Raw genomic sequence first — 54,414 nt, 5'->3', positions numbered from 1 at the left:
CAGCCGCCGGTGGAGGCGTATTTGGCGGAGTCCTTGACCATGATCTGGACCGTCGTGGGCGAGCCGGTGATGAAGGCGCCGTCGAGGCCTTCGACCGGGACATGCTTCCAGGCTAGCTTGACGAAGGTCGTGCCGTCCGGAAACGGCAGCGTGCCACCCTTGCTGGCCTTGACCGCGGTGGCATTGCCGAGGACGCCCCGCAGTTCATCGAGGCCGACCTCCTGTCCGACCGAGATCAGCTTCCAGTCGCGATAGCCTTCGGGAATCCTGACACCGAAGATCGGCGACGCCCCATCGTCGGCAAGGCTGGCGGCGAAGGGCACTGCCGTCGTGGCGCACGCCACCATGAGAGCCGCCAGGGCCCATTTCAGATTCTGTCGCATCAGTTTGATACCGTGTTGCTGTTCGATCAGGCGTTATCGACATCGATGACGGCCTGCGCGAAGGCCTGCGGGGCCTCCTGCGGCAGATTGTGGCCGATGCCGCCGGTGATGAGGCGGTGCTCGTACTTGCCGGAGAATTTTTTGGCGTAGGCGCTCGGCTCCGGATGCGGCGCGCCGTTGGCATCGCCTTCCATGGTAATGGTCGGCACCGTGATAACCGGGAATGTCGCCAGCTTCTTCTCCAGATCGTCGTATTTCGCTTCGCCTTGGGCGAGGTCGAGCCGCCAGCGATAGTTATGGATGACGATGCGGACGTGATCGGAATTGTCGAAGGCGGCCGCGCTACGCTCGAAGGTGGCGTCGTCGAAATTCCACTTCGGCGAAGCGAGCTGCCAGATCAGCCTGGCGAAGTCGTGCCGGTACTTGTCGTAGCCCTGCTGCCCGCGCTCGGTGGCAAAATAGAACTGGTACCACCATTGCAGTTCAGCCTTCGGCGGCAGCGGCATCTTGCCGGCCTCCTGGCTGCCGATCAGGTAGCCGCTGACGGAGACCATCGCCTTGCAGCGCTCGGGCCAGAGCGCGGCGATGATGTTGGCCGTGCGCGCGCCCCAGTCGTAGCCGGCAAGCGTCGCCTTCTCGATCTTGAGCGCATCCATCAGCGCGATGATGTCGACCGCGAGCGCCGCCGGCTGGCCGTTTCGCAACGTCGCATCGGATAGGAAACGCGTGGGGCCATAGCCGCGCAGATAAGGGATGATCACGCGATAGCCGGCGGATGCCAGTAGCGGCGCGACGTCGACATAGCTGTAGATGTCGTAAGGCCAGCCGTGCAGCAGGATCACCACGGGACCACCAGCAGGCCCTGCCTCGGCATAGCTGACATTGAGGAGGCCGGCGTCGATCTGCTTCAACGGGCCGAACGACGTATGCGCCCCCGGCCGCGCCGCGGGCAGCGTCACCTTCTTGGCGCCCTGCGCATAGGCGGATCCGATCAGGCCGAACTGGGCGGCGGCGAAGGTTCCGGCGGCAACGCCGAAGAAGCGGCGGCGGCTCTGGTTGATATCCTGGGACATGGCGATCTCCGTTTCGAACTGGCGACCTTTTGCCCCCTCCCGACCGTGAGCGCTTGGAGACTATCTGGATTTATCCTTCAGATGGCTTTGATTTTTGCCTCAGCCGCCTTGTGCTAGGTTCGCTGCGACTCCCGTCCCAGCCGGCAGGCCCTATAAATTGCTCTATTATTTCAACGACTTCGTTCTGGATACCGACCGCCGCGAGCTGCGCCGGGACGATGGCCTCGTCGCCGTCGAGCCGCAGGTGTTCGATCTGTTGGAATTCCTGATCCGTTCACGCGAGCGTGTCGTCAGCCGCGACGACCTGCTAGCCGCCGTCTGGCACGGACGGATCGTCTCGGAGGCGACGCTGAGTAGCCGGCTGAACGCCGCACGCGCGGCGATCGGCGACAATGGCGATGAGCAGCGGCTGATCCGCACGCTCCCCCGCAAGGGCATTCGTTTCGTCGGCGAGGTCCGCGAGCAAGCCGCCGACGAGAGCACGAGCCTGCCGGTTGCCGCCTTCGAAGGCCCGTCGATCGCGGTGCTCCCGTTCACCAATATGAGCGGCGATCCCGAACAGGAGTATTTTGCCGACGGGGTCGCCGAGGACATCATCACGGCGCTGTCGCGCTGCAGCGGACTATCCGTGATCGCGAGAAACTCCTCCTTCACCTACAAGGGCAAGGCGGTCGATATCCGCCAGGTCGGCCGCGAGCTCGGCGTCGGCTACGTGCTGGAAGGCAGCGTTCGCCGCGGTGGCGATCGGTTGCGGATCACGGGCCAGCTCATCGATGCGAATTCGGCCGTCCATCTCTGGGCCGACCGCTTCGACGGCGACGCCAGCGAAGTGTTCGACCTGCAGGACCGCATCACCGAAAGCGTGGTGGCCGCGATCGAGCCGACGCTGCATCTCGCCGAAGCGGAGCGCCGCAGGTCCTCTCCCCCAAGCCAGCTCGACGCCTACGATCTGCTGCTGCGTGCCTACAGTCTGCGTTATGAGTTCACCGCTGACAGCATTGCGGCGGCGATCGATTGCCTCGACCAGGCGCTCGCGATCGATTCCGCCTACGCGCCGGCAATGGCGGCATCCGCCTATTGCCATGCGCTGCGCCATTTCCAGGGCTGGATCGGGCCGGACGAGCAATATCGCAGCAAGGCCGTCACGCTGGCCTGGCGCGCGGTCGAGCTGGCGCCGAACGATGCGCAGGTGTTGTGGATGGCCGCGTTCGCAATCTGGAACATGGCCGACGAAATTGAACCGGCGCGCGAATTGTTCGGCCGCTCGCTCGCGATCAACCCGAATTCCGCGATGGCGCTCACGCTCGGCGGCTGGATCGAGGCGATGCGCGGCAATCAGGGCGCCGGCCGCGCCATGATCGAGCGGGCGCAGCGGCTCAATCCCCGCGACCCGCGCGGCTGGTTCGCCTCCGGAGCGCTCGCGATCTGCGCAGTGCTGGACGAGAATTTCCCCGAAGCGATTACCTGGGCGGAAAAAGCGCTGGCGCAGAACCGCCGCTTTGCGGTGGCGCTGCGCGTCCTCACCGTGGCGCTGGTGAAGACCGGCGAGCGCGACCGCGCAGCGCAGGTCGCTCGGGAATTGCTGAAGGTCGAACCGGAATTTTCGATCGCGGGATTCCTGTCGCGAATCCCCTTCCCGGTCGAGCCCATGGCGCAAACCTATGCCGAGGCGCTACGGGCGGCTGGCGTACCGGAATGATGCGTCTTCGCTGACTCCTCAAGCCCTCTTTGGTTTCTTAGAGAGGTTCAGCGCCACGGCGGCGCGAATGAGCGCCTTCAACGCCGCTTCGTTGATCTTGTCGCCCTCATGGATGTCGATCGCACGCCTGGTGTTGCCTTCGAGGCTGGAGTTGAAGAGGCCTGAAGGGTCCTCCAATGACGCGCCCTTGGCGAAGGTCATCTTGACGACGCTCTTATAGGTCTCGCCGGTGCAGATGATCCCACCATGCTCCCATACCGGAACGCCTCTCCACTTCCACTCTTCGACCACTTCGGGATCGGCCTGCTTGATGAGATTGCGGACTCGAGCAAGCGTCTCGCCCCGCCAATCGCCCAGATCCTTGATTCTCGCATCGATCAGTTGAGAGGGCGAGCCTCCTTCTTTCGAGCCATTCTTGCTCTTGACCGTCGTGGTTGTCGCCTTCTTCACGGGAGTTTTTCTCGCCATCGCATTCACCTGCAGACGTCAATCCGTCCGCGCCAACACCTGCTCCAGATTCGCAAAGAACTGCTGCCACCCGGCGTGGGCGCCGCCGTAGGCCTGCTTCTGATCGAGACGGAAGCCCGACTGCTCCATACGCAGATGAGTGCCCGTGCTCGTTGGCGTGAGGGTAAAGGTCACCACGCTCTTCAGGTTGAAGGCGGCATCGTCGTGCACAAAATTCCAGGTGTAGGACAGCGCCTTGTTCGGCTCGATCGCGAGGACCTCGCAGTCGAGCACGCCGCCCCACTCGCCGCGAAGATTGAAACGGTGACCCACGACTGCCTTGAAGTCGTTCTTCATCAGCCATTCCTCGATCAGATGCGGTTGCGTGAGCGCGCGCCAGATCTTTTCCGGCGGATGAGGTATCTCGCGTTCGACAATGACGGAGCGCGTTTCGGTCGCAATGTTGGTCATTGGTCCATCCTTTTGAGCAGATCTTCGAGGTGGTCGAACCGGCTTTGCCAGAAGCCGGCCATCTGGCTGGTCCAGTCGATCAGCGGGGCTAACGCGCCGAGCTGCGCGCTGTAGTGCGTCTGGCGGCCTTCGTGGCGGTCGCGCACGAGTCCCGCATGCTTCAGAACGACAAGGTGCTTCGAGACGGCCGGTTGCGAGACCCCGGCCAGAGCCGTCAGAGCCCCGACCGTCTGCTCTCCTTCGCGGCACAATCGCTCAAAGATGGCCCGCCGGGTCGGATCGGCGAGCGCCCTGAAGAGCTCATCGTGCGCGTTTGGCATTTGGGATCGATAACCCGTTGGCTATTGATCGATCTATAACCGGCGAGATATGCGTCAGTCAAGCGGGCACGTGGAGCGGCGCCCGCCGGCCATAGCAAGCGTGCCACACGCTTTTTGCTATACCCAGCTGGTTATGCATTATGGCGTCGCTACGAGCCGCCGCCCGGCTCGAGCGCCTCGCCGAGTTCGAGGGGGTTTGCCATGGTCTCGTGCAGCTTCGCCTTGTCGAGCTCGCCCTCCGAGAGACTGATGACGACGCAGGCGACGCCGTTGCCGATCAAATTGGTGAGCGCGCGGCACTCGCTCATGAACTTGTCGATGCCGACGAGGATGGCGAGCGACTGGATCGGGATGTCAGGCACGATGGACAAGGTTGCCGCCAGCGTGATGAAGCCCGCCCCGGTGACGCCGGACGCCCCCTTTGAGGTGATCATGGCGATGCCCAGAATGCCGAGTTCCTGCCAGATGGTCAGAGGCGTGTTGGTCGCCTGTGCCAGGAACAGCGTCGCCAGCGTCATGTAGATGTTGGTGCCGTCGAGATTGAAGCTGTAGCCGGTCGGGATGACGAGGCCGACCACCGGGCGCGAGGCACCGAGATGCTCCATCTTCTGGATCATCTGCGGCAACACCGTCTCCGACGATGAGGTGCCGAGCACGATCAACAGCTCGTCCTTGATGTAGCCGATGAAGCGGATGATCGAGAATCCCGAGAGCCGCGCGATCGAGCCGAGCACGATCAGGACGAACAGCGCGCTGGTCAAATAGAAGGTGCCGATCAGCGCCACCAGATTCCAGAGCGAGCCCAGCCCGTAGGCGCCGACGGTGAACGCCATCGCACCGAACGCGCCGAGCGGCGCGACGCGCACGATGATGCGGATCACACCGAAGAACACTTTGGCGGCCTGGTCGATCGCATACGCGATCGGCTCGCCGGCCTTGCCCATGAAGGCGATGGCAAAGCCTGATAGAATCGAGATCAACAGCACCTGCAGGAGGTCGCCGCGCGCCAGCGCGCCGAAGAAGCTGTCGGGAATGATCGCCATCAGATGGGCAACGATCCCCTCCTCTTTCGCCTTGGTCACGTAGGTCGCGACCGATTTGGCATCGATTGAGGACGGATCGATGTTGAAGCCGCTCCCGGGCTGCAGGGTCCTGCCGACGATGAGGCCGACCGCCAGCGCCACGGTCGAGACCGTCTCGAAATAGATCAGAGCCTTCAGGCCGACGCGACCGACGCGCTTGAGGTCCCCCATCGAGGAGATGCCGTGCACGACGGTGCAGAAGATCACCGGCGCAATCATCATCTTGATCAGCGCGATGAAGCCGTCACCGAGCGGCTTCATCTCCTTGCCGAGCGAGGGATAGAAATGGCCGAGCAGGATGCCAAGCGCGATCGCGATCAGGACCTGGATGTAGAGGACCTTGTACCAGGGATGGTGATGGGCGGCGGGGCGGATCGCTTCTGCTGTCATGATAGCTCTGCCGGATGGAGGGATCAGGATGGCGCCATCATGGAATGAGGTAGCGCCGCGAACAATGCACGTTCCTGTTCATGCTGCTTTGCGGAATAATCGACCCTAACCTCGCTAGCCTAGCACGTTGCGCGAGCACAATCTTTCGAGAAAACCCGAAAGGCCGCGACGGCACTGCTGCCAGACCCTCATCCCGAGGAGCGCGCCTTCGTGCCGTCTCGAAGGATGAGGCCCCGCCGGTGGCCTCGGCCTTCGAGACGGCTGCGGAGCAGCCTCCTCAGGCTGAGGGATAGATGTGATCGCGCGCCTTCTCCGTCGTCATTGAGAGCGCCGCGGAGCAATCCACCCTCCACGCGCGGACGTCGCGACATCGACCTCATAGACGTCCGCGATCGCCCCTGTCGTGCTCCCGCTGGGCCAGAAAGCCAACGGTCGAACGCTCGAAAGCATCTCGCATTGATCGAACGCATCGCGGCCACGATGGCCACACCGACGCCCGATTGACCCTCTTCGTCACGCGTGAAATATCGTCGTGACGAGCAAAGGGAGAATCACGGCAGATGGCCGCGGACAGGCGAACCCCACGAGCCCGCACCAGCAAGACTGCCAGCTCCAGGAAGAGCGAGCCAGACTCGCGCGACGTGCCGCGTAGCGTCGACCTCGAACGCGACGAGCGCGATCAGGCGACGTTGACCGACCGCGCCTATCGGCAACTCGAGGAACTGATCGTTACCCTTGCCTTGCCGCCCGAGACCATCCTGTCGGAACAGTCGCTGGCGGCGAAACTGGGCATCGGCCGCACCCCGATCCGGGAGGCGCTGCAGCGGCTGGCCCGCGACGGCCTCGTCGTCATCCTGCCGCGACGGGGCATCCTGGTGTCGCAGATCAACCTCAGGACTCAGATGCGTCTGCTGGAGGTACGCCGCGAGCTCGAGCGGCTGATGGCGCGCGGCGCTGCCGAGCGCGCAACGCCGGAGGAAATCGCTCAGTTTACGACCATTGCCGGGGACATGCGTCGCGCCTCGGATGAGGCCGACGACATGACCTTCATGCGGCTCGATCGCGCCTTCAACGAGCTGGTCAGCCAGGCCGCGAGAAACGAGTTCGCCTCCCGCGCCATGGGCCTGATGCACGGCCTGTCCCGCCGCTTCTGGTACCAGCACTACCGGGAAGTCGGCGACCTGCCGCTGTCGGCGCGCCTGCACGCCGACGTCGCCGAGCGGATCGCCGCACGCGATCCGGAAGCCGCAGCGAAAGCGTCCGATCGCCTGCTCGACTACATCGAAAGCTTCACCCGCAAGACCATCGAGACGTGATCCAGAGCGTTTTCGAGCGAAGTGGATACCGGTTCGCGTGAAGAAAACGCGTCAAAAAATCTAGAGCAGCACGACGCTGCGGATCGCAGCGCCGCGTCGCAGCGCCTCGAAACCCGCGTTGACATCTTCGAGCGAGATGCGCGCGGTGATCAACTGATCCAGCTTGAGGCGGCCGTCGAGTGCGGCCTGCGCCAGCATCGGAAAGTCGCGCGGCGGCCGCGCGCCGCCATAGCTCGAGCGCCGGATGCGCTTTTCCTGCATCAAGGAACCCCATCGAAACGCGACGTCCTGCGCGACATCGATCTTGCCGAGCCAGATGACCTCGCCGCCCGGCCGCACCGCCTCACTCGTCATCCGAAATGCACGCGCACTGCCGGCCGACTCCAGAACGACGTCGACGCCGCGGCCATCGGTCAATTGACGCGAGAGATCGATCACGTCCTCTTTGGCGGCGTTGATCGCGTGCGTTGCCCCAAGCTGCTTGGCCAGATCGAGTTTGTTGTCGTCGAGATCGACGGCAATGACGATGCCGGCGCCGGCCATACGCGCGCCTTGCACGGCCGCAAGGCCGACCGCGCCGCATCCGATCACCATCACGCTGTCGCCGTAGTGGATGGACGCGACATTGAGCGTGGCGCCCACGCCGGTCATGACGCCGCAACCGATCAGGCAGGCTTGATCGAAGGCAAGCTCCTTCGGCACCACGATCGCCTGTTGCGCCGGCACGATGCAGTATTCAGCGAGCGCGCCGAGATACATCAAATGCTTGAGCTCACGCCCGTCGCCCAGCCTGGCGCGACTGCGTCCGTCGAATTGCACCGCGAGCGGCGCCTGTCCCAGGTAGGATTCGCAGAGGATCGGCAGGTCGCGATCGCAATAGAAGCAATGCCCGCAATGCGGATTCCAGGAGAGGACGACGTGGTCGCCGACCGCGACGCCGCGCGCATTCGGCCCGACCTGCTCGACGACGCCGGACGCTTCATGACCGAGCAGCATCGGCATCGGATTGCGCAGGCTGCCTTCGATTACTTCGAGATCTGTATGGCAAAGCCCCACCGCCTTGACGCGGACGAGCACGTCCTCGGCCGCGAGTTCGCCCGCCTCGACCGTCTCGATGACGAGCGGCGATTTCGGCGCGTGCAGCACCGCCGCCGTGTATTTGAGCCCCACTTCCAGATCTCCCGCCCCGCCCTGTTTCAGGATGCGGCCCGAAAAGCACCACTGTTTTTCCGCAGCGCCGCCAGCGCCGCGTCGATATCGGCGGAACTCATTTCCCACTCGTTGCCGAAATTGGCAACCACCGCCTTCATGAACGGCTCGACCAGCGATTTTGCCGTGGCGTCATCGTTCAAGTGCTCGGCCAGGATCGCCAGCGCCAGTTGTCGCGGCTCCTCCCCCTCGTAGCTCCATTCAAAACCGTTCGCGGTGTAGCGGTGCAGATCAAGCCTCTGATCGAGCGGCCGGCCATCCACCGTGACCACGACTCCGTCGATGGTGCGGTCTCCGCAAAATCTTTTCATGCGTGGTTCCTCCCCGACATCTCAAGGCGTTACTCGCCATCTTGCAGTATTGATAGATTAGTGATATATCACACGCAAATTCAAATGTCATCCAAGTTCGACATCGGGAGGTCGGCCATGGAACTCGCATCAACCGCCATGTCGGATCGGCAGCGCCGCTACCGTGAAACTTACCGCGAGCGGGTCGCCGGCTGGTACAATGGCTGGCTGCACGTCTTCATCATCTACGTGATCGGCTTCACCGCGCTCTACATCTACCTCGCCAATGTCCGCGACCTGCGCGCATGGGAATTGCTGATCGTCCCCGTGACTTTCCTGGGCGCGAATTTCTTCGAGTGGTGGATCCACCGCTACGTGATGCACCGCCCCTCGCAGATCAAGGCGTTCCGCGCGATCTATAACCGCCACACCTTGATGCATCACCAGTTCTTCACCGATCAGGAGATGCGCTTCGCCGACCATCATGATTGGCGCGTGACCTTCTTCCCGCCTTACGCCCTCGCGACCTTCACCCTGATGTCGATCCCGCTCGCGATTGTCGCCGGCTATCTCATCTCGGCCAATGTCGGATGGCTCCTGATCGCGACGACGACGTCGATGTACCTGATCTATGAGTTCATGCATTTCTGCTGCCATGTCGAGGAGAACTGGTTCGTCCGCAACGTGCCGATGGTGAACACCATCCGCCGTCATCACACCGCCCATCACGACCAATCGATCATGATGGAGCGTAACATGAACCTCACCTTCCCGATCATGGACTGGCTGTTCGGCACGTCCGATCTCGATCGCGGCCTGCTCGGTCATCTCTTCAACGGCTACGAGACGCGCTTCGTCAAGCGCAACATGCGCAAGACCGCGCGTACCCCGCGGATCGATCCGGCCGTAAGCTCCGTGCCGGCGGAGTGACCACCATGGCCGGCATCGAGCCGAATGGCCTCGCGCTGGTGCTGTTCGCGGCAGCCTTCGCAGCCTGCTGCCTCAGCTTCTTCACGCTGGTCGGCATGTTTCCGCCAAGCGCCAGGCCGCAATCGATCGCGGGCGCCGCCGGCGGGGTGCTCGTGCTCGCCAATCTCGCGTTACTCGTGATCCTGCTCGCGGGTGTGATCTTGTTCGCACACGAGATGCTGCGCTGGACCTCCGTCGTGGTGTTCGGCGGCCTGATCTTCCTGTTCATTCCCGCGGTGTTTCAGGTCATTCCGGGTGCGTGGCGCGACAGCCGCAGCGGGCTCGCCGTCCTTGGCCTGGTCCAGATCGCCGCGCTCGCGCTGATGCTCTCCCCGCTGCAGGGGTTTACCGCCTCATAGAGGAGTGTGCCGATGCCCTTCCCGATCAAGACAGCCCTATCGATCATCGTGCTGCTCGTCGCTTGCGCTGCCTATTTCTACCAGGACTCGATCGGGCAGCATGGTCCGAAGATCGCGATCATGGTGCTCGCGCCATTCATGGTGATCGCGATGTGGATCTTCCCGGAAGTTACGCGGAAGTGAAGCGCTTGGTTTCTCAGTAGTTGATCTCCATCCGCAAGCCGCGAACGTCGATCTCATCGCCGCCGAGCCGCGCGTTGCTGTCGCGGGCCGCCGCCGCGCAGGCACAGGCATCGATCAGATCGTCGCGTCCGATCCCGGTGCCGCTACGTTGCGCCAGCCAACTTGAAAGCTTGACGAAGCCCCGCTCGGCCAACAGTTTCAAGCGCTGCTCGCGGCCTCGCTCCGACTTCTTACCTTCGAGGCGGTTCTGCTTGCTGAAATTTCGGAAGATCAGCTCCGGATGTGCCTCGCCGATGGTCGCCTGACGCTCCGGCGTAATGAAATCGTCGACCTCCCTGATCTTGTCCCTGATGTTCCAGAGCTGGCAGGACACGCCCATGCCCGGGCCCTCGTGCTGCCAATAGTAGCGGTTCGCCGAAGCTTGGTCGGAAAACTCCCAAAGATTGCGCCGCGCGCCGAGAAACACCAAAGCGCCGACCAGTTCGCGGGCACGCAAATCGCAAGTCCGGTGCCCCTTCATCGTCAGGCCGATCGGCATGTCGATCATGGCGCGCTTGTGCGCGGCCGCAAGAAGCCGATCCAGGCGCGGCGAATAATCGAAGCCGTGGTCGCCCTGATCGTCGATCCAGGCCGCCACCCAGCCGCCACGAAATCCATCGAGACCGAGATAGCAGGACACGTCCGCTCCTTGTTTGTTGCGGTTACATTCTACGATGCAACTCTTGATCTTCAATACCAGCATATGCAGCTAATGTAATTGCGAGCATCTGCAGACGATCGCCGCGGCGGACGCGACGAAGTCGCATCGGATAACAGGAGACGGACATGCCCCTCGTTCGCATCGATCTTCGCAAGGGCAAGGACGCGGCGTTCCGGCAGGAAATTGGCCGCATCGTATATGACGCACTCATCAGTGTCGGCGTGCCGGAGAAAGACCGGTTCCAGCTCCTCAACGAGCATGACGCAGATGGCTTCCTGTTCGATCCCGATTATCTCGGCATCCACCGCACCAACGATCTCGTGATCATCCAGATCACCTGGAACGAAGGCCGTACCACCGCGCAGAAGCAGGCGCTCTACAAGGCGATCGCCGACGGCCTGCACACCACGCTCGGGCTACGCCGTGAAGACATCTTCATCAACCTCGTCGAGGTCAAGAAGGAAAACTGGTCGTTCGGCAACGGCATCGCTCAATACGCGAGCTGACGCGACCGCGTCGTCGTCAGACAGTCTTTCCTGTTCGGCCTTGCACCCGTCCCGTTTCGCTATTCCTCGAACAGCGCACGCACGTCCTCTTCGGTGAGTGCCGCGCCGATGCGTCCCTCGCGATCGAACAGGCTGTCGGCCAAGGCGCGCTTCCGCGCCTTGAGCTCGTCCATCTTCTCCTCGATCGTACCCGATGCCACCAGCCGATAGATGAAAACTGGCTTGTCCTGGCCGATACGATGAGCGCGATCGATCGCCTGTTCCTCGACCGCCGGATTCCACCAGGGATCGAAGATGACCACCGTATCGGCCGCCGTCAGGTTGAGCCCGACGCCTCCGGCCTTCAGGCTGATGAGGAAGACATCGCTGTTGCCGTCCTGGAACGCTTCGATCGCGCGCTTGCGATTGGTCGTTTGTCCGGTCAGGACGCTGTAGCGGATAGCTTCAGCATCGAACCTGCCCCTGATCAGGTCGATCATCGAGGTGAACTGCGAGAAGACGATGATCTTCCGGCCCTCGCTCAGGAGTTCGATAACCATTTCCATCAGCCGCTCAAGCTTGGCCGATGGGCGCTTGGCGCGATCGTCGAGCTTCAGCAGCGCCGGATCGCAGCAGGCCTGGCGCAGCCTGAGCAGCGCTTCGAGAACGATGATGTGGCTCTTGGCCAGGCCGCGCTCCTGGATCGCCTTACGGACCTTGTCCGACATCGACAGGCGAATGGAATCGTAGAGGTCACGCTGACTGCCTTCCAATGCGATGCGCTCGACGATCTCGCTCTTGGCCGGCAATTCCTTAACCACCTCCGCCTTGGTCCGGCGCAAGAGAAATGGTTTCACGCGCTGCGCCAGCGCTGCTGCGCGTCGCGTATCCGTGCGCTTCTCGATCGGGATGCGCCAGCGCCGGCTGAAATCCGCCTTGTCGCCAAGATATCCCGGATTGGCAAAGCTCATGATGGACCAGAGCTCGCCGAGATGATTTTCCACCGGCGTCCCGGTCAGGCAGAAGCGATGCCGCGCTTTGACGCCGCGCAACCAGCGGGTGGTCGCGGCATTGGGATTCTTGATCGTCTGCGCCTCGTCCAACACGGCCATGTGCCAATCGCGAGACAACAGGACTTCGTGATCCCGCGCAATCAGCGGATAGGTAGTCAGGACAAGATCATGGTCCGCAATGGCGGCGAAGCTCTGCTTGCGATCCGAACCGTGAAGCACGAGCACCCTCAAATCCGGCGCGAACTTCTGCGCTTCGTTGAACCAGTTCGTCATCAGGCTGGTCGGCGCAACGACAAGGGCGGGCTCGCTGAGATGACCGCGCGCCTTCTCCAGCGACAACAGCGCCAGTATCTGGACGGTCTTGCCGAGCCCCATGTCGTCGGCCAGCACACCGCCAAGACCGCTCTCGCGCAGCAAGTCGAGCCAGCCCAACCCCTGCGCCTGGTACGTCCGCAGTTCAGCGCGAAAATTTGCGGGCAACGGCGGATTCGACAATTCGCGATCCCGAAGCAGATTGGCGAGGCGCCGAAGACTGTCGGCGCCGCGGAAAGCAAATTCGCCATTTTCAAGCGCCAGCAGCGGCACGACATCCGCGCGCGAGAGCCTGATCTTTCCGGATGTGTCACCGAAAAGCCCGCTCAAACTGAGGCTATGAAGCGCAAGCACGAGCGGCAGGAAGCGATCTGCCGCGAGTGACAGGTGGCGGCCGTCGGCAAGCGGAAGATAGAAGTGGTCCCCTGCCTCGGCGAGTTGCTTGATCCGATCGGGCGTGAAATTCGGTGTCGCAACCAGGGCGGCCAGGACCGGCGCCAGATCGCGTCGCTCGCCGTCGATTTCGACGCCGAGCGCCAACTCGAACCAGTCGATACCGCTGGATTCCAATTCGGCATCGAAGACGCCCTGCGACTGCACCAGCCGATACGGAAAATCATCATCGACCAGCACATCGAAGCCTTCCGCGCGCAATTCGGAAACGCCGAACTCGAGAAAATCGAGCCAGGCGTGAGGCTCCCCGAACGTCAGATCGTCGACATGACCGGCATCGAGAAACGGGTGGATCAATTTCGCTTCGCGGAAATCGAACTCTGACAGCCGCTTGCGCGTGCCTTTCTCCTTCGACCGCCGCCGTGTGATCGTGTAGACCTCGCCGGCCTGAAATGCTTCGAGCGGATTTTCCCTTTCCCTGGGCTCGATCTCGATCGGGCCGTAGCGGAAACTGAGATGGGCAACCGCGGTCCGTTCGGGCCTGTCGTGGAAAAAGTGGGCACTTGGGCCCTCGCGTCCCCGCTTAAGCCGCAGGATCGGAATCGGATCGTCGTCGATCTTCACCGCCGCTGCCGCCGTTCCCGGCAACAGGCCACGATGAAGCTGCGGCAATCTCTCGCCGAGGCGGCGCGCCACTTCCGCAACTTGCGCGCGCGGGATGACGGGCGCCGACAAGAGCTGATAGGAAAGTCGAGGCGGCAGGGCCAGTTGGACCGGGCCGATCACGCCTGCGGCCTCATCTATATAAACCGGCGGCTCGGCGTTGAGGGCCGTCGCTCCCGGCACGGTCAGTTGCGGGGAAACTCCTTGCTTGCTGGCCTGCTGCCAATCGATGCGCCCCTCGCGCGCCTCGCCCCACTGTAGCGGCCGCCCCTTGTGATCGCGCCAGAACGCACGTCCGGTCGCGATGATTTGCTGCAGGAGCGCGAGGGATTGCAACCGAGGTGGGTGATAGTACGCCCATCGCTCTCTCGTGAGCCGCATCAGAATGTCGATGTCGGTATCGCGAAAATACTTCGGTGCACGTTCGGCCGAGAAACCGGAAATGTTCGGACGCGTGGGACTGCTCCCGAACGTCCCGTCCTTGCGCATCTGGACCGAGAGTAGCGACACTCCCAGCAACGGCATTTGCGTGCCCGCTTGAGCAGGCTGCAGGCAGTAGAGCAACCGATGCGTCACATCGACGGGATAATCGTCGCCGCGCATGGCGGCGCCGATACTGTCGAGCCATGCGGTGACATCGTAAGGCAGAATCGGCACGGAGCGGACGGGCGTCTTGCCGATGTCCGTTTTCTGCTCGGACGGCAATGCACCGCTCAGCGCCTGGAGCATCGTCGCCACGACATGCTTGCAATTGGCTCCGATCGGACAACTGCACGTGCCGTCGAGGTCGATTAGACGCCCATGGTCGAATTCGAGCTCGATGTCGACACGACAAGGGCTGGGCTCACCTCCACGTACCTTGCTGCGAATGCGCGTGAGGTCGTCGCTGATTTCCAATCCCGTGACGCGCCCTTGGGCCTGATAGACGTAGCCCTTCTCAAATGCAGAACGGCTGAAGAAGCTGTAGATGTCCTTGGTCTTCACGACATCCGGGAGCACCTGACCGAAATCCTCGACTACAGACATTTGCTATGATCCGGCAATAACGGGCGGGATCCGTGACTTTTCGCAATCACGCCCGCCCGAACAGCTTGGTCATAGTAATGCGCCGAAGTCGTGGTGCAAATTTGCCTGGCGCGGCCGAGCCCCACCGCGCCAATTCATTGCGAAGGTCCGGTTCTTTTCAACAGAAATTTTGGTGAGTCGAGACTTGCTTGGAAAGGAGTACCATCGCGGTCGGTTCCCGCCTCTCGCCCCCTGTCGTGGGTAGCCGTGCCTTTCTCACGCCGTTCTCTGAACTGCGCTCAAGGTCGCAGCGGCGGAGGCATCCGCTTCCATCGCCGAGATCTTGCCGGTGTTGAAATCGACGACGAACGTCACGATACTGGATTTCACGGCCGCCGTGGCCTGCACCGCGCTTCCGCTCGCATTCTGCGCCGCGGTTGCCGACACGGCGGCGCTGTTCATGGCGAAGGTGAATATCTGGCGGTTGCCGACCTTCGCGCTCGATACCATCGTGTATTGTTTTCCCGCGCCGCCGCTGCCAACTCCGGCGGAGCCGCCGAACAGCGTCGACGATGCGCTGGAGCCATCGGGGCCGTAAATCTGGACGTCGCTGTTGTTGGTCAGCGCGTTGCCCGTGGCGGTGACGTGGAAGCCATTGAAGGAGAGCGTCTCCGAGAAGCTGCGCTTCGGGAGAATCGTCCCGGACGGCGGCGTGTCGCCATTCGCGTCAGTCGAGGCCGCATTGGGGTTGCCGGCAGTCACCTTCACTTCGGTGGTGCTGGTCAGCGAAATCCCTGCGAGTTCTTCGAAGCTGACTGGCTTGCCGCCTGAAGAGGACGGTTGTGCCTTGTCGAACGAAGAATGCAGCGGCTGCGGCTTGCCCGCCGCTCTCAGCGATTGGACCAGGGCCGACAGCGTGTCGGCCGCGACCTGATCTATTTTTGACTGGGCCAAAACCTGCTTCGCGCGATCGGAGAGATCGACAATGTCGGCCGGATCGCCCGAGGACTTCGTGTCAGATGAGGCTGCGCTGTCCGGCTGAAGATCGTCTGTCACGGACGAGGCGGCATCAACGAGCAAGGATGCAACGGAGCCATAGGCCGATGAACTGGTCGCGCTGATCACACTCATCTCTTGCTACCCCTCCTGGGCGCGATGCCGTGTCATGGCGAAAGCAAGTCGACTGCCAAACGGCCATTGCGATCACGCGACAGCTTTACCCGCGCCGATGAAGGAACGGTTAACGAAACATGACTGGAGCGATAAACGCACCGACGTCGTCGCGCAGGCGCGAAGGACATGGCTACAGTCACACCACTTCGAGCGGCACGAATGGTCCATCGCGCAACCGCACGACAATGGCATCGTCCGGCCGCACCTCGCCGCCTTCAACGACAGTGCCCATCACGCCGCCCTTGCGAACGAGTTTGCCGTCGACGCGCGCGATGATCTCGCGCAGCATCCCCGGCTGAAACGTATCGATCTGCACGCAACAACTGCGCAAGCCGGTGATCTCGACGACCGCATCGCGCCCGATGTGCAGCCGCGTGCCCACGGGCAGCGCCATCAGGTCGATCCCGCACGTAGAGATGTTCTCGCCGAGGTCGCCGGGCTGCACGCCGAAGCCCTTGCTGGTCAGATCCTCGATGAGCTCGGCCTGGATGAGATGAACCTGCCGCAAGTTCGGTCGCCTCGGATCACGCGCCGCATCGAAGCGATGCTTGACCAGCGGCCCACAATGCGCGTCACCTTCGATGCCGAGCCCCTTGCGCAGCACGACGACGTCTTGCCGATGTTTGGTGAAGCTGTGCGTGCCGCTGAGGAAAACACCGAGCACGAAAGGCGTCTGAATTTCGGTCAAACCAGGCATGGCACAAACTCCCGTTGTGCTGACATGCGTTGGTTGACGTTAACGCCTACGCGGCAAGCTCGACGAGCAGACCGTCTGCTTGTTGTTTTTCACAGCGAAAACAGATTGGCAAGCCTAACTATGAGGCATGAGGTGCCTAAGCCGGTTTGCCGTCGTCGAGACTGACGATGACAGCGGCGTTGGCGATGATGATGGCATCGCTGCCCTGCTCGGCCGGAATCTCAAGCGCGCCCTTGACCGCGGTGACGGTCACCGTGCCGTAAGGCAATTCCTTCGCGACCACAGCGGTGTCGACCGCATCGGGGTTCGGCACGGCGATGGTAACATCGACGAACATGTCGTTGGCAGTCTTGCCGAGCATGCGGAAGAAGCCGAGGCTCGAGTGACGGATCGCGTCCGAGACCGCGCGCCGCGCCGCCTTGGTCGCATCCTTGCCGTGAACATCGACGCCCATGCCCATCTCGGTGATACAGCGAACGCGTGCCATTGGATTTCCTGTCAGTTCGAGTGCAGGGAACCAATCATATTCCCGGTTCGTAAGCAACCAGTGCTCTTGAAGCATGACATCCCGCCACGGCTCTCGACAGCGATCGGCGAGGCTCTTTGTCAGTGATCAACTCCTGAGCCGAACAGGAACCTCTGTCGCGAGCACTGGTTCTGACCGCAAAGGCCGATACCTGTCGGCCCATGGTGCACGGTCGACCAGACGGAGACGTCCATGACAAAGTACATGGAGACGCCGTACCTCAACATCGCTTACGAAGAAGCTGGAGATCAACGAGGGCCACCTATCGTGCTCGTTCATGGTTGGCCCGACGACGTGCGGTGCTGGGACAAAATCGTGCCTGAGCTTGCCGGCTTAGGCTGCCGGGTTCTCGCTCCCTATCTGCGCGGCTGCACCCCTACGACTTTTCGTTCCAAGGAGACGTTGAGAAGCGGAGCGATTGCGGCTTTAGGGCAAGACCTCGCAGACTTTATCGAAGGCCTGGACCTTAGGGACGCTCTCGTCGTCGGCTACGACTGGGGCGCCCGGGCCGGTTACGTCGTCGGCGCACTGTTTGGCAACCGCGTACGAGCTTTGCTTGCCATGTCGGCCGGCTATGCCACGGCGACGCCGATCCGCGATATGCCTTACGATCTGGCCAAGGCCTATTGGTACGAGTGGCTTGTCGCGACCAAGCAAGGCCGCGAAGCGATGGACAAAGACAGGCGCCGGCTCTGTCGCTATCTCTGGCAGACATGGTCGCCAGGCTGGAGGTTCACCGACGCCGAGTTCTCAAGCAGCGCGGTATCCTGGGACAACGACGACTGGGCGCCGATCAGCATACATGCTTATTTGCAGCGCTGGGGAGAGGTTCCAGGCGCGCCAGAGCACGCGCGGCTTGAAGAGCGGCTGAGCGAGACTCCACTCATCCGAGTTCCTACCGTGATGCTGCACGGCGCGAACGATTCAGATAATCTTGCGGAGACCTCGGAGGGCAAGGAGCGGTTCTTTGCGAATGGCTACGAGAGACGCGTCCTTCCCGATGTAGGACATTTCATCCCGCGCGAAGCGCCAGCCGAGGTTCTCACCGCCATTCGAGAGCTGTTGTCGGCCCGTGCGCTTTACAAAGCCATCGGTTAGATCGTCGCGGCCCGCGTGCGTGGTCAGCGAGGGCTGCCGCTACCAGACCGACGGGACGAACCGATAGCGCACGTGCGAAGCATACTCCTCGTAACCTTTCAGCTCCGCCCTCAGCGCGCTTTCCTCATGCAGGGTCCGCCAGGCGATGCCGAGGATAAACACCACCGACATCGCAAGACCGATCCAGGAACCGAGCAACAGCGGCAGGCCGACGATAAGGAGCAAAGCACTCGCATACATCGGGTGGCGGACGATGGCGTACGGTCCGGTATCGATCACCCGCTGATCCTCCTGGATCTTCACCACGGGCGCGGCAAAGGTATTTTCCCGAAACGTCCACCACACGCCGAGCAGATAGAGCACGGTGAGGACACCGCCAACCACCTGCAGCCAGACCGGCACCGCGGTAAAACCGGTGCGTGCGGCATCCCATGTCATGAACATCATCCAGGCGCAGAACAGCACGATGAAGGGCGTCAGCCAGATCCGGTCCCACGGCTTTTGGTCGCGCTGCACCGGTGAGCTCATGCGCTCGCGCAACAGCCGCGGATTGCGCTTGGCGAGCCACAGGGTAATCGCAAGGCCGCCGATCGCGAATATGGCGAGGAACGCCCAGCCTCCGGGATAAGCCAGGGTCCCGGCCGGCCACAGGATCATAGCGCCCATGATCGCGGTCCAGACCACGATCTGAAGAGTGACTTTCACCATGACATGCTCCGTCGCGTCATCCTTCACGCCGGCACTGGCGTCGCATCGGCCTTGACCTTGGCAAACGGCCTGAACGTCAGCGCGATCAGGAACGCGCCAAGTCCAACCGCCCAGGAGCCGATGTAGAGCCAAGCGTAACTGGCGAAGGTGTCGTAGATCAGACCTCCCGCCACCGGCCCTGTCGCCATGCCCAGGCTGCCGGCCATGGCCGTTCCGCCAATCACGGTGCCCATCATCCGCAACGGAAAATTCTCCCGCGCAAGCACGGCATAGAGCGGCATGGTGCCGGCATAGATGAAGCCGAACACCGCCGCAACGGCGTAGAACGCGGAGAGCTCCCGCACGAAGGCATAGGCGAGCGCGCCGAAGGCCTGCGCGAACAGTCCCGAAACCAGCACGCGCTTGGCGCCAAAGCGGTCGCCGAGCAGGCCGAACGCGATACGGCCGCCCATCCCCGCCAGACCCTCGACGCTATAGATCGTGACTGCGGCGATCATCGGTATCCCGCAGCTTATCGCATAGCTCACGGTGTGGATGATCGGTCCCGAATGCGTGGCGCAACAGAAGAAATTGGTCGCAAGCAGCACGATGAACTGCGGCGAGCGCAGCGCTTGCGCCAGCGACATCGCCGGTTGCGGCTCGCCTTCGTCGGCGGCAGGGCCGTGTTCGCGTTCGAGCGCCGGCGGGCGGCGCACCAACAGCGATACGGGAATCATGATGCAGGCGACAGTAACGGCAAGGATCTGAAGCGAGGTTCTCCAGTCATGGATCGAGACGAGCCAGGCCGCGAGCGGCGACATGGTCATGGGCGCCATCCCCATGCCTGCCGAAACCAGCGACACGGCAAGGCTGCGATGGGTATCGAACCATCCGGTGACGCAGGCCATCATCGGCGCGAAGATCGCGGCGGCCGCGCCGCCCACCATCAGGCCGAAGATGAATTGAAACGCGACCAGCGATGAGGCAAGGCTGGCCAGCCCAAGGCTTGCCGCAAGCACGATCGAGCCGGTCAGCACCACCGGCAGCGGCCCGAGCCGGTCGGACAAGGTCCCCCAGATCATGCTGGTGAACGCCATCGCGAGGAAGCCGATGGTCATGGCGCTGGACACGCCGGTGACCGACCAGCCGGTGTCCCGCGTGATCGGCAGGAGAAAAACCGGCAGCGAGAACATCCCGCCGATGGCAACGCAGCCCAGAAGCCCGCCGGCTCCGACAATCACCCAGCGATAGTGAGCATCCTTCATTCCGTGTCTCCACTGCAGCTATCCCTGGCTCCAAGACGAACGCGAGGCGCCAAAGACGACATGCAGGGGCTCACTTTTTTGCGAGGTCGCAGAAGGCGCTCAGAAAGAACCTGGCACCGTCCTCAGTGGACATGATCGATCTCCGTTCGGCGCGAGCCTTTGCGGGCACTCAGCCGCCCGTGAAAGTCGGCGCTCAGCACCGCCAGCGTAATTTCGCCGAGACGCGCGAGCAGGAGCGCCTCCGCATCGTGAAACGCCTTGTCGAGCGCTGCATTGACGGCCTGTTCGACCAGGCAATCCGGCGCGTCGGTCCGATTGCCTATCGCAAGCAATGACGGGCAGCCCAGCGCATCATAGACATCGCGCAACGTCACCTCTTCGAGATTCCGAGCGAGCACCCATCCGCCGCCATGGCCCTTTTCGGATCGGACGTAGCTGCAGTCGCGCAGCCCCGCCATGATGCGCCGGATCACGACCGGATTGGTGCACATCGCTTTCGCCAACACCTCCGATGTCACCGGCCCGCCGTGCTCGGCCATGTGCAGCAGCACGTGAAGCACCCCAGATAGTCGGCTATCTCGTCTCATGTAACTTCAAATAGTTCGTGACGATTCATTGGTCAACCACCGCCTCGCCTATCTCGGCTTGACCAGCGGCAGGAACACGGTGTCGACCCAGGCTTTTCGCAAGGCCGGCGGCGGCGCCGCAAAGTTCATGATGACGTGGTACCGAAACAGGTCGCCGAGCAGAGAAGCCACCGGAGGCGTCAGCTTTGCCGCATCGATCTCGCCGCGCTTCACGGCGCGTTCCAGAATCGCCGAGAAAGGTCGTGCTCCACCTTCGATGAGAGCGGCGTGCAGATCCTTCGGTGTCGACCAGTTCTCCGAGAAATAATTGCTCGAAAACAGGGTGAAGGCCGCCGCCGTTCCGGCGGCGCGATCAGCCGCACGCTTCAGAAACTCCAGCAGCTCCGTCCGGACATCGCCTCGATCCGGCACCTCCAGCGGGTGCTTCGCCATTTGCTGCCGAATGGCAGCGACGGCAAGCGGCGCCTTCCCGTCCCATCGGCGCGCAAGCACGGGACGGCTCGTCCCCGCCCTTTCCGCGACCGCCTCCATCGTCAGCCCGGCATAACCGCGCTCGGCCAGTTCGAGCCACGCGGCCTCCAGGATTGCCTCTTCCAACTCCGCGCCGCGCCGCCGCTCGCCCATAACTATGCTCACTCTAAATAAGATGCATTAATGCATCTTGACTCCGCATCCTGGTTCCAACTAGATGCATCAATGCATCTTATGCCCGGAGCCACGCTGTGACAAGAACGCCCCATTCGTGGCTTCGAACGATATCTCTGCCATTCGCTCTGACGGTTGCCGGATGCGCTTCCATGCCTCAGAAAACGGCGGGCACGCTGGCAACCTACAACAATCTGGGAGAGCAGAAGGGCATGCTCTCGAAGTCGAGAAATTACGTCGACGCCAACGCAATGGCGTCGGTGAAAACCGTACGCATCGTTCCGACGACGTTTGCCCATGGCGCGTTGGCGCAGGTGAAGGCGGCGCAGGATCGCGCGCTGGTCGCAAACGCACTTGATCGCGAGGTTTGTGTCGCGTTGAGCGACAAGTTTCAAATCGTCTCGTCACGTGAACATGCCGACCTGACCGTTCGAACTGTCGTCACCGACGTATTGCCGACCGACAAGGCCGCAGCCGGCGTGTCGACAGCGGTGACCTTGGGCACCGGCGCAGCCTTGCCGGTCAGCGTTCCGCGTCTTCCCATTGGCCTGGGCGGCCTTGCCGTCGAGGCCGAAGCCATCGACCGGAGCGGCGTGCAGCGCGCTGCGATGGTATGGGCCCGCGGTGCGAATTCGATCATGGACAACCCTCGCGTTTCCGAAGTCGGCGACGCCTATGGCTTGGCAACCAAGTTCGGCAACGAGTTCTCGCGGATGCTCGCGACCGGCAAGGAGCCGGGAGCCCTGGATATCTCGCTGCCCTCCGGTCAGCGCGTGCAGTCGTGGCTGGGCGGCGAACCGAAATATGCGACATGCGACAATTTTGGCCGCGCGCCCGGTCTGGCGGGACTTCTCGCCGGCAAGATCGGCGCCCCGCCGGAGTGGACCGACAAGACTCCGCAAGTCGCCCGCGACTCCGGAAGGCCGTAGATGTCGTCCCTGCGGTCACTCTCCGCCTCCGCTCTTCGAACTGCGGCGCAATCCGCCCTTCGCTCGCTCATTGCAAATCAGCCATCTCGTATAGCGGCCGGATTTCGATCTCGCTCGGTCCGGGCATGGGATTGGGGCAACGCTTTACCCAGGCGACCGCCTCGTCCATGTCCTTGACTTCCCAGAGCCAGAAGCCGGCTACCAGCTCGCGGGTTGCGGCGAAAGGCCCGTCGACGACCGTCCGGCTGGGACCATCGAACGCAATACGCTTACCCTGCGAGGACGGTTTGAGGCCGTCGGCGGCGAGCATGATGCCGGCCTTACGCAGCTCATCATTGAATCTGCCCATCGCCTCGAGCATCTCAGTCGTCTCGGGCGTGCGGACAAAGCCCTTTTCGCTGTCTTCGGTAGCCTTCACGAGCACCATCACACGCATCGCCTGTCTCCTTGTTGTTCGAGCCGGCCTCATCGGCTTGGCATCGGAACGACGAACGGGATCTTCGTAGGTCGACATCGTCTCGCGATTTTTTTGACGGTTGAGAGAGGATATGAGTTCGCATTCTCGCGACGCGTTGCGTCCGAGCTTTGTGTCACTTTCCACCCTCTCATCGAATAGAGGGCGCAGGGAAAGCCGGGTGCCGGTTGCACCCATGGGTCCCGTGCAGCAAAAAGCACGGGGGTAGGACCACAGGTTCAACCGAAGCATTCCGGCTTTCCCTGCGCGATGGTTTACGGCTTACTTCGTGCTCTCCCCGGTGACCGGGCTCTTTTGCCACCGTCATCTCTCGCACGAACTTCTTCGCGCAAAAAAACTTAGCGCCAGCGTCGGGGCGCCAGGACCACACGACTTGATGTCTAGCCACTTTTTCGGCCTGTTGAAAACGGCGGAAGCGCCAGAAAATAAAGGCATTTCTCGATCCTTTGCTGGAAGCGAGGGGCCCGCCGGAAACCCGCCGGGCCCCGATAGGCCCTAGTTTCACAGTATGTGCTGGCGCGGGCTGGCCCGGTGTCCTGTGCCCTGCGCTCCCGGGGCGCTGCACGGCCTTCGTATGCTCGCCTCGCGTCGAGCCGCGTCTGCATCTAAAGGCAGAGCGGACCTGATTTGCTGTCCGCGAGTATTACGGCTCGTGACCGTCAACAGGCGTCCGGTCGTCATCTGCCGAGTTCAGGAGGGTTCTAAGTTACCAATCTGTTCCCTAGAGCTAGTCGGGTTTGGCCTAATTTGATTTTGGCAGTGGCCCAATGTCCCAAGTTGGAATAGCTTGGTCATTACCTCGTTTGAGGTACTACCTTGTGGGAGGAGGAGCACTCATGCTAACTGCCGCACAGTGCGAAACCTGCGCAGCGGAGTATAAATCCCTCGCACGACAAGCCGGTGTTTCCGAGGAACGCAGCACTCTGCTGAATAACATTGCGCGGAGCCTGAAAGGTCTCGCAAGCCAGCTTGATAGGCTCGCAGTACTTCTAAGAGAAGAAGCAAAGTAAGGCCGCCTCGCCTCAGTTGGCGGCCTCTTTCATTTAATCCGATCGTACAAGTTAACTAACCAGCATTCACTGTGAGCGGTGTTCCAAACGCCTTTCGTCGCGGATGTCCGACGCTCGGGTCTTGATGGAATAGGCAAGTCACTTCCGGTCATGGCCCAAAGTGGCGGTCCCGGATTGTCCGCTCTCTCGCCGCTGTTGGGGGCTAGGCCGACGTAAGCCGAGTGACCAAGCTCCACCCGAATTCGCGCTGCGATCGGCGTAATCGGCAGTCTCCTACAGCGGGAATAAAAACGGATGCCAGACGGTAAATAAGACTGTCTGGCATTCAGGGGCTGATCTCAAGCCCTTAAGTTCCACTTAAGTTCACTCCGCAATCGTTGCTCAACGCAAATAAAGGAGTGTCCAAATGTCTCGTCTTTCAGTTTTCGCCGCGGCAACTTTTCTGTCGGTGTTGGCGACAACCCCGATGGCCTTCGCCACGGAGCATCACCACGTCCGCACAGTGCCACGGTACATCAGCCTTCCAGCGCGGGCCTACGCAGGGCCTCAGCCATTGATGCACTACCATGACATTCCAAGCTACAACGACCCGTCGAAGAATGGATGCTGCGGCTGACCTACAATGCAAGTAGAGCAGATGTCTCTGAAGACGTGCTCGGTGCTCGACGTAATGCGCAGGCAGTGACGGCATACGCCTTGCGGAAGTGGGCGTGCGCCATACGCTTCAGTTAGCAGGTCCGCAATCGGTCGTCAGGGTCCTTTAGAGGGTGCCGAAGCCGCGGGGGCCGCGCGACGGCGCGGTATGAAGATATTTGCAATTTCTCATATCGCGGTAAATTCTGTACCATCTCGTACACAATCCGCCAGCCCGCGCATGACAGCTTCATGACATCCGGAATGCCCCAGATGCTGGCTGATCCTCCTATTCGACATGGCAAGAGGCGAAGATCGATGCTAAGCGACCTGCGTGGAGAAGAGCACCTTTTGCTGCGCCAGTAGTTCCGCGCGGCAATTGCATCGATAAGGCGAGTTGCACTTTACTCTCTTCCCTTACTGACCGCGCGCCATCAAGCCGCGATCCTCCTTACATTGGTCCGTTCCTACCAAGAGGACGCAACATTGAGCCAACGCACCGTTGGAATGCCGGAATTTAATGAATTGATCGATATGGCGCAGTTGCTAGTGAACTTATGGGAAGCCGCGCAACGGCTGCCTGAAGGATCAGAGCGGCGGGAAGCATTCATACAGATCAGTGGCTTCCAGAGGCGGGTGGCGGCATTGGTTACACCAATACGCTAGCTGCCAAAGCAGGCCATTATCGTCAGCGCAATGGCTCGCGTGCGGCGCATGCCGCTGCTGCCGCAGTCGCAGCGGGCTTCGGTCAGCGCGTGATTACTTGCTCTGCTGCTTGAGCGCCCACAGCCGGTAGGCTTCCTCGATGTACGGGTCCGGTGCTGTTGGCTCCGGTGCCAGCCGCGCGCCCTCTTTGCGGAAGTGGTCGAGACCACGGCCCAGCTTGCGGCCTGCCAGTGTGTGCTGATCGTTGGCCCAGTCGGGGATGGTCGGCGCGAAGCCTTCGAGCTGCGAGCGCAGCCCGATCGCCGCTGCGAAGTGGCAGCCTGCGCGGGACTTCGGCGACCGGCACATCATGCGTATCGCATTGCCGATCATCAGCCGGGCTTCACCGATCGATTTGCCGTACCGCTCCCTCGATGCCGCGAGCGATGCGGCGACGAACGGAAAGACGTGCGGCGCTGCCAGCGTGTCGAGGTCTTCATGGCAGATGACTTCGAGCCTATTGCAAACCATCGAGTGGAAGGCTTTGGAGCTGTGGAGCAGTTCGCACGCGAACTCCATGGCCTCGCGCTCCATGCCGCGCCTGATCGCCTTCTGTAGCGCGGAAAGACAGGTCATGGCATTGAGGCCGTTCTTGGTGTCGGGGATCATCGACCTGCTCCGTCGCGGGTGACTGGGAGGACGATGGTCTCGCCCGCGACCATCGCGGCGGCGACCGTGCGGGCCTGTTCGATCGAATAGGCGTGGATGACGAAAAGCGGCGTCGGGTTCTGGCCGGGCCGGAGGATGGCGAAGGGCTTCGGGGTCTGCACGGGTTGCTCCTGTCGGTTGGTGGTCCGACCGTTCAGCCACCACTGGCGCGTGCAGTAAAACATTGTTTTTGCTTGGAAAATTCATTATCCCGTATGATTTGCGGGCCGGAGCCGTGGCCGTAGGGTTGGCCCGGCTGAAAGGCCGGTGCCTTCGGCCGGTCGTCCGTAAGGGTCTGGTACTGTTTCAGAGGCTGAAAGACAGGGGATGCCGCGTCGCCTCCGCTTGTGGCGGACGGCAGGCTGCCACAATCTGTGGCGGCTTGCCTCTCGATCGCGGCCCGGCGCATCTTTGCGCCCGATCGACAGCGAGATGGGGAGAGCGTTCTGATGACCAGAAAGCGAGTTGGAACGTTCTTGGGCGGCGGAACGCTCGTTACAGCCCGCGACAAGAGCTGGTTTGCCCCGGATCAGCCGAAAGCGAAACCCAAGACAAAACCCAAGAAGAAATTCCGGCTCGGTTTCGACAAGGAGAAGTACCTCGCCAAGGTCCGGAAGAAAGCCGCATCACAAAAGCCAAAGCCTGAATAGCCGCGTGCTGAACATGAACGCGGCGCGACCTGAGGAAGGGGCGCGGCAAGAAAAGCGCCGCTCAAACTACCGTGCCGTCGGCGTCTTCCAGTTGTGCCCGGCCAGTTGTCCACCGCAATCTGTAGCGGCTTGCCTGTATCGCGCGGCCCGGCGATCCTCTCCCGCATGGGCACCAAGTCACGCGAGACGATTTACGGCGGATCGGTCCGGGCGGCGGCAGAGCGGGCGACGGAAGCACGCAAGGCAGCCGACCGGCTCGCCGTCGAGGCGTGGAATAAGCGCATGCTCGGCTTTCGTGCTTGAACCTAAGCTCTGGTCACACTTCTCGAACACCTCTGCCCTGCAAGCCTTTTGGGACCTTGATGAGCAACTGCGTCGTGCGGTGTGGGGCGCCCCCATCAATCCGACCGACGCACTTGCCGACTTCGATCCGAGTTATATTTCCGATGCTCAGCTAGGCAGTAAAGGGGAATAGCTTTGTACGATTGGTCGAAAATTCGATTTCTGGAGAGCACTGAAAACCTCAAGTCCATAGTGCGTCAGTCCACTGGGCGAACGCCTTCAACAACGGCGGCCCGTGGCATCGCTGCATGTTTGCAGCAAGGCCGCATTTTTTTTGAGATTGCTTCAATTGCGCCCCTCCAAGTCAAACCGCTTCAACTCTATTACGGGATAGTTGGGTTCGCGAAAGCGATAATCTTGGCGCGACAAGGCCGCAGCTCGATCGCTACACTTGCGCAATCGCATGGCTTGAGTGAGATCAGCGAGCATAATGCCAAAATTGAGGACATGACGCTTCAGTTTCGAGGCAATGGGCTATTTGCTGAATTTAATGACACAGTGGCGGCTCTCGGGCGGTTGTTTTATTACGACGAACGCGGCTCTTTTCAGCAAGTACCTAAGCCATTCGACCTGAGTGCATCACTCACCGACAGCCGTTGCACACTGAAGGATGTCCTTGCGCGCATTCCTGGCTTGGAAACTGCATATCAGCGCACGTTCGGAGAGCTTCCAGCCTGCTGGCCTATCGAGCTTGAGTATCAGGGCCAAGTGAGCCACCTGCGGCTCTATGTCCCATCAACGTTCTCGGATCGAGAGGAGCTACGTCTTCTGGTTCAAACGTGGCGCGCAAAATTTCCGTTTCTTGATGATTGGTGCTTTACGCAGGGTAGTCGAGCTTGGGATCAGTCTTATCTGACGTTTAACAACTACGAAAAGCCGGCTGAGGGAGAGTTCTCTCCAGAGTATTTAGTTTTGCGGAACGATAGCTTTGGACCGTATCGCAAAACAATGCCGAACGCGCGTTCCTTCGCGGCGCTTTTACCCGCGCTCGCGGGCGGAATAATTGTAGACCATGTCAAAGCTATAGAGCCGCTGAACGGAGTTCTATTGTCCGAATTTGCGTTGCACTTTTGCGCAGCATTCATTCTCAGCTCTCTAGTCCGCTATCGGCCGCAGATTTGGCAACATGCGCTTTCTCATTCGGCACTTGAGGGTCGGCCGACCGACGATCGAGCGCTTTCACTCATTGAGAAATTCCTTGAAATCGTGCTTTTGGAGTTTCCTAAGCTAGTAGAAAAAGCAATCGATTGGGCAAATTCACATGACTTGCGCGTTTGACAGTTCGGGAATGTACCCATGTCCGGGAGTTCCTAGCATCTGAGATGTGCAACCTATATTCGATCACCACCAACCAAGCGGCCATCGCCGCACTCTTCCGCGTCGTTAATCGGTATGTCGGCAACCTCGCACCGATGCCGGGCGTGTTTCCCGACTGTCCAGCGCCGGTTGTCCGAAACTCGGACGCCGGAAGCGAGATGGTGTTGATGCGCTGGGGCATGCCGCCACCACCGCGCACCGGCGGCCCGCCGGTCACGAACATCCGCAACACGTCGTCGCCGCATTGGCGCGGATGGCTCAAGCCTGAGAACCGATGCTTGGTCCCAGCCAACAGCTTCGCCGAGTACGCGCCGGAGCCGAACCCAGAGACCAAGAAAAAGACGTGGTGTGGTTCGCGCTGAACGATGATCGGCCGCTATTCGCCTTCGCGGGCATCTGGACGACGTTCAATGGTGATCGCGGCACGAAGTCGAAGCCGGTGCCGGGGCCGCATCAGGTCTACGGTTTTCTGACGGCGGCACCGAACGCGGTGGTCGCTCCGATCCATCCCAAGGCCATGCCCGTGATCCTGACCACCGACGAAGAACGTGATGTCTGGATGTGCGCGCCTTGGGATGAGGCCAAGGCGCTGCAGCGGCCATTGCCGGATGACGCGCTCAAGATTGTAATGCGGGGTGCAGACAAGGAAGATCAGGCGGCGGCATGATATGGGGGCCGATGTCGATTACGCTGGTGCGTCACTCACAGGCGCGCCGAAATCGAATGATGGCGGCTCTGTGTGCCAACGCACCAGATCATCCATCGCGATAAGTACTATCCGGTTTGTCAGCGCGACTGACCGGATGGCGTCCTCGGTGAAGCTGGAAGTAGTAATAATGAAGCCACGGTGCGCATCTTGCTCTTCGGCGACGCCCTTGAATTGTTGAATGATTGGACGGCCCACTTTGTTTTCCGTCGAGTTTCGCTTACATTGCACGATAATCAAGCCGTCAGGATGGCTGGCAAAACCATCGACCCCGAAATCGTTCGATTTTCGTGTGGCCCACGCTTCAAATCCGGCTCTTTGAAAAAAACTCATGCTGTGTCGTTCGAAATTGAACGGGTCCATGTCGAGCAAATGTTGCCGTAGCGCGATTTCCTCCACCGGCATTGCGAAACGGGTCGGGTCCATCGGCTGTTCTTTCATCGCAGCCTTCATTTGCGCGCTGGTGCGACGCAACCGTTCATCTTCGACAATTACGTCGATAATTTCGGCAATGTGTGTTTGGGCCTCAGGGCTGGTCACGACAGCTTCAATGATAGAAGTGATGCCAGCGGCGCCGAGAAAAATCAGCAAAAGTACCGGAACCCCAAGGGCTCCGCCAAAGGCCGCGATCCCGGCAGCATGGCCGCCGACTAATGGAATAGCGGCGAGCGTTGCAGGTAGCGCTATCTTCATGGACCAAGGAAGGTTCGATTTGCGGTAGTTCGAAACCGCTTCGGAGACACTGTTCGCGATTGCCACGATCGCCGTGCGAGAGTTAATGAGGGCATTCAACTGCTTTAGCTTTTCAATAGAGCCGATGTCGCTCGCGACCACATCGCGCGACTGGCCGAGCCATCGTATAGCAACAACCCGATCTTCCGACCGGGACGTATGTTTGATAGCCGAGGCGAAAAGACCAATCAGCCACTTCTTAATACCGTCACTTACCCTGTCGAACACGGTCCCCCCATCAGGCATGGCTGAGCTTGCATTTGCTATTTGCAACTGATCTCCAAGTCGTCAGTATCGCGAGCCAATTCATCTTTCTCGGTCGCCTTTAGGCTGGCGAATTTCATATTGACCCGAGGCGGCACGGCGAAGTCTACATCGAGGTATGCTGTGCCGAGCTTCATGGTGCTTTGAATGCGTTTCGCTGTTGCTGCGCTCGTGATGAGCGCAGAGATCAGCACTCCGCCGCTTGTGGCCTTTGCAGCGATGGCGTTCACCTTCTGGATGTCCGCATTACCATTCGACCTCAACCGCAACCTAGCTTTCGGCGGAAGGCCCCACGTCACTTTGAAAGTTATGACCTCGTAACCCATCTGTTCGAGGATCGGCAGTGCATCGCCGACTTGCTGCGTGAAAGTATTGAACTCGGTCATGAGCTTGCCGGTCGTGTCCGAAAAATCAGCCAGCGATAAATCCGGCATCGAGGGCATCGAGACGGACGGCATTGAGGGCAGCGCGGGCATCATATCCCGCGCAGACTTGGTGATACTGTTAATCCGGCTGGGAGCGGTACCGTCGTCTGCGTAAGCAGTAGTGAGACCAGAGACTAACACGGCTAGTATAAGAAACGGCTTCATTGCAAGTCCTTCGGCCAGTCAAAGGGGACAGCTCGGATCTCGGTCATTGACACGTTGGACATCAGACCTAGTTATCAATTTCTACTCTTCTTGCGACTTCGCGCGGAGCTTCCGTTGGATTTCCGCCAACGGCTCCTTCAGACTGGCCTCAAACCGTCCCATCGCGTCGACCATGAAGGATATGAGGGCTGGACGTTGGTCCTCGTCGAAACTGTCGCCCGGCATCTCAGATTTAAGCCGAGACGCCCTCTTCTCCTCCAGTCTTTCCCAAGTAAGTGGCCCGCCGAAAGCAGTCTCGATAGACGCCCTTTGTGTATATAGCTCATCGAAAATCAGCTTGTTCTCGTCTTTGTCGCCGCGATCAATATAGAGCTCGACCCGACCATAGGACCTAGTCGCCACGAAATTGAAAGGTACACCACGCAGTCCTGAGCCAGCAGAAACATAGTGGAAGTGATTGGGAGAGATATTCGCGAAACGAGGAACCTTCGATCCTGCAGCTTTCAGCAGTTCGCCCCAGAACTGGCGCCTCACACTATTTCGGTTCTTCTCTGTTGCGGCGGCCTCTACCTCGTCTAAGGATTTTGAGGCAAGTCCGATCATATATTCCTCGACGTCCTTGGTCGGGATGATCTGATCCACGTTGAGAAAGGTGTCAGGGCCGGATGACCACGGCGTGAGCCGGAAACACTGGATACGCATCTTGAAATTTAGTAACCACAGGATTGTGGATGTGACCTCCTTGCGGAAGTTTGCAGCGATCAGAATTATGCGCTGAGTCGATCCTTTATTCAGGGTGACCTGATCGTAGTCCTCGGCATCGAGAAATTCGACGAGCGCGCTTCTCGCATCCTCACCCGGACTGTTACGATCAAGATAATCTTGAAAAATGGTCCTTATATTTTCCTTCGAGAGGCTGGAGCAGTAGGATGCATATTTCAGCGCCTGCCATGTTACGTCACGTCCTGTATCATCCAGCTTATTTTCGATCAGAACGAGCGAGCCCTGCTTGTCAAGCGCGAGAAGATCTAGGCGCTCTTGCGTGTCCGAAAACCCCCCGAATTCCTTCTGGATTATCAACAGGTCTTCACCAAGGCACGATGGGGATTTTGCGATCCATTCCTGTAGGTGTTGTCTCTCTCGAAACCCGAGTTCGGCGAAAGTTTGAGACGTGAGTGGTTCGATTGAATTTACTTCCTTATTAATTCTGAACATTCCGCCCCGCACCAGTGCTGTAAATTGACCGGGCTATATACGAAGGGCGTGGCGCGAGGAAGTTAGTAAAATGGCTTATACGCAACCTTCGGGCGTGAAGCTGGTCGCGTTCTCAACGACCCGCTGCCACCGCTTACGGCGCGCACGTTCAACGGCCAAGGCTTTGCGAGCCTGCAGGTCTGAGATGATCTTGTCGATCTCGACCCCGTCTAGTGTTCGCTTTATGCGCAACACGGTGGACACGACGATCACGACATCCCCATGAGGCAGCAGCAAGTCGTGGGCGGCAACATCACAGTGCGCGACGAAGCTCTCGATTGCCTCGTCGCTAGTACAGATGAGCATCGCCAGCTCACGCGCCTGCCGAAGATCGTCAGTGGGCGCCACAGGCTCTCCGTCCAGCAGCATGCGTTCGGCAGCTCGACCGGCCATCAGCTCGATGCACTGAGAATAGACATTCCCGAAGACGTCGGCGACAGAGGTGCGATCCTCGCCAGCCTGCGGCATAACCGGAGCAAGAGCTTCGCGGACGTTCGAAGCGTCGCCGCGACCGCTCGCAAACGCTTCCATGTGGTGCACGCCCCACACGCGCCCCTCATAACCGACGCCGGGGTCGGCGGTCGCTCCGCCCAACGGATGGCCGAGCAGACGCGCGCAGACCGCATGACCCGCTTCATGGGTCGCGATCCGCACATCGTCGTCGTACGAACGGCCGAGCGCGGTGAGGAGTTCGTCGTACTCATCGATCTCCACATCGAGGCCGCTGCCGTGGTCGGTGTTGCCCATTCCGGCGTCGGCAGCGGCCTCCGTCCCGGCGATAAAGACTGCAGGCTGCGCGTTGCATTCATCCGCCGGCTTTCCTTTAGACATTACCAAGTACCTTCCTGTGGCGCGCGAGCATGCGCGCGCGGATAGCGGCGACGGCGCGGTCACCGGGCTGCGGCATACCGGGGGCGATCATCTCGGCCACGGCGGCCGGGACGCGGTATTCATGTTGGGGGTCGATCACCCAACCATCGATACGATGTATGATCCTGTGGGGCTCCCAGCCCGGCGGTGTGGCATTCCTGGTCATAGGCGCGGCACCTCGATCGTGAGCGTGCGCGTCTCGGCGCTCCGATCAATGATGCGGAAGTCGGCAGATGCGACCGGATCGCTGGCGATGGCCGGCGGGATGTTCGGCAGGCAAGTCGCCGCCTCCTTGTCGAGATCAAGCAGATCGATCGCGTTCGGATTGACGTGCTGACCGCCGCGCGCGCCGTGAAGCCGCTTACGCCGATGATCGTCGAGCGGCACGACAGCGCCGATCCGCAAGCCGCGCTGTGCAGCCCCGGGCGTCAGGTCGGCGTCCGTGTACTGTTGGGCATAGCGCTGCCGACCTTCGTGATCGCGCCACGTGATCGCTCGCAGTGCGAACAAGCGCCGAGTTTCAGGCACGGGCTCGATCGGGGCGACCGGCTCGTGCTCCGGCTCTTCGCGCGGGATCGTCTGCCGGCCATCGCGGACCGCGTCCGGCATGGTCTTCAACTCTGCCAGAGTGAAGTTGGCGGCAATCTCGATCTGCCCCATTGTGTTCTGGACAAAGCCCGCCATCTGGCCGGACTCGAAATGAAAGTGACCGACGTCCGACAGAGCATCGGCAAAGGCGCGCGACTCCTCAAGGTATTTCGGCAGCGCCGCCTCGATGGCAGCGATCTGCTTGCCGAGTTTGTCGGCCGCTGCTGCACGCTCGATGCACGCGCGTTCGGCGGTGAGCTGGCGCTCGGCTTCCGCCTTCTGTTGTGCCAAAACGCTGATCGCTTCGTCGATGCGCGCCAGGGCCGACGTTGCCGAGTCAACCGCGGCCTGCAGCTGATCGAGAGCGCGCTGATCATCGAGGTCGCCCTGCAGGTGCGCCTGCAGGCTGCCGGCGATTGCCGTGTCGAGCGTCTCCTGCGCCGTGACGCGTTTGCTGGTGAGCTGATCACCGCGCTTCGTGAGCGAAGCGATGGTGGTCTCAAGTTGGTGCGTCGGATTTTTTCGAAATGGATTTTTCATGAAGTCAGTCTACGCCGGCGCAATGTGATTGCGTAGGGCGGCCGCGTGGCGCGCTCCACGTTCAGGGCGGTCTCTTGTGGTGCGCTCCACATTTTCGGGAATTTTTGAGCGAGGGCAGCGGAGTTATTGCGGCGCAGCCGATGACCTATTTTTCCGAACTCATTAGCGCCGGCGCCTTCCGCAGCACTGAAGATCACCAAGGCGACAAACATCTGCTCCAGCGCGGCGCTGAAGTACTCCTGCTTATAGCGCTCGTGGTCATAAACCCGTAGTGGGAGGTCTACCATCAGTTGGCTGACGCCGACCGCGACATCTGCGCGACGTGGCATTGGTTTCTTCTTTTTGCTTGTGGGTCCTGTCCCGTGGCACAAAATGCATCAAGGGGACGGTTTGGCAATAGCCAACTCGCGTGGGTCGCCTTGCGGTTGCAGTGCGTGTGGATAATGGCAGTTGGTCACCTGCCCAAAATGGGCACTGGCATTTTTTTCATGCGGCCATTCTCCCACTGCTCAAAATGGGCAACTTGCAGTTTGCATCAATGCGTTCAACAAATCGGGTCAATCGATTTGGTGGATCATTGTCAGCATGCGTGCATGGGAACAGTCATCACTCGTAGTCTTTCAACAGACGTGCGGCGGCGCGGATCGCGCGGACAACGCGCTTGAAGTGGCGCGAGTGGAGCCGCTCCTGCAGGTGGCTTTCGTCGCAGATGTAGCCAGGGCCGCTCTTCTGGACGACGCGCTGCTCCACCAAGATATCCAACCAGCGTTGCACACTTCCGCGCGGCATGCCTGTCGCTCTGACGATAGCGAGCTGGGAGATGGGCGGGTGGCCTCGATCGTCGTTGAGTCGAATGGTCATCCCGATCATCAACTCGGGCCAGACGGCCCCGATGTGCTCGCCGTTCCTGTCGTAACCCTCAAGCAACAAGCGGACGATGAGCAGCAGCATCTGAGAGACAATCGCGGAAGCCTCTTGGCGTGCTTTGAACTCGGGTGTTTGCATCCTGCTCCATATACGCTTTCGAGGTGCCACCGGCGAGGGAGATGGCACGAATAAAAACTATTCCGTGATGGAATGTTTCGTCCTGCGGCAGATCGCATGGATTGTTTGTCGATCAACACCACGAACCGCCAGTGAGGCGACTTTCGTCAACGAGGGAGAAGAACAATGATGAACGATACGCTGGATGCGATCAACGAGCTGCTCAACGTGACGGATAACCACGCCAGCGATGATGGCGAGCGGGACTCGATTATCAGCCTCTGCAGCTCGCACATCATCGAGAACATCCAACGCATGGCGGCCACGACCGAGGACGGCATCGCCATGATCGAGAAGATCACCGCCGAGTTGAAGGCAGTTTGGAAGGAGGTCCGCGAGGACGCCTGACCATTCCGATTGGGAATGATTTCGATGATCATCACCGTCAGCTTCAGGGTCGATCGCTCACGCAACATCGTCGAGGTATACGATGGTTTAGAGTCACGCCGATTGCATGGAGCGCATCCAGACAATTTCCGAACGGGCGCAAGAAACGCTGATCACAAAACGGACCGATACAAATGAAGGGATTCCTAACCAAGCAGACGCCGTTCGGCGTTGCTCACTACACGACCGATCAGGCCGAAAGCGCCATTGCGAACGGCACGCCGATCGTCAAGGTGCTCTCCGAGAAAGGCGACAAGAACCCGGTCGGCAGCAAGGGAGTTGTCATCGGCTCGATCCTCGATGGTCGAGACATCGTCGGCTATTTCGTGGAATGGGAGTCCACACCAGACGTGCCGGTCTTCGTCGCCGACCAGAAGATCGCGCGGCTGTCGTGATCAGAAGCGATCCTTCACGCGCGCAAAAGCCGGGTGAGCTTTGTTGTTCTTGATCCAGTGCTCACATCGACCAATGCGGTAAGCGCGGTGACGGTGCTTGGAGACCATGCCCTCCAGCCCCATGTCGCAGGCGGCGCGAAACAGGTCTGGTCCGATCTGACCTTGTTCGAACGGCGCGACGAGGCGCTGCTCGCCGACGCCGATTTGAAAGACGAGGACCGCTTCGCCCTCCATGGCTTGATGCGCGAGCCGAACTTCGGAAAGGTCAGCCGGCGGCACGCTCGTTCATGCCCGGGCGCAATTCCGGCGCTCGCGACCAGATTGACCAATATTCCTTGAGTCGGTTCTCCACCTTTACACGCGCCGGCAGCCCCCCTTGATGCCGCTCGACATAGTCGAGCAGCCGCGTCTTCCCGATCAACCACGTTGCGCGCTTTAAACCAAGCGGCCGGCCCCGCCGGGCGGCATCCGCAAGCCAGCGAAGAATGGTTTGATCAGAGACCTCACAAATGGTTGCCGCCTGAGGAGCGGTCAGGAGCCCGCCAGCGGCGATGTCGTCGATCAGGTCGCCGGTCCGGCCGAGCTGCCGAACCCCATCTGCAAGCTGGCCCGCGCGGTCTGCAAGCTGGTCAAGCTCGGCGGCGAGGGCTTTCTGTTCGTCGGTCATTGCAATCCCCGGTCAATGCCTCGCCGGCGGCCGACCGCCAAAGCCGTGAGCGAGTGCCTCGTTGATGACGTCCGCGACGATCTTCTCGGCCTCGCGCTTGGAGAGGATTTCGATCCGCCCACTGGGGTGGATGCGAAATCCGTGGCCCTCCAGCAGCTCAGTCGCCAACCGTTTCGTCACGCGCTTCACCTTCATTGTCGCTCTCCTGTTTGCTGTCGCCGGGCACCGCGTCGCGTTGGTCCGGCCAAGTGGCGCCATCAGGAGGGATGATCGACTGGCTCAGCACCTCCAGCGCCTCATAGACCTCGTCGCGCACGATCTCTTCGACCTCGCCGCGCGAGCGCATTTCGCAGGATGCCGCGACCTTGCCCGGTATCGCTAGGCAGCGCTCGCGGAATGCCGCAAAGACGATCGTCCCGGAGCGGATCACCATGTCCTTTGGCACGAGACGGCCGCGAGTGGCCTCGTTCTTCAATCGTGCCGTTTCCGCTTGCTCGCGGGCCAACTCAGTGCGCGCGGCAGCAAGCCGGGCGACATCGCCATTGCCGCGCCGGCCATCGGGCTTAGCCTCGCGCTCCATTAGCGCCTTGACCACGGTCGCCAACCGATAGAGCGGTCGCTTCGGCGTACCGGCATCGGGTGCCACCTTACGAAGCGCGCGGGCAACGCTGGCTCTATCGCGCTCCAACATTTCGGCGGCCTTATTGATCGTGAATTCGTGCACTGTTGTATCTTTCAGCAAAAAAACAGATGCGGGCCTATGGAACGTGTTGGGGCTGGGGATACCCCGGGCGGGGGCGCGACCGGCAATGGCTCTCCGGCAACTGGGACCCGCTTGAGTTGTATAAGCGCATTCCTTCTCTTCATTTGTTGGTGAGCCCTGTTACCGGCCCGCACCGCATGCGCAGCTCCGACCCACCAGGTGAGCGACCGCGCCCACTGGGCGCACGCAGGGCAAGCGAGCGACCTGAGCGACCGCCCCGAAAATTGGGCGACCTGCCAACATTCAAAAACCCCTGGAGGAGAGGGAGTAGAGCGACCTGAGCGACCTGAGCGACCAGTTTAGTGAACTTCTCTCCATCCTCTCCAGAACTGGTAGCCCACGCCCGGGCGTGGGCTCTAGCGGCTCCGGCAGCGCTGGTCACCCGCTCCTGCAGACTATTGGGAAACGGCCGCTCAGGTCGCTCAATGTCGCTCAGGTCGCTCACCAACCAGCAAAAAAGCATAGCTGGAACCGAGCAACCAGCTGCGCCCCATGGGCCGTGGTGGGCGCCGCCCAGCGCAGCTACGGCACGGCCGGTCATTTGCCAGCCTCCTTCGCCCGGAAGTATCCCTTCATCCGCTTGCCAAGGATGGTCACGTACCCGTTGTTGTGGCGCTGCCAGCCAAGACGCTTCATCACGGTTGCCAGCCGCATCGTATGCTCAGTCCGCTGGTTGCCCGGCGCGATGTTGAGAAGGACAGTTAGCAGTTCCTCCGACGACACCCGTTCCTCCTTGTCCTCATGGTGGATGATGGTCCGCGTGCCCTCGTGCCACGCGCCATCCTGGTAGTAGCGGTAGGTGGTCATCTCCTTCATGTCGCGGAGGATGTCTTCCCACGGATCGTTGACGCGCCGGTACTCCTGCTCGACGCCGGCCTCAGCCCACAGTGCTTCGTCCAGCACAAGGCTCTCGCCCTTGCTGTGATAGTGTGCGGCCTCGCCCCACAACTGCAGCCGGTCGCGCCGCAGCTTCTCAATGTCGATAGCCTTCAGAACCCGCAGCGGCCAGAACCGGCGATTGCCGGTTTGCGATTGCAGATACCTGTCACTGTTCGTCGTGCCGACCTCGATCGAATGCCGCTTCTGCTTCTTGATGAAGTGGGCGTACGCCGGCCGCGCGATATCGGTCATCCTGCTTGCGTATGCCTTGACCGTCTCGACCTCAGCCTTCTTCATCCCGGCGAGATCGGCATTCTCGTGTATCCAGATTTCGGCAAGCTGTTCCTGCACCTCCCGGCTGCTCTTGCCGATGATGCTCTCATCGGAGAAGTTCTCGTCGCCAGCGAGCACGCGCCACGCCGTGGACTTGTTGAAGCCTTCCGCGCTCTCCAGCACAATGATCTGGTCAAACTTGATGCCGGGAGTGCGCGCTCTCGCCACAGCGGCGAGCATGGTCTTGCGCAAGAAGGCCCTGTTGAGCTTGGTGTCCTCGCAGTTGAAGTAATCCACTGCCATGCCGTCTAGCCGCTCCGTGCCGTCCCAGCCCGCTTCGGCTGCGGCGAGCATATCGACAACGGGATCGAAGCAATGCTCCAGCGCGAGCGAGATCACGGCGTCGCGGGTGTGCTTGTCGGTCAAGTCGAACCCAAATGTGTCGGACATCAACTGCCGCAACGCGATGATGCCATTGTCGCTCACTTCGCCGACAATGTGTTCGACGGCGTGCCGCACGCCGTCGTCTTTGAAGCCAAACAGCAGCTTGTTGTGGAAGGTGTCGTAGCTGCACTCGACGCCGAGCGCGGTAATCGCCAGGCGCGCATTGTGCATGCTCGGCGCCGGCGAGCCGTCCTGCCGCTGTTCCCGCCAGTTCGGCGCGCCGGGTCTGCGCGCCATGCTGGACGATGGCTCCGCGTATGACCGCAAGATCGCGCGTTCGATAGCGCGCCGCTTGTCCGCCTGATTGGCGATGTGCTGATTGCATTCCAGATCGGCCAGTAAGGCCGCTGCGATTTGCTCGTTGCTATAGCGGCCGTCGGATTTGAAGATCGCCGCGAGCGCGAACGTCACCTCGCTCCAGCTCCGGTACGGCTTGTTCGGTACACCGGCCTGTTGCAGATCGAAATTGAGGTCCTTGAGATTGCCAGAATGCCTGACGATCAACCTGGCCCTCACACTGAAATCAGAAGGCAGATTATCGGCGCTCTTCAGCCAGCCGATGTGCTGCTGCACAGCGGTCCAATCGATGCTGGCGTTGGCTGAGCCAGCGACACTGTCCGGGTTGCCAGTACCCGCGCAGCCAGTGGTGCCGCCGGAGCTGTCGGCCCGCGTGTCAACTGATGAGGGCGTCGGGAACTCGTCCAGCCTGCACGCCGCAAGTTCGTTATAGGCGAGCAGGCTCGACTGACACGCCTTGCGGCCCTTCTTGACCTTCGCCTTGGTCGGCAGGTTGACGGTACCGGGCAGGCGCAGGATGCGGTCGATGTTCTGCGTCCCGGCAACGCTGCCCAGCTTCTCCATCGCCGCCTTAGCACGGGCTTCGACATCATCAACGATGGCTTGCGCTTCCGGCGAGAGAGCCGGTTTGGTCTTGCCATCCGTATCGGTGACCATGACCGCATCGGGCAGCGGCATCGGCTCGCTAAGACGCCACAGCGCCTGCACGCCGTTGCCGCTATCGACCACAAACATGGGCGAGGGCTCGAAAGATGTCAGTGCCGCGAGAAAGCGGGCTTTCGCGTCCTCGGGCGCCTCACCCTCATCCGGGTCGAGATCGCCGGGCAGAAATTCAATCGCGCTGACTTCGGTCTTCGATGCCTTCTTGTCTTTGACCCGGACCGGATTGGGTGCGTAGTAGAGATTGTGGTTGCCGTCGTAGCGATTGATGAACCCACGCGCCTGATCGGGAGTAGTCGCGGTGACGGTTTTGATGTCGTTATTGACGTTCGGATTGATCGCGGACAACTGCCACGGCCCGTCAGGCCGCAGCAGCATCAGGAAGTCGATGGCCTGTTCCAGCGAGGGCGCATCCGCGCCATGACCCTGCGCGGCATCCGCTTGCATCGCCTCAGTGGCGCTGCTATCAGTGTCAAGCATTTGATAAATTCCTTGAGAGGGGCGAGCCGTGGCGGGCGAGCCCCTTTTCCATTGGGACTACGCGGCCCGACCCATCGTGCGGGCGGCAGCGGCTTCAGCATTCGAGCCGATGCGGGCAGGACGGCGCGCGATGGCGGTCGCAACATGGGCGTCGATTTCCTCCGCAACCCAGCCGACGCGACCCGGGCTGATCTGCACGCGGCGGGGAAATTTGCCAGCGGCTTCGAGGCGATCGAGCTGGCGGCGCCCAGTAGGAATGCCTCGCTTGCCAAGATCGGCGAATGACAAGAATTTGGTGCGTGTCAATGTCGTGCTCCTGTTCAGATTGGCACGACGGAACGTCGTGCACCCGTCTCGACGAGTGCCGTATTTAATAGACGTAGTTGGTCGCTCTTGCACAAGGGCGGAGCGAATTGCCGTTCGATAACTGCCACCTTTCCGTTCGATAACTAGGTTCCGCAATCGTGCGAGTTATCGAACGGAGATAGCGGTCCGCGCCATTTTCTGTTCGATAAGTGGATTGCGCGACGCAGGGCGTTGCTTGATACTTCAGGGTGAAGCACAAACACCATCATCACGAGCGGGTGGCGCTAGAACGCCAGTTGCGGGCTCGGGCACCGATTGCATTTGCGATGATTGCGCGACGGCGCTGTCTATGCGCTCGGGCATTTCCGAGTTTTTGAATAGCGGTGGAAGCCGCCGAGACGCATGATTAGGGGCTCACGATGATCGAAGGAGTGGAAGCCGGAGCGGACGACGGTGCAGCGGCGGCCGGCGCAGCGGCGGCCGGCGCGGGCGGCGGCGGCGCGGATAAGTCCGGGCCTCGGCGCATGCTCAGCGAGAAACAGCTCCTGCACATCGTTCCGCTGAGCCGCACCTCGATTTACAGGCTGGAGAAAGCAGGCAAGTTTCCGAGATCAACTTACATCAGTGCGAACCGCCGGATTTGGTTCGAGGACGAGATCGTGACGTGGCAGAACGAAATCAATGGCCGGGGCCGGGGCCGCCGCAACCATCTCCGCCGCTCGAAATCCTGAGGGCGCCGCCGCAGCACGTCGGGGCGCGCTCCGATTGAATTATCGGGACGTCCTGCAAACGAGTAAGGCCGCAGTTGGCGGCTGGTTGCGCAATGTTGCTGAACATCCATTCAAAAAAGTTCCGACACAGTTCCCGAAACTCCACGGCCAACCGTTCGTTTTTCTTGTCAGTCGTAACTAACGAGAGGAGACGAACCATGAGAAGGCTTTCTTACGTTCTCGCCGCGTTAGCAACCATCGCTGTTGCGGCCCCTACAGTCGCAAGCGCTCAGGGTTTTAGTGTTCGGATCGGCAGCGACCGAGACTACTATCGCGACCGTGATTATTACGGACCCCGTGCTGGGTTCTATGGGCATGACCGTGGCTGGCATCGCGGATGGTATCATCGCTATGACGACCGTGACGTAATCATCAGGCGTCACCACTACTGGGACGACTAACGGAAAATGGCCCCTAGCCGGGGGCCATTTTTTTCGTCTGTTGATAGGTGCGATAATGAAACCGAAGCAGTCCGATGTATTTAGGGATAACGCGCAGAACTGCGCCGAGATGGCGGAGCGGGCGAAAGATAAAGCGGCGTATAAGCGCTTTAAACGCATGGAAGAGGCTTGGCTGGCGTTAGCCAAGGAGCAAGAATGGTTGGATGGCGAGATACAACCAAACAGGTCCGTGCTAACCGAAGTCCTTGACGGAAAAACGTGACGGGAGAGCTGTCTCCCTGCCGCCTTAACGCACCAGCGGGCAAATGGCGCGTTTCAGCGTGTTTCAAAAGAAAAAGCCCGGCCAGCGATGTACTGACCGGGCGCTGCTAAAATGGGCGGTCAGCCCATTTCCGCTGATCAAGCCGCGAGCCGCGGTTCGTCGTGATCAACGGCCTTCATTGCAGGCTCGCCAATGATGCGCCGCAGCTCGGCCGCGATGCCATCAAGCACGGCGCGCTTCTGCTGCATGCGCTTCGACTGGTTGTAGATGCCGGTGACCCGGCTGATCTTCTCGCCGTCATCCTTGGTCACGGCGTGGTCGAGGCACTTCGCGATAGCGGCGTCCGAGTACCCGAGTTCGCCCGCGAGCGTTGCTGCGGTCCTGCGCAGATCGTGCGGCGTGAAGCGCTTCAAGCCCAACAGTTCGCAGAGGCCGGGCGTCTTGGTCTTGTCCTTGTTCTTCTCGTGCTTGGTGCCCCGCAGGGCGGTTGCCATCGCGGTGCGGTGGATCGGCTGGCCCTCGTGGACCGGGCTCTCGAACACGAACTCCTGGCCTTCTCTGGAGATCGCCTCCTTGATGATCTCGACCGCGAGGCTCGAAAGCGGCTGCTGGATCACGCGGCGTTTCTTGACCCGCTTCGCCGGGACATCAAAGCGTGGAAATTCGCCGTCGATATCAAACAGTTCGTCGAGATGGGCAGGAACCAGTTCGCCCGAGCGCAGCATGGTGACCAGCTCGAACTTGAGCGCCAGCCGCGTCCTGCGATCCCAAGGCAGGTCGTCGCGGTCGAGGCCGTGCCAGAATATCCTGATCTCGTGCTCGTTGAGCACCCGTGTGCGCGCATGCTCCTTGTCGAGCGGCGGCAGGTTGGCGCAAGGGCTCGCGGTCACATATTCGCGGCCCGCCGAAGCGGCCCAATTGAACAGGCCCGAGGCGGCGCGGCGCATGTGGCGGGCATTGGCGACCGACGCCTTGCTGCCGGGATACCGGCCAGCGACGATATCATCCGAGAGTGTGGCGATATCGCGCTTGGTGACCGTGCTCGCGGCCATCTTGCCCAGGCGCGGGCTAAGGAACCGCCACAGATGGCTCTCGACGTTGCTCCAGCTTTCGATGCGGGGCCGCATCTCGCCATCGGCCTTGAGGACCAGCGCCTTCATCCACGCAACCCGCTCGGTGATGATCTCGTCAACCGTCTTGCCTTGCGCGGCCTTGTCGGCCTGTTTCTGCGAGAGCAGCGCGACAAGCTCGGCTGGGTCCATCGCCTTCATTGCGTAGACCTTGCTGCGGGCGGCATCAACGCCGAAGGTCTCCGGGTTGTATTCGCCGATCTTGAGCGAGCACTGCTTGCCGGTCATCGGATGGGTGAATTTGAAGTTGAAGGTCGCCACGCCAGCCGTGGTAATGCTGACGTAGAGGCCGGGGCACTTGCGGTCGTACATCTTGACGCGCGTGGCGACCCGCTTTTCGCACATGCGGTCGGTCAGGATGGTGCTGCCGTTGCGCGCGCGCTTGCTGGCAGGTTCGGCGGTTGTGCTAGTATCCATTGCGGTTTCAGGCTCCTGAAGGGTTTGGGACCATGGGCTCGGCCTTGGGCCTCTCAGTCCTTGGAGGGTCGAGAGAGGCTTAGGGCCGGGCTCTAGATTTGGCGAAACGCGCAGAAACGCCCTGCTACAGGGTAGCCCAGAAGTGCTTGTTTTAAAGAGTTTTCTTGGTTTCGGCGTGTTTCACCGAATGCCAAAATATAGCCCACACGACTTCGCCGTCCGCGGATGTTGCGTTCGTCTTTCGCAACAGCCGCGTCCACCGCATCTCACCGCAACGTTCGTGACGATCGCGACCCGCCCCTCTTCTCGGGTGAGACGCGCGGAGTCATAGCGATGATTTGCCCGACGGGTTAAGCGATTTATTTCTGCGCGAGGGGATGGACAGACTTTTGGTGATTTGCCCGTCGGGTTGATTTGTCGCACGCTGCGCGCCAAGTCCACGCTTGTCATTCCGGGGCGCCCGAAGGACGAGCCCGGAATGACGGCGGTGGTTTTGGCTTCAAGCGACCGGGTGCGCGGGCCGAGAATGGGCACGACGCCTTTTGCCAGCAGCCATCCAAGTGCGACCTGCATCAGGGTTGCTCCGACCCCAGTTCGTTCGTGGCGGTTACCGTCCCTACTCAATCGACGATCTCGGGCATCGCAGCAGGCGCGCCGCGTAAAGGGCGACGGAATATCTCGGCACAAGCTACGCCGGCGAGAGCGGCGCCGCCGCCGATCACGTGATAAGCGTGCACCGGCTCGCCAAGCAGAACGATGGCTCCGAGCGCGGTGAGGACCGGCAGCAGGTTCATGAAGACCGCGCAGCGGTTCGGCCCAAGGATGTGCACGCCGCGGACCCACAAGAACGGAAGAACGACCGAAGCCAGTCCACCTGCATACGCGATCAGCGGCAGCGTGTCGGCGTTCAGCGATCGCATCGGCGCGGGCGTCGCCAGGAAGGCTGGAAACATAATCGCGAAGGCGCAAAGCGCCTGCATGTAGGTCGATTGCCACCCGGCGACCGGAAGGCTCCAACGCTTCAACAGCACGCCGTAGAGCGCATAGACCACCGCCGCCAGAAACATAAGGGGGTCGCCGAGGTGGACGCCGTTGCGCGCGAGCGATACCGGAACGCCCCCACTGACCAGATAGACAAGCCCAACAAGCGACAGGATACCGCCGCCGACCATCCCGACGGTCGGCGCGTCCTTCAGCAGAAAAGCACTCAATGCCACGGTAAGCAGCGGCGTCAGCGCGGTGAACACGGCCATGTTGGTTGCCGTGGTGCTTTCCGCCGCCAGGTAGGACAGGCTTTGGAACAGGCACATCGCCAAGAAGCCAAGAATGGCGAAGTGACCAAGATGAGGCCAGATCACGGCGCGATCTCGCCACGCAGCCCTTGCAACGAACGTGCTCATCAAGAGCACCGCAAGCAACAGACGATAGAATGTGATCGCCTCCGGGCCGATCGTGTGGGCAGACATCCTGGAAACGATCACGTTTCCGGACCAAAGGACGATGGCGGAGAAGGGATACAGAAAGGCGAACTTGTTCTTCATGGCCGATGACGCGCTCATTGTTGAAGTTCGCGCTTACGACCTTTCACCACTGTCCGTATCGCTCTAGAGTGAACGTGGCTGTAGAGAATGGGACATGCAGAGCGATCCAACGCGCAAACATCTGGATTTTCACGACACCCGCCGCGCCATGGCTGCGATGGACGTCAACTATCCGGATGGCGCCTCGACGGGATGGCATTCGCATCCCAAGGGGCAACTGCTTTATGCGATCGAAGGTGTGATGATCGTGCGCTCGGCGGAAGGAACGTGGGTCGTTCCGCCGAACCGGGCGCTTTGGCTACCCGCAGGGCTGGAGCATGACGTGAAGATGTCGGGCGCCGTCAAAATCCGCACTGTCTTCATCGATGCGACGGCAATCCGACATATGCCGACGAAGAGCTGCGTGATCGAGGTGTCACCGTTGTTGCGCGAACTCATCGTTGCGGCGGTTTGCATTCCGCCAGACTACCAGGACGGCGGCCGCGACGAACGCCTGATGCGCCTGCTCGCCGACGAGGTCAGGGTGTCGGACGTGTTGCCACTGCATCTGCCTCTGCCGGGCGATGCTCGCATCAAGTTCATCTGCGAAGCAATGATTGATCGACCGTCCGACACTTCGACCGCCGAACAGTGGGCAGCGCGATTGAATGTGACCGCTAAGACCTTGCATCGACTATTCGTCAAAGAAACGGGCATGACGTTTGCGCAATGGCGTGAACAGGCGCGGCTTCTTTTTGCCCTCCGCAAGCTGGCAAGTGGCGAGCGGATCATCGATGTGGCCTTCGATTGCGGCTATGCTCGTAGAAGCTTGATATATCCGTCTGTACTACGACCGCTTCTGCTTTCTCAATGGCCGGATCCGAGAGAGTGGCTTCTTTGTAAGCTCTCCAGGATTTGCTCTTATCGAAGAACGAATTTTGATCGCAGCTTAGGCGGTAGGAGTGAACTCGAGGACTACGTCGCCCTTCATTTGCTTCCGCAATACCGATCCCTAATCCGTTCAAATACAAATTCCAGAAGGGATGTATCTTTGTAGTGATACGAAATCCGTGAGATCCGGTTGCCGTCAAAAGACGTTCCGATCCAACATTCAATCCGCTAATGAAATCTAGCGCTTGCTTTTTCGGCCTTGTTTCGACCGATTTAAAAAAATCAAAGCATATCGCAGCCAAATTTTCCGCGTTATCTCTTACGAACTGAGCATCGACATCGTACGGAAGGGTGTCGTTTTCGCCACCTTGCCCAATTTCGAGGGCAGCCCGATAAAAGTGATCCTGTTTTATATTTGCAGACATGTATTGTGTTGCAGCCTCTGATTTTGTTTCTGATCAACAAACTACAACATCAACAGAAAATCGACGAGCTAACGAACCCAACTGAACTAGCTTGGGAGCAGGCGAGATTTTCATCGACGTTACGGCTGCCGTAATCTATGGGAATGAACGCTGTCAATTGAAGGCGGATCTATCTTCATCAATCTACAAATGTCGGGTTTCAAGCACTCACAGGTCGGTCCGGCTACTATTTAGATTGGCGCAGGTAGCCCCGGCGAGGCCACGATATTCTGCCGTTTCTGCTACGCCTACTCCCACTCAATCGTCCCCGGCGGCTTGCTCGTCACGTCATACACCACCCGGCCCCCCCCTTCACCTCGTTGATGATCCGCGTCGCCCTCATCCCCAGGAAGCTCATATCGAACTGATAGAAGTCTGCCGTCATGCCGTCGGTTGACGTCACTGCACGCAGGCCGACGACGTTTTCATACGTCCGGCCGTCGCCCATCACGCCGACCGTCTTCACCGGGAGCAGCACCGCGAAGGCCTGGCAGGTAACATCGTAGAGGCCGGCTTTGCGGATTTGCAAGACGCTGGGTGTAACTGACCAGATATGACCGCGTACATCGCTCACGGACCAATCCGTTCCTAAACACTGAGTGCCGGGTGACGCCAGGAGCTGTCGCTCCAGCAGCACGAGTGGAGCGATCGCGGCTCGGCTTCCGATCGGATTAAGGCAAGCGTCGCCGGCGACCGGCCGCGCGTCAGTCGCGCGATACGGACAGCCCCGCGAGAAGCGGGGCGTACGCGGCGAGCCTGCGGGATACGAACTCAGTGAAGAGCCGCACGCGCTTCGTCTTACGTGTATCCCCCTGGGTGAGAAGCCAGAGCGTTCCGTACATGTGCAGGTCAGTGCCCGGCACCCTCACCAATAGGGGGTCGGCATCTCCGACGAAGCACGGCAGTTTCGTCATCCCGACCCCTTGCTGTGCTGCAACGATCTGCGCCTCGGCGTCTGGGGTCCTGAACGGAATCCCCGTGGTACGAACCTCTCCCTCGCGGGCCCAGTCCGGGAGTCCATGATTGTTTATGACGATCCACCGGATGGGATCAGACGCGCCCGCACGCCACGCGGCTAGTCGATCGCGAGACAAGTAGACGCCGCCGAACAGCTCCGGTCCCATCAGACCGTGAAGATTGAGCGGCAGGGTCTTGCGGTCGGAGACGATGCGGATCGCGACATCGGCCTCTCGGTTGGTCAGATTGGCCGGCTCGCCGGACGACAGGATTTCCATCTCGATGTCCGGATGCATGCGCGCGAAATCGGCGAAGTCCGGCATGAGCAGGTGTGCCGCGAGGAACGGCGGCAGCGTCACCCGCAGAAGCCCGCTCGCGCTCTGGTCGCGTCCGAAGACGCGCGTCTCCAGCAAGTGCGACGACGCTTCCATCTGGTGCGCGAGCTCGACGACTTCCTCGCCAGCAGCCGTCAGGCGATAGCCCGAAGGCAGCTTCTCGAACATGTGCGCCCCGAGGTGTTCCTCGAGCTGGGCGATGCGTCGCAGCACGGTCGAGTGGTTCACCCCGAGGCGCTCGGCGGCGGCCCGCACCGAGCCTTCGCGCGCGACGGCCAGAAAGTAGCGAACGTCATCCCAGTCGATCATGGTGCAATCCTGCACCGCGGGGTTTGCCTTCGAAAGTCCGTGCCCAACACCATCGAACATCCTCTCGAACGTGGGGTAGCACGGTCGGGGGATCACTGCCTATGCCGACGAGCACGGCCAATTCCGAACGGCGCGCACCGATCGCGGCTGGCGTCAGTCGTCCAGTCGGAGCGATTTCGCACTACCGATGTGCGCGCTTCCGCACTCAACACCTGACACCGGCAGACCCATTTCGGAGTTCTCGGGGAACCTCCCCGATCAGCCAAAGACGGAGTCTGAAGGAAAGTCATGGGAAAGCTTGAGGGTAAGGTTGCAGTCATCACGGGTGGATCGAGCGGCATGGCGCTGGCGAGCGCCAAGCGGTTCGTTGAAGAAGGCGCCTATGTTTTCATCACGGGCCGGAGGCAGGAGGCGCTCAACGAGGCCGTCAGGCTGATTGGCCGGAACGTGACCAGCGTGCGCGGCGACGCGGCCAATCTCGACGACCTCGACCGCCTGTTCGACACAGTCAAACGGGAAAAGGGCAAGATCGACGTCCTGTACGCGAGCGCCGGCACGGGCGAAGCCCTCCCACTGGGCGAGATTACCGAGGAGCATTTCGACTCGACATTCGGCCTGAATGTGCGCGGCACGCTGTTTACGGTGCAAAAGGCGTTGCCGCTGTTCAACGATGGCGGATCGATCTTCATGACCGGGTCCGTTGCTTCGATCAAAGGTTTTCCTGGTTACAGCGTGTATGCGGCGAGCAAGGCGGCGCTGCACGCATTCGCACGCGGATGGCTCAACGAACTGAAGGGCAGGAATATCCGGGTGAACGTGCTGCACCCTGGGCCGATCGCCACACCGATGCAGGACCAAGTTCTCACCGAGGAGGCGAAACGCATGTTCGAATCCCTGATCCCGCGAGGAAAGATGGGTCGTCCTGAGGAAATTGCGGCGGCCGCGCTCTTTCTTGCGTCTGACGATTCCAGCTTCGTGAATGGGCTGGAGTTGTCTGTCGACGGCGGCTTCTCGGCCATCTGAAAACTGGAGACGCGTTATGAGCTACGCAATTATAGGGTTCGGCAAGATAGGCCAGGCCCTCGCCCATGCATTCGCCCGCAAGAACCTCGACGTGACCGTCGCGAGCCGCCGGCCGCCCGAAGCGTTGGCGCCGCAGGCTCGCGCGATTGGCCCCACGGTCGTCGCCAAGTCGCTGCGGGAAGCACTCGAGGCCGACACAATCATCTTGGCGGTCCCGTTCGGGGAGCATCGCGAGGTTGCGAAGGCCCTGCCGAGCTGGAAAGGCAAGACGATCATCGACGCGATGAACGCGTTGCTTCCTCCCGAGGAGCTGGACGGTCTCCCGTCCTCTGCCTTCGTCGCGAAGGCATTCACCGACGCCAAGCTCGTGAAAGGCTTCAATCACCTGATTGCGGCCACGCTGGCTGCCGATCCGATCGTCGAGGGCGGGCACAGGGTCGTCTTTCTGTCTGGTGACGACGAGGACGCGATCGCTCCCGTGATGGCTTTGGCCAAACAACTCGGCTTCGCACCCGTCAAGCTGGGAAAGCTCAACGAGGGTGGCGCGCTGGTGCACGCACGCGGCCGCGTTTGGGGCCAGCTCATCTTCCAGGATTTATTCAAGAAGGAGCAGTAATCGAAGGCGTATGGACGCTGCTCGAATCCTACCCCGCCGGCCGGGCTTTGGCGGACTAGTGAATAACATCTAGAAGCTCGCCGGGACATCCCGCTTGGACATTGAGCAACCCTGGGGCGGGTTAACGAAAGCGTAACCCGCCACTCCGGCAGCGCCGCTTGACCAAGGGCGATGGATTACGCCTTCGGCTAATCGACCCTACGAGCTGCGACGGAAAACTGATCCGCCCTACACTCAACAAAGCCATGAGGGCGGAAGACAACGTTCATCGAGGCCTGATGTGCTTTCGCGTGTGATGTCGCCGGGACAGCGGATGGCGAGGCCCGGACCTGCGAATGGGTGCGGTCGACGAAGGCTTTGGGCAGGCCTAGCTAGCGGCCGGCGTGAAAGCCCCTGCGGTTAAGACGTCCCGTAACCCCGTGCGGCCTCGATGGCCAGCACTGGGCCAATCGTCCTCCCCAGAAGTAGCGACGCTATTGTTGGACATAGCGGCGCAGAATTCTGATCTCGGCGTTGAGTGCGATGGAACGCGCTTCTGCGCCCAATCGCGCGAACTCGGCAGCGGACTCCACCCGCGCTTTCATCTCGCCCAGCAACACGGCGTGCACGTCTTCCTGCGTGAGCGCCCGACGCACACCTTCAGCCGATCCGTCGCTGAAGGAATGACGATCGACGGATGGACGCTCCTTACGAAGCGGCGCAGCTTCGGCGTTGTCGAGCGCCGCAACTAGCTCCCGAAGCACAGCAGTCTCGTCTTTGTCGCCCCGCTTCATAGCGGCGCGTAGGTGGCGGCGAAGCTGGGCTTTCATCGCCTCGCCCGCGTTCTCAGTCACAACGTCGTTCATATAACCTATTGCTCCCAATTGCTCCTTTCTATAAGAATTGTTGGGAACATTGTGGAGTCTATTTTCATGTCAAGCATGCTTTTGACGGTCGAACAGGCCGCCGAAGAGCTGAAAGTCCATCCCAAAACCGTCCTCCGGTACATCCGCGAAGGCCGCCTCCAAGCCACGCGGATTGGCAAGGCCTATCGTATCGACCGCGCCAAGCTTGACGCTTTCGCCGGTATGGCGAGTGGGCGGACCCGGCCTCCTCGCGATGTCCGCGCGACGGTCATTGTTGAGATTCCGGCCCTAACTACCGAAGCGGCCGGGCGCATGGCGACCTTTCTCGGCGCCGCGGCGCTGGGCGGCGACGCCGAAACCAGACCGCTACATTTCAACACGGCCTTTGATCCGACCGGCGGCGATCTGAAGATCGTGCTCATCGCTGCTCCGTCCGATGCAGCAAGGCTGCTCGAGCTTATCGAGCTGCAACTGGGACTTTCGCGATGAGAGATCCTGTCTTTCGCAGCGAAGCCGGTGCGGTGGAGGTCATGCGGGAATACCGCGCCGTGCTCGACCACTGGCCTGTGCCAAAACAGGAGATTGAACTGTCGACTTCGCAAGGCGCGACGTTCGTGCTCGCCTGCGGTCCCGAGACGGCGCCTCCCGTGGTCCTGCTCCACGGCGCCCAGGCGAACAGCGCCGCATGGCGGCCCGACATCGCACTCTGGTCAAGTCGCTTCCGGCTTTATGCGGTCGATATGATCGGCGAGGCGGGACTGAGCGCTCGGGTGAGGCCGCCGCTCATCGGCGACACCTACGCGATCTGGCTCGACGATGTCTTCACCGGGCTTGGATTTGCCCGTGCAGCGCTGGTGGGCACATCACTCGGCGGCTGGCTGGCGCTCGACTATGCCATGCGGCGGCCGTCACGCGCTTCCGCGCTGGCGCTGATCTGCCCCGCAGGCATCGGACGGCAGAAGAACTTTCTCCTCGCTGTCGCACCCTATTTGCTGCTCGGAGCCTGGGGAAAGCGGAAGATTGTTGAAAAGGTGTTCGGACCAGCACCGAAGCATCTACCGATCGATCTTGAGGCGATCTCCCCTCTCATGGAGAGTATCAGCCGGGCTATCAAACCACGCGCTGTCAAGATTCCGCAGCTTAGCAATGCAGCACTGGAGGCGCTCGCAATGCCGCTCCTCGCCATCGTGGGCGGGCGTGACGCGCTTATCGATTCTTATGACACACGCCTTCGGCTCGAGCGGCATGTTCCCAACGCCGAAGTCTATTTCATTGAAGAGGGTTATCACTTCTTGCCAGACCAATCGCAACGAGTGTTCGATTTCCTCGTCCGCAGCCTACAAGGGCACGATCCTCACGATTCCAAGTCATGCCCCGCTTCTGATGAATGACGGCGAGCCGACGCGACCTGCCGTCGGTGATCGGGATGCTCTTCGAACGGCGCCCTGCGCATCCTCGGTGGCGTCGCACCTATCGCTTTGTATCTCAAGACCGCAAACCGATAGGAGGCATGGAATTGCAATAACATCATCTAACGTCCCACTGCGGCGGACTATCCGTCGTCAACAGCTACGTGAGATGGGTCCGCTCGCCGACAGCACGATCTACGAGATGGAGCAGCGGGGCGAATTCCCGAGGCGCTTTGCCCTGTCGCCCCGCACCGCGAGCATGCCGCCGCTGCGACTTCGCCTGCGGCGGTGATTGCAACGCTCAGTCGGACACATCAGCCGCCTGTCAAGAAGCGTGCGCGCCTCGCGGACGGCGAGGCCGGGCCTGGGAATGGCTGGCGGCCGACGAAGCCTTCGGGCAGGCCTGGCTCGCCGCCGGCATGAACGCCCCTTAAGAGGTCCCGTAACGCCGTGCGGCCTCGATGGTCAGTCCCTTGCCGACAGCCCCGAACGTATCGCCATCAATCGCCCGCGCCGCCGGCAGTTTCGCCGTGATTGCCTTGCGGACGTGGGCCAGTTGAACCGACCCTCCGGTCAGAAACACCGCGTCGATGTCGGCTCCCGCAAGGCCGGCCTGCTTCAGGCAAATGTCGATCCGCGCCTCGATGCGATCGGCAAGACGCTGGGTGTAACCGACCAGATCCTTGCGTCGCACCTCGGCTTCCAGGCCCTTCTCGATCCACTCCAACGCGATGCTGGATTTCGGCCTCTCCGATAGCCCTATCTTGACGCCTTCGACATCCATCGCGAGCGTGTGTCCGCGCTGCTCGTCGAGCACCCGCACCAGACGATCGAGCAATTCCGGCTGCTTCGCCTCATAACGCACCTGACGTATTTCGCTGATGACTTTCGAGTCATACATGCGATTGATGCTCGACCACGTCGCGAGGTCGTGGAAATAGCTCGACGGGACTTCCAGATCCTCCCGCTTCATGGCCGAGCGATAGCCGAGCAAGGGCATCACGACACCAAGGCTGAGATACCGATCGAAATCGGTGCCGCCGATGCGGACGCCGTCGTTGGCCAGGATATCGTCCTTGCGCTCGGCATGGCGATGCCGCTCCGGCGACAACCGAACAATTGAAAAGTCCGACGTTCCGCCGCCGATATCGGCGATCAGCGCGATTTCCTCGGTCCCGATTTGACGTTCGTAGTCAAGCGCCGCTGCGATCGGCTCGAACTGAAATGAGATGTCTTCAAAGCCTATTCGCTTGGCTATATCGCGCAAGGTCGCCTCCGCCTTGGCATCGCCAGCCGGATTGTCATCGATGAAATGGACCGGGCGGCCATGCACGACGTGACGCAACGGGTGTCCGACGATCTCTTCCGCGCGCCGCTTCACCGCGCCAATATAGTAAGCGATGACATCACGGAAACTGACGCGCTCGCGGCCGACGCGGGTGGTCTCGTCGATCAGCGTCGTGCCGAGCACCGATTTGAGGCTGCGCATCAGTCGCCCGGCGTCACCCTCCACATAAGCTTCGATGGCACGACGGCCGATATGGGTGCCGGCGCCGGCCTTGTAGAAGATTGCGCTTGGAATCGTGACGTGATCGCCCTCAAGCGCGGCCAACACCGGGCTATCGCCGATGATTGTGCCAAGCGTAGTGTTCGACGTCCCAAAGTCCAGACCGCAAACCGCTCCGGGGCGGGAGTGAATTATTCCCACTCGATCATCCAAGACTGCAGTACCGTGTTGAATTGCAAGCACAATCTCTCAAAGTTGACGGACAAATCCCGCCCCTACATCCGTCCCAACTTTTCGGTCTTGAATTCACAGTAAAATTTCCGTGGCTTTGAGATATGGCTCCTTCGCCAGCTATCGAGGTCAATCGATAAAGTGAGCGCATGTCCTTAGGCGCAATGGCCACCGCCGCTCCTCACCCTTTTCTGTTCGATATCGTCAATCGTCATCAGTCCCCGGCGAATGAGACACGTTGTACGAAAAGCGACGCTCGGGCCAAGCCGCCCTTTGACCTGAGTCGGCGGCGCTCACGGGCATACCAGTTCTGGGTGAACCGGGCTAGCTTCCTCTGACTCTCGACCGAGAGCAGAGCGTTTCAAGAGTCATCGCCCAAGCGACCTTAACAGGCACAGTGCGGTACTGTACCGAAAGCCAGGAGGCGGCTGGCAGTTGATTGACCGATGACCATTGCAAGAAGGTGCTCAAGCTTTCGACTGCGCATCGTCAGGAGGGGAGCGGTTCGTTCAGAGGGATGATGACCATCACCATCCCGTCATCGCCAACAACAATCTCGCGCCGGCCAGCAAGGCCAGCGGCGACGGTATCGATTGATACGCCGACGAGCCCTTCTCGGCTAAGGGCGACCAGTAGTCATAGCTCGGACTTTTTGGCTAAAGCGATGGAATCCGCCCCGTCGGCCGCCCGCAGGTCGCTTGCGCACATGCCGGAAGCCTTGATCTGTGTCAATCGGCTTGCAAATTTGACCCCCGTATTGCCTCATCTGAGGATGTTACTTTCGCTTGACGGACGTAGCGCCGACTGTCGGCCGGTCTGAGGTTGCGTCATTCCTCGCAGGATCGGAGGGACTGGGGACGTCGCGGAGTGCCCATCACACGCAGCGCCGGCCCCATTCCCGGGATCACCAATGGTGGCCGGTGCCGTACCCCCGGCCATGCGCGGGATGATCACCTCGGTTGCGTTGCGTCTGAGTGATCGCAACAAGCGCTGCACGATGGTGTGCTGCGGCGGCCCGAACTTTTCGGGGGCGTGTTCG

The 54,414-nt window shown here is 60.9% G+C and carries 60 protein-coding genes and 3 pseudogenes (1 of these 63 only partly in view); 24 read left to right on the top strand and 39 right to left on the bottom strand.

What is annotated here, in order from left to right; translation table 11 throughout:
• On the bottom strand, positions 1-383 hold the 5' portion of the coding sequence (locus YY7_RS0127540; protein ID WP_028166020.1) for a cytochrome P460 family protein. Its footprint begins 121 nt before the window's first position; 383 of the gene's 504 nt are visible here — the first part of the coding sequence; the start codon lies at positions 381-383; the stop codon falls past the left edge of the window.
• A 26-nt stretch (positions 384-409) separates the two neighbouring features.
• Positions 410-1,456, bottom strand: coding sequence for an alpha/beta fold hydrolase (locus YY7_RS0127535; RefSeq protein ID WP_028166019.1), 1,047 nt, complete (start codon positions 1,454-1,456; stop codon positions 410-412).
• Positions 1,457-1,613: 157 nt separating this feature from the next.
• Here YY7_RS0127535 and YY7_RS0127530 point away from each other — a divergent pair, with 157 nt between their 5' ends.
• On the top strand, positions 1,614-3,155 hold the full coding sequence (locus YY7_RS0127530) for a winged helix-turn-helix domain-containing protein (protein ID WP_028166018.1): 1,542 nt from the start codon (positions 1,614-1,616) through the stop codon (positions 3,153-3,155).
• An 18-nt stretch (positions 3,156-3,173) separates the two neighbouring features.
• On the opposite strand, the gene YY7_RS0127525 is transcribed toward YY7_RS0127530, so the two are convergent.
• The 4 genes from YY7_RS0127525 to YY7_RS0127510 form a co-directional block, all read right to left on the bottom strand.
• On the bottom strand, positions 3,174-3,605 hold the full coding sequence (locus YY7_RS0127525) for a DUF1801 domain-containing protein (protein ID WP_028166017.1): 432 nt from the start codon (positions 3,603-3,605) through the stop codon (positions 3,174-3,176).
• Positions 3,606-3,641: 36 nt separating this feature from the next.
• Complete coding sequence (locus tag YY7_RS0127520; RefSeq protein WP_028166016.1) at positions 3,642-4,073, bottom strand: SRPBCC family protein; 432 nt, start codon at positions 4,071-4,073, stop codon at positions 3,642-3,644.
• Positions 4,070-4,393 (bottom strand): ArsR/SmtB family transcription factor, encoded by a 324-nt coding sequence (locus YY7_RS0127515; RefSeq protein ID WP_028166015.1) that lies wholly within the window; start codon positions 4,391-4,393, stop codon positions 4,070-4,072. Before YY7_RS0127515 ends, YY7_RS0127520 begins: the two co-directional genes overlap by 4 nt.
• 149 nt (positions 4,394-4,542) lie before the next feature.
• Positions 4,543-5,865 carry a dicarboxylate/amino acid:cation symporter gene (locus YY7_RS0127510; RefSeq protein ID WP_028166014.1) on the bottom strand — a complete coding sequence of 441 codons (1,323 nt, stop codon included), beginning with the start codon at positions 5,863-5,865 and terminating at the stop codon, positions 4,543-4,545.
• Between the two features lie 560 nt (positions 5,866-6,425).
• Here YY7_RS0127510 and YY7_RS0127505 point away from each other — a divergent pair.
• Entirely contained in the window at positions 6,426-7,181 is a 756-nt protein-coding gene (locus tag YY7_RS0127505) for a GntR family transcriptional regulator (RefSeq protein WP_051396967.1), read from the top strand.
• Positions 7,182-7,241: 60 nt separating this feature from the next.
• Here the strand turns inward: YY7_RS0127505 and YY7_RS0127500 are convergent, their stop codons facing one another.
• Complete coding sequence (locus tag YY7_RS0127500) at positions 7,242-8,351, bottom strand: Zn-dependent alcohol dehydrogenase (RefSeq protein WP_028166012.1); 1,110 nt, start codon at positions 8,349-8,351, stop codon at positions 7,242-7,244.
• Positions 8,352-8,377: 26 nt separating this feature from the next.
• A complete protein-coding gene (locus YY7_RS0127495) occupies positions 8,378-8,701 on the bottom strand; it encodes a DUF6166 domain-containing protein (protein ID WP_028166011.1) in 324 nt (107 codons plus the stop codon).
• A gap of 117 nt (positions 8,702-8,818) precedes the next feature.
• Between YY7_RS0127495 and YY7_RS0127490 the strand changes: the two genes are divergently transcribed.
• From YY7_RS0127490 to YY7_RS62075, 3 genes are read left to right on the top strand one after another with little or no spacing between them, the layout of a single operon-like run.
• Complete coding sequence (locus YY7_RS0127490) at positions 8,819-9,610, top strand: sterol desaturase family protein (protein WP_028166010.1); 792 nt, start codon at positions 8,819-8,821, stop codon at positions 9,608-9,610.
• 5 nt (positions 9,611-9,615) lie between these two features.
• Complete coding sequence (locus YY7_RS0127485) at positions 9,616-10,008, top strand: hypothetical protein (protein WP_028166009.1); 393 nt, start codon at positions 9,616-9,618, stop codon at positions 10,006-10,008.
• Between the two features lie 12 nt (positions 10,009-10,020).
• Positions 10,021-10,191, top strand: coding sequence for a hypothetical protein (locus YY7_RS62075; RefSeq protein WP_165421325.1), 171 nt, complete (start codon positions 10,021-10,023; stop codon positions 10,189-10,191).
• Positions 10,192-10,204: 13 nt separating this feature from the next.
• On the opposite strand, the gene YY7_RS0127475 is transcribed toward YY7_RS62075, so the two are convergent.
• The gene (locus tag YY7_RS0127475; protein ID WP_028166008.1) at positions 10,205-10,870 is read right to left on the bottom strand and encodes a DUF429 domain-containing protein; all 666 of its coding nucleotides are present in this window, start codon (positions 10,868-10,870) and stop codon (positions 10,205-10,207) included.
• Positions 10,871-11,016: 146 nt separating this feature from the next.
• On the opposite strand from YY7_RS0127475, the gene YY7_RS0127470 reads away from it, so the two are divergent.
• Positions 11,017-11,397 (top strand): tautomerase family protein, encoded by a 381-nt coding sequence (locus YY7_RS0127470; protein WP_028166007.1) that lies wholly within the window; start codon positions 11,017-11,019, stop codon positions 11,395-11,397.
• A 59-nt stretch (positions 11,398-11,456) separates the two neighbouring features.
• Here the strand turns inward: YY7_RS0127470 and YY7_RS0127465 are convergent, their stop codons facing one another.
• From YY7_RS0127465 to YY7_RS0127450, 4 genes are all read right to left on the bottom strand, one after another.
• Positions 11,457-14,783 carry a DEAD/DEAH box helicase gene (locus YY7_RS0127465; protein WP_051396965.1) on the bottom strand — a complete coding sequence of 1,109 codons (3,327 nt, stop codon included), beginning with the start codon at positions 14,781-14,783 and terminating at the stop codon, positions 11,457-11,459.
• Between the two features lie 255 nt (positions 14,784-15,038).
• Complete coding sequence (locus tag YY7_RS56855; RefSeq protein WP_051396964.1) at positions 15,039-15,893, bottom strand: hypothetical protein; 855 nt, start codon at positions 15,891-15,893, stop codon at positions 15,039-15,041.
• Between the two features lie 178 nt (positions 15,894-16,071).
• Positions 16,072-16,632: an MOSC domain-containing protein gene (locus YY7_RS0127455; RefSeq protein ID WP_035691056.1), complete on the bottom strand. Its 561-nt coding sequence runs from the start codon at positions 16,630-16,632 to the stop codon at positions 16,072-16,074.
• Between the two features lie 136 nt (positions 16,633-16,768).
• Positions 16,769-17,119, bottom strand: a complete 351-nt coding sequence (locus YY7_RS0127450) for a Lin0512 family protein (RefSeq protein ID WP_028166004.1) — start codon at positions 17,117-17,119, stop codon at positions 16,769-16,771.
• A 231-nt stretch (positions 17,120-17,350) separates the two neighbouring features.
• Between YY7_RS0127450 and YY7_RS0127445 the strand changes: the two genes are divergently transcribed.
• Entirely contained in the window at positions 17,351-18,256 is a 906-nt protein-coding gene (locus YY7_RS0127445; RefSeq protein ID WP_028166003.1) for an alpha/beta fold hydrolase, read from the top strand.
• A 39-nt stretch (positions 18,257-18,295) separates the two neighbouring features.
• Here the strand turns inward: YY7_RS0127445 and YY7_RS0127440 are convergent, their stop codons facing one another.
• The 4 genes from YY7_RS0127440 to YY7_RS0127425 form a co-directional block, all read right to left on the bottom strand.
• Positions 18,296-18,964 (bottom strand): methyltransferase family protein, encoded by a 669-nt coding sequence (locus YY7_RS0127440; RefSeq protein WP_028166002.1) that lies wholly within the window; start codon positions 18,962-18,964, stop codon positions 18,296-18,298.
• Between the two features lie 23 nt (positions 18,965-18,987).
• The gene (locus YY7_RS0127435) at positions 18,988-20,208 is read right to left on the bottom strand and encodes an MFS transporter (RefSeq protein ID WP_028166001.1); all 1,221 of its coding nucleotides are present in this window, start codon (positions 20,206-20,208) and stop codon (positions 18,988-18,990) included.
• A 122-nt stretch (positions 20,209-20,330) separates the two neighbouring features.
• Positions 20,331-20,795: an RrF2 family transcriptional regulator gene (locus tag YY7_RS0127430; RefSeq protein WP_028166000.1), complete on the bottom strand. Its 465-nt coding sequence runs from the start codon at positions 20,793-20,795 to the stop codon at positions 20,331-20,333.
• 48 nt (positions 20,796-20,843) lie between these two features.
• A complete protein-coding gene (locus tag YY7_RS0127425) occupies positions 20,844-21,419 on the bottom strand; it encodes a TetR/AcrR family transcriptional regulator (RefSeq protein WP_035691054.1) in 576 nt (191 codons plus the stop codon).
• A gap of 173 nt (positions 21,420-21,592) precedes the next feature.
• Here YY7_RS0127425 and YY7_RS0127420 point away from each other — a divergent pair, with 173 nt between their 5' ends.
• Positions 21,593-22,369 (top strand): DUF3313 domain-containing protein, encoded by a 777-nt coding sequence (locus tag YY7_RS0127420; RefSeq protein ID WP_051396963.1) that lies wholly within the window; start codon positions 21,593-21,595, stop codon positions 22,367-22,369.
• Positions 22,370-22,436: 67 nt separating this feature from the next.
• Here YY7_RS0127420 and YY7_RS0127415 read toward each other — a convergent pair whose 3' ends face one another.
• Positions 22,437-22,805 (bottom strand): YciI family protein, encoded by a 369-nt coding sequence (locus tag YY7_RS0127415; protein WP_028165997.1) that lies wholly within the window; start codon positions 22,803-22,805, stop codon positions 22,437-22,439.
• Between the two features lie 2,168 nt (positions 22,806-24,973).
• On the opposite strand from YY7_RS0127415, the gene YY7_RS62070 reads away from it, so the two are divergent.
• Positions 24,974-25,153, top strand: coding sequence for a hypothetical protein (locus tag YY7_RS62070; RefSeq protein ID WP_196237345.1), 180 nt, complete (start codon positions 24,974-24,976; stop codon positions 25,151-25,153).
• 93 nt (positions 25,154-25,246) lie between these two features.
• Here YY7_RS62070 and YY7_RS0127405 read toward each other — a convergent pair whose 3' ends face one another.
• Together YY7_RS0127405 and YY7_RS62065 are read right to left on the bottom strand one after the other, a co-directional pair.
• Complete coding sequence (locus tag YY7_RS0127405; protein ID WP_028165996.1) at positions 25,247-25,801, bottom strand: hypothetical protein; 555 nt, start codon at positions 25,799-25,801, stop codon at positions 25,247-25,249.
• Positions 25,798-25,962, bottom strand: coding sequence for a hypothetical protein (locus YY7_RS62065; protein WP_196237344.1), 165 nt, complete (start codon positions 25,960-25,962; stop codon positions 25,798-25,800). Before YY7_RS62065 ends, YY7_RS0127405 begins: the two co-directional genes overlap by 4 nt.
• 327 nt (positions 25,963-26,289) lie before the next feature.
• On the opposite strand from YY7_RS62065, the gene YY7_RS0127395 reads away from it, so the two are divergent.
• From YY7_RS0127395 to YY7_RS53070, 4 genes and pseudogenes are all read left to right on the top strand, one after another.
• Entirely contained in the window at positions 26,290-26,490 is a 201-nt protein-coding gene (locus YY7_RS0127395; protein WP_155255350.1) for a hypothetical protein, read from the top strand.
• 165 nt (positions 26,491-26,655) lie between these two features.
• Positions 26,656-26,793: a hypothetical protein gene (locus YY7_RS60730; protein WP_155255349.1), complete on the top strand. Its 138-nt coding sequence runs from the start codon at positions 26,656-26,658 to the stop codon at positions 26,791-26,793.
• Positions 26,794-26,967: 174 nt separating this feature from the next.
• Positions 26,968-28,110, top strand: coding sequence for a YaaC family protein (locus tag YY7_RS0127385; RefSeq protein ID WP_196237343.1), 1,143 nt, complete (start codon positions 26,968-26,970; stop codon positions 28,108-28,110).
• A gap of 44 nt (positions 28,111-28,154) precedes the next feature.
• Positions 28,155-28,816 (top strand): annotated as a pseudogene (locus YY7_RS53070) (SOS response-associated peptidase).
• Positions 28,817-28,834: 18 nt separating this feature from the next.
• On the opposite strand, the gene YY7_RS0127375 reads toward YY7_RS53070, so the two are convergent.
• The 7 genes from YY7_RS0127375 to YY7_RS0127340 form a co-directional block, all read right to left on the bottom strand.
• On the bottom strand, positions 28,835-29,860 hold the full coding sequence (locus YY7_RS0127375) for a restriction endonuclease (protein WP_245287440.1): 1,026 nt from the start codon (positions 29,858-29,860) through the stop codon (positions 28,835-28,837).
• Complete coding sequence (locus YY7_RS0127370) at positions 29,851-30,441, bottom strand: hypothetical protein (RefSeq protein ID WP_028165991.1); 591 nt, start codon at positions 30,439-30,441, stop codon at positions 29,851-29,853. The genes YY7_RS0127375 and YY7_RS0127370 overlap by 10 nt, the downstream gene beginning before the upstream one ends.
• A gap of 81 nt (positions 30,442-30,522) precedes the next feature.
• The gene (locus YY7_RS0127365) at positions 30,523-31,521 is read right to left on the bottom strand and encodes a DUF4268 domain-containing protein (protein ID WP_245287439.1); all 999 of its coding nucleotides are present in this window, start codon (positions 31,519-31,521) and stop codon (positions 30,523-30,525) included.
• A 210-nt stretch (positions 31,522-31,731) separates the two neighbouring features.
• Positions 31,732-32,526 (bottom strand): hypothetical protein, encoded by a 795-nt coding sequence (locus YY7_RS0127360; RefSeq protein ID WP_028165989.1) that lies wholly within the window; start codon positions 32,524-32,526, stop codon positions 31,732-31,734.
• Between the two features lie 201 nt (positions 32,527-32,727).
• Positions 32,728-33,693, bottom strand: coding sequence for a hypothetical protein (locus YY7_RS0127350; protein ID WP_028165987.1), 966 nt, complete (start codon positions 33,691-33,693; stop codon positions 32,728-32,730).
• Entirely contained in the window at positions 33,690-34,022 is a 333-nt protein-coding gene (locus YY7_RS0127345; protein ID WP_035691049.1) for a hypothetical protein, read from the bottom strand. Before YY7_RS0127345 ends, YY7_RS0127350 begins: the two co-directional genes overlap by 4 nt.
• Before the next feature lie 277 nt (positions 34,023-34,299).
• Complete coding sequence (locus YY7_RS0127340) at positions 34,300-34,644, bottom strand: hypothetical protein (RefSeq protein WP_028165985.1); 345 nt, start codon at positions 34,642-34,644, stop codon at positions 34,300-34,302.
• 219 nt (positions 34,645-34,863) lie between these two features.
• Here YY7_RS0127340 and YY7_RS0127335 point away from each other — a divergent pair, with 219 nt between their 5' ends.
• Positions 34,864-35,085 carry a hypothetical protein gene (locus tag YY7_RS0127335; protein WP_028165984.1) on the top strand — a complete coding sequence of 74 codons (222 nt, stop codon included), beginning with the start codon at positions 34,864-34,866 and terminating at the stop codon, positions 35,083-35,085.
• A 173-nt stretch (positions 35,086-35,258) separates the two neighbouring features.
• Positions 35,259-35,519, top strand: coding sequence for a hypothetical protein (locus YY7_RS0127330; RefSeq protein WP_028165983.1), 261 nt, complete (start codon positions 35,259-35,261; stop codon positions 35,517-35,519).
• Here YY7_RS0127330 and YY7_RS62060 read toward each other — a convergent pair whose 3' ends face one another.
• The 6 genes from YY7_RS62060 to YY7_RS63520 form a co-directional block, all read right to left on the bottom strand.
• Positions 35,520-35,753 (bottom strand): hypothetical protein, encoded by a 234-nt coding sequence (locus YY7_RS62060; protein WP_196237342.1) that lies wholly within the window; start codon positions 35,751-35,753, stop codon positions 35,520-35,522.
• A gap of 31 nt (positions 35,754-35,784) precedes the next feature.
• On the bottom strand, positions 35,785-36,186 hold the full coding sequence (locus YY7_RS0127320; protein ID WP_028165981.1) for a hypothetical protein: 402 nt from the start codon (positions 36,184-36,186) through the stop codon (positions 35,785-35,787).
• A gap of 12 nt (positions 36,187-36,198) precedes the next feature.
• A complete protein-coding gene (locus YY7_RS60725) occupies positions 36,199-36,381 on the bottom strand; it encodes a hypothetical protein (RefSeq protein ID WP_155255348.1) in 183 nt (60 codons plus the stop codon).
• The gene (locus YY7_RS0127310) at positions 36,344-36,910 is read right to left on the bottom strand and encodes a DUF1441 family protein (RefSeq protein ID WP_028165980.1); all 567 of its coding nucleotides are present in this window, start codon (positions 36,908-36,910) and stop codon (positions 36,344-36,346) included. Before YY7_RS0127310 ends, YY7_RS60725 begins: the two co-directional genes overlap by 38 nt.
• A 576-nt stretch (positions 36,911-37,486) precedes the next feature.
• A complete protein-coding gene (locus tag YY7_RS56850; RefSeq protein WP_051396961.1) occupies positions 37,487-39,982 on the bottom strand; it encodes a virulence-associated E family protein in 2,496 nt (831 codons plus the stop codon).
• Between the two features lie 57 nt (positions 39,983-40,039).
• Positions 40,040-40,180: a hypothetical protein gene (locus YY7_RS63520; protein ID WP_245287442.1), complete on the bottom strand. Its 141-nt coding sequence runs from the start codon at positions 40,178-40,180 to the stop codon at positions 40,040-40,042.
• Between YY7_RS63520 and YY7_RS63515 the strand changes: the two genes are divergently transcribed.
• From YY7_RS63515 to YY7_RS0127285, 3 genes are all read left to right on the top strand, one after another.
• Positions 40,127-40,267 (top strand): hypothetical protein, encoded by a 141-nt coding sequence (locus YY7_RS63515; RefSeq protein ID WP_245287443.1) that lies wholly within the window; start codon positions 40,127-40,129, stop codon positions 40,265-40,267. The two genes, YY7_RS63520 and YY7_RS63515, sit on opposite strands and share 54 nt — an antisense overlap.
• 440 nt (positions 40,268-40,707) lie before the next feature.
• Positions 40,708-41,019: a helix-turn-helix transcriptional regulator gene (locus YY7_RS56845; protein WP_051396960.1), complete on the top strand. Its 312-nt coding sequence runs from the start codon at positions 40,708-40,710 to the stop codon at positions 41,017-41,019.
• Positions 41,020-41,514: 495 nt separating this feature from the next.
• Positions 41,515-41,721 carry a hypothetical protein gene (locus YY7_RS0127285; RefSeq protein WP_035691046.1) on the top strand — a complete coding sequence of 69 codons (207 nt, stop codon included), beginning with the start codon at positions 41,515-41,517 and terminating at the stop codon, positions 41,719-41,721.
• A gap of 137 nt (positions 41,722-41,858) precedes the next feature.
• Here YY7_RS0127285 and YY7_RS0127280 read toward each other — a convergent pair whose 3' ends face one another.
• A complete protein-coding gene (locus tag YY7_RS0127280; RefSeq protein WP_028165977.1) occupies positions 41,859-43,268 on the bottom strand; it encodes a tyrosine-type recombinase/integrase in 1,410 nt (469 codons plus the stop codon).
• Between the two features lie 620 nt (positions 43,269-43,888).
• On the bottom strand, positions 43,889-44,827 hold the full coding sequence (locus YY7_RS53055; protein WP_245287438.1) for a DMT family transporter: 939 nt from the start codon (positions 44,825-44,827) through the stop codon (positions 43,889-43,891).
• A 76-nt stretch (positions 44,828-44,903) separates the two neighbouring features.
• Here YY7_RS53055 and YY7_RS53050 point away from each other — a divergent pair, with 76 nt between their 5' ends.
• Positions 44,904-45,845, top strand: a complete 942-nt coding sequence (locus tag YY7_RS53050) for an AraC family transcriptional regulator (protein WP_063623404.1) — start codon at positions 44,904-44,906, stop codon at positions 45,843-45,845.
• Between the two features lie 546 nt (positions 45,846-46,391).
• Here the strand turns inward: YY7_RS53050 and YY7_RS0127265 are convergent.
• Both YY7_RS0127265 and YY7_RS0127260 read right to left on the bottom strand, forming a co-directional pair.
• Positions 46,392-46,669, bottom strand: a pseudogene (locus tag YY7_RS0127265) (glutamine-hydrolyzing GMP synthase); the annotation flags it as partial.
• 178 nt (positions 46,670-46,847) lie between these two features.
• Complete coding sequence (locus YY7_RS0127260) at positions 46,848-47,744, bottom strand: LysR family transcriptional regulator (RefSeq protein WP_028165975.1); 897 nt, start codon at positions 47,742-47,744, stop codon at positions 46,848-46,850.
• Positions 47,745-48,032: 288 nt separating this feature from the next.
• Here YY7_RS0127260 and YY7_RS0127255 point away from each other — a divergent pair, with 288 nt between their 5' ends.
• Together YY7_RS0127255 and YY7_RS0127250 are read left to right on the top strand one after the other, a co-directional pair.
• Positions 48,033-48,767: an SDR family NAD(P)-dependent oxidoreductase gene (locus YY7_RS0127255; protein ID WP_028165974.1), complete on the top strand. Its 735-nt coding sequence runs from the start codon at positions 48,033-48,035 to the stop codon at positions 48,765-48,767.
• 16 nt (positions 48,768-48,783) lie between these two features.
• Complete coding sequence (locus YY7_RS0127250; RefSeq protein WP_028165973.1) at positions 48,784-49,383, top strand: NADPH-dependent F420 reductase; 600 nt, start codon at positions 48,784-48,786, stop codon at positions 49,381-49,383.
• A 473-nt stretch (positions 49,384-49,856) separates the two neighbouring features.
• Here the strand turns inward: YY7_RS0127250 and YY7_RS0127245 are convergent, their stop codons facing one another.
• Positions 49,857-50,228 (bottom strand): GatB/YqeY domain-containing protein, encoded by a 372-nt coding sequence (locus tag YY7_RS0127245; protein ID WP_028165972.1) that lies wholly within the window; start codon positions 50,226-50,228, stop codon positions 49,857-49,859.
• Between the two features lie 75 nt (positions 50,229-50,303).
• Between YY7_RS0127245 and YY7_RS0127240 the strand changes: the two genes are divergently transcribed.
• The 3 genes and pseudogenes from YY7_RS0127240 to YY7_RS58550 form a co-directional block, all read left to right on the top strand.
• A complete protein-coding gene (locus YY7_RS0127240; RefSeq protein ID WP_035691073.1) occupies positions 50,304-50,717 on the top strand; it encodes a helix-turn-helix domain-containing protein in 414 nt (137 codons plus the stop codon).
• A gap of 41 nt (positions 50,718-50,758) precedes the next feature.
• The gene (locus tag YY7_RS0127235) at positions 50,759-51,619 is read left to right on the top strand and encodes an alpha/beta fold hydrolase (RefSeq protein WP_245287437.1); all 861 of its coding nucleotides are present in this window, start codon (positions 50,759-50,761) and stop codon (positions 51,617-51,619) included.
• Between the two features lie 130 nt (positions 51,620-51,749).
• Positions 51,750-51,887, top strand: a pseudogene (locus YY7_RS58550) (helix-turn-helix transcriptional regulator); the annotation flags it as partial.
• Between the two features lie 180 nt (positions 51,888-52,067).
• Here the strand turns inward: YY7_RS58550 and YY7_RS0127225 are convergent.
• The gene (locus YY7_RS0127225) at positions 52,068-53,336 is read right to left on the bottom strand and encodes an Hsp70 family protein (protein WP_035691070.1); all 1,269 of its coding nucleotides are present in this window, start codon (positions 53,334-53,336) and stop codon (positions 52,068-52,070) included.
• Positions 53,337-54,414: the final 1,078 nt, after the last annotated feature.

The organism is Bradyrhizobium elkanii WSM2783, from assembly GCF_000472865.1.
GTDB lineage: Bacteria > Pseudomonadota > Alphaproteobacteria > Rhizobiales > Xanthobacteraceae > Bradyrhizobium > Bradyrhizobium elkanii_A.
The sequence above is the reverse complement of the archived record's forward strand: the minus strand, read 5'-3'. Positions and strand labels throughout refer to the sequence as shown.

Bases quoted from the DNA above. Each gene is read 5' to 3' on its own strand.
- YY7_RS0127535 (WP_028166019.1), bottom strand. From the start codon at position 1,456: ATGTCCCAGGATATCAACCAGAGCCGCCGCCGCTTCTTCGGCGTTGCC.
- YY7_RS0127520 (WP_028166016.1), bottom strand. From the start codon at position 4,073: ATGACCAACATTGCGACCGAAACGCGCTCCGTCATTGTCGAACGCGAG.
- YY7_RS0127515 (WP_028166015.1), bottom strand. From the start codon at position 4,393: ATGCCAAACGCGCACGATGAGCTCTTCAGGGCGCTCGCCGATCCGACC.
- YY7_RS0127510 (WP_028166014.1), bottom strand. From the start codon at position 5,865: ATGACAGCAGAAGCGATCCGCCCCGCCGCCCATCACCATCCCTGGTAC.
- YY7_RS0127505 (WP_051396967.1), top strand. From the start codon at position 6,426: ATGGCCGCGGACAGGCGAACCCCACGAGCCCGCACCAGCAAGACTGCC.
- YY7_RS0127495 (WP_028166011.1), bottom strand. From the start codon at position 8,701: ATGAAAAGATTTTGCGGAGACCGCACCATCGACGGAGTCGTGGTCACG.
- YY7_RS0127490 (WP_028166010.1), top strand. From the start codon at position 8,819: ATGGAACTCGCATCAACCGCCATGTCGGATCGGCAGCGCCGCTACCGT.
- YY7_RS0127485 (WP_028166009.1), top strand. From the start codon at position 9,616: ATGGCCGGCATCGAGCCGAATGGCCTCGCGCTGGTGCTGTTCGCGGCA.
- YY7_RS62075 (WP_165421325.1), top strand. From the start codon at position 10,021: ATGCCCTTCCCGATCAAGACAGCCCTATCGATCATCGTGCTGCTCGTC.
- YY7_RS0127470 (WP_028166007.1), top strand. From the start codon at position 11,017: ATGCCCCTCGTTCGCATCGATCTTCGCAAGGGCAAGGACGCGGCGTTC.
- YY7_RS0127465 (WP_051396965.1), bottom strand. From the start codon at position 14,783: ATGTCTGTAGTCGAGGATTTCGGTCAGGTGCTCCCGGATGTCGTGAAG.
- YY7_RS56855 (WP_051396964.1), bottom strand. From the start codon at position 15,893: ATGAGTGTGATCAGCGCGACCAGTTCATCGGCCTATGGCTCCGTTGCA.
- YY7_RS0127455 (WP_035691056.1), bottom strand. From the start codon at position 16,632: ATGCCTGGTTTGACCGAAATTCAGACGCCTTTCGTGCTCGGTGTTTTC.
- YY7_RS0127450 (WP_028166004.1), bottom strand. From the start codon at position 17,119: ATGGCACGCGTTCGCTGTATCACCGAGATGGGCATGGGCGTCGATGTT.
- YY7_RS0127445 (WP_028166003.1), top strand. From the start codon at position 17,351: ATGACAAAGTACATGGAGACGCCGTACCTCAACATCGCTTACGAAGAA.
- YY7_RS0127440 (WP_028166002.1), bottom strand. From the start codon at position 18,964: ATGGTGAAAGTCACTCTTCAGATCGTGGTCTGGACCGCGATCATGGGC.
- YY7_RS0127435 (WP_028166001.1), bottom strand. From the start codon at position 20,208: ATGAAGGATGCTCACTATCGCTGGGTGATTGTCGGAGCCGGCGGGCTT.
- YY7_RS0127430 (WP_028166000.1), bottom strand. From the start codon at position 20,795: ATGAGACGAGATAGCCGACTATCTGGGGTGCTTCACGTGCTGCTGCAC.
- YY7_RS0127425 (WP_035691054.1), bottom strand. From the start codon at position 21,419: ATGGGCGAGCGGCGGCGCGGCGCGGAGTTGGAAGAGGCAATCCTGGAG.
- YY7_RS0127420 (WP_051396963.1), top strand. From the start codon at position 21,593: ATGCCTCAGAAAACGGCGGGCACGCTGGCAACCTACAACAATCTGGGA.
- YY7_RS0127415 (WP_028165997.1), bottom strand. From the start codon at position 22,805: ATGCGTGTGATGGTGCTCGTGAAGGCTACCGAAGACAGCGAAAAGGGC.
- YY7_RS0127405 (WP_028165996.1), bottom strand. From the start codon at position 25,801: ATGATCCCCGACACCAAGAACGGCCTCAATGCCATGACCTGTCTTTCC.
- YY7_RS0127395 (WP_155255350.1), top strand. From the start codon at position 26,290: ATGACCAGAAAGCGAGTTGGAACGTTCTTGGGCGGCGGAACGCTCGTT.
- YY7_RS60730 (WP_155255349.1), top strand. From the start codon at position 26,656: ATGGGCACCAAGTCACGCGAGACGATTTACGGCGGATCGGTCCGGGCG.
- YY7_RS0127370 (WP_028165991.1), bottom strand. From the start codon at position 30,441: ATGAAGCCGTTTCTTATACTAGCCGTGTTAGTCTCTGGTCTCACTACT.
- YY7_RS0127360 (WP_028165989.1), bottom strand. From the start codon at position 32,526: ATGTCTAAAGGAAAGCCGGCGGATGAATGCAACGCGCAGCCTGCAGTC.
- YY7_RS0127350 (WP_028165987.1), bottom strand. From the start codon at position 33,693: ATGAAAAATCCATTTCGAAAAAATCCGACGCACCAACTTGAGACCACC.
- YY7_RS0127345 (WP_035691049.1), bottom strand. From the start codon at position 34,022: ATGCCACGTCGCGCAGATGTCGCGGTCGGCGTCAGCCAACTGATGGTA.
- YY7_RS0127340 (WP_028165985.1), bottom strand. From the start codon at position 34,644: ATGCTGCTGCTCATCGTCCGCTTGTTGCTTGAGGGTTACGACAGGAAC.
- YY7_RS0127335 (WP_028165984.1), top strand. From the start codon at position 34,864: ATGATGAACGATACGCTGGATGCGATCAACGAGCTGCTCAACGTGACG.
- YY7_RS0127330 (WP_028165983.1), top strand. From the start codon at position 35,259: ATGAAGGGATTCCTAACCAAGCAGACGCCGTTCGGCGTTGCTCACTAC.
- YY7_RS62060 (WP_196237342.1), bottom strand. From the start codon at position 35,753: ATGGAGGGCGAAGCGGTCCTCGTCTTTCAAATCGGCGTCGGCGAGCAG.
- YY7_RS0127320 (WP_028165981.1), bottom strand. From the start codon at position 36,186: ATGACCGACGAACAGAAAGCCCTCGCCGCCGAGCTTGACCAGCTTGCA.
- YY7_RS60725 (WP_155255348.1), bottom strand. From the start codon at position 36,381: ATGAAGGTGAAGCGCGTGACGAAACGGTTGGCGACTGAGCTGCTGGAG.
- YY7_RS56850 (WP_051396961.1), bottom strand. From the start codon at position 39,982: ATGCTTGACACTGATAGCAGCGCCACTGAGGCGATGCAAGCGGATGCC.
- YY7_RS63515 (WP_245287443.1), top strand. From the start codon at position 40,127: ATGGGCGTCGATTTCCTCCGCAACCCAGCCGACGCGACCCGGGCTGAT.
- YY7_RS56845 (WP_051396960.1), top strand. From the start codon at position 40,708: ATGATCGAAGGAGTGGAAGCCGGAGCGGACGACGGTGCAGCGGCGGCC.
- YY7_RS0127285 (WP_035691046.1), top strand. From the start codon at position 41,515: ATGAAACCGAAGCAGTCCGATGTATTTAGGGATAACGCGCAGAACTGC.
- YY7_RS0127280 (WP_028165977.1), bottom strand. From the start codon at position 43,268: ATGGATACTAGCACAACCGCCGAACCTGCCAGCAAGCGCGCGCGCAAC.
- YY7_RS53055 (WP_245287438.1), bottom strand. From the start codon at position 44,827: ATGAGCGCGTCATCGGCCATGAAGAACAAGTTCGCCTTTCTGTATCCC.
- YY7_RS53050 (WP_063623404.1), top strand. From the start codon at position 44,904: ATGCAGAGCGATCCAACGCGCAAACATCTGGATTTTCACGACACCCGC.
- YY7_RS0127260 (WP_028165975.1), bottom strand. From the start codon at position 47,744: ATGATCGACTGGGATGACGTTCGCTACTTTCTGGCCGTCGCGCGCGAA.
- YY7_RS0127255 (WP_028165974.1), top strand. From the start codon at position 48,033: ATGGGAAAGCTTGAGGGTAAGGTTGCAGTCATCACGGGTGGATCGAGC.
- YY7_RS0127250 (WP_028165973.1), top strand. From the start codon at position 48,784: ATGAGCTACGCAATTATAGGGTTCGGCAAGATAGGCCAGGCCCTCGCC.
- YY7_RS0127245 (WP_028165972.1), bottom strand. From the start codon at position 50,228: ATGAACGACGTTGTGACTGAGAACGCGGGCGAGGCGATGAAAGCCCAG.
- YY7_RS0127240 (WP_035691073.1), top strand. From the start codon at position 50,304: ATGCTTTTGACGGTCGAACAGGCCGCCGAAGAGCTGAAAGTCCATCCC.
- YY7_RS0127235 (WP_245287437.1), top strand. From the start codon at position 50,759: ATGCGGGAATACCGCGCCGTGCTCGACCACTGGCCTGTGCCAAAACAG.